We start from the raw sequence: 57,671 nt of genomic DNA on the forward strand, positions 1-57,671 counted from the left end.
GGGATAGAAATAGTGCTATCAACATCATGAAACGGTTCTTATCACAAAATGCTTTATGGACAAGCTATCAGAAGTTTTCTGATAATCTTCGACAAACAGGGTTACAGATGGATAATTGCATTACTGCAAATATCCAGGTGACGTAATTACTCGAAGGAAGCTCCGTCCTCGCCATCAGGCAGGGCGGGGTAGTTCACGGCTAGCAAGTATTAACGAAAAAAGGGAAACAATAAAGACCTCTGTTTATTATTCAAACTTTAGGCTAATTTCTGTAAACATAACGTATACAAGCGATCATAAACTGGATAATTTACGTTCATAATTTCTATCTCTATGGCGTGTTAAAAACCTTTTTCTTTTTCTTTTTTTCTTTTTCTTTTTTCTTTTTCTTTTTTTCTTTTTCCTTATACTCAGACAAGTCCTTGTTTTTTTGTGCATGATTGATATTTAAACTGAATAAATATTTATAGTAAGTGCAAAGTAGTTATATTAAAGTAAAAATCTAACAAAATTTTCCAGTAAAGGAAAAACATAAAAATTAGAGTGATTAGCTCAAGAGATAAAATCTTTACATTTAACTCAAATCTTTACACCTAACCTGATGGTGTATTGTTCACCTGCTTTCAGGCCTTCTACAAGGATATCTATGGATTGGTTGAAACCTGTCCGAAATAAGGATCTAATTACCTTAATTTTACAGGAATATGGTTTCAAGATCCATAGAAATGTCCCTTCTGATGCAGAGGATCCAGCTGCTCGAAAGAGATATCTGGGGACACAGGAAAGACATCGAAGAATATTACAGTTTTCATCTTCAATAATTGAAAAAATAAGGACAATAAAACATGAAGGTAAATCCACTGAGAACATTGAAACAAATGTTTCAAGGAAAAGAAAGCTGAACCTGAAATATTTACTTATCTCATGACCAGGAGAACTCCTACTGAATTCGAGAGGGTAAGATATACATTAGGTATTTTACTGGAGATTAGATCGACAGAGATATATTGAATCTTTTAAGAGTCCCTATTTATGATTTAATCTCCAGTTAGATTTGAGACTTTTTTAGGATTTGCGCAGTTGAATTGAGGAACCAGTAAAATACGAATCCAAGGTGCAGATGATTTACGGGTGATAGAGTTTCTACGGGTGATAGAGTTGTTGAATCGAATGTTAAAAATATTTTTTTTTACAGGCTTCTTTATACTTACATGTGTTCCTGATGTTCTGTGTATGACACCTGCACCAGTAGTTTACGTTGCGGGAGACGGCAGTGGCGATTTCAACTGTTCTGGAGATAACGACCAAGTACAAATTAACGAGGCTCTTACATATGTTGCCGGAAACTTAGAATATACAACGGTCTACCTCAAGGGGCCTTTCACATACGTTATAGATGATACTCTTCAGATTAGTAGTAACACAATCCTTGAAGGAGATTCCAATGCAACAATAAAGCTAGCAAGGAATGCTCGTTGGTCATCCACTAAACCATTGATTAAGGAAAAAAGTTTCAACAGTATGAACATTACTATACGCGGTTTTACTATTGATGGAAATCGAGGAGAAAATACCAATGTGATAAGCGGAGGAGGCTATTACAACCTTATCCACTTGAGCGATTGCCAGAATATAAGTGTGTATAATATGTATCTGACCAATAACCACGGAGATGGCTTAAAGACTAACAATTGTTCTAATGTGAAATCCTATAATAATAAAATATATTCGTTAGGGCATGATGCTCTATATGCCATTGACTGTTCAAACGTGGAAGCCTATAACAATACAATAACCTGTAGAACGAATAGTGGACTGAGATTGTATAATACAAACCACGCAAGTTTCTATAATAACACTATTACCTCCGAGAATTCAGGAGGTGCAGGAATTGAAATCCAGAAGGATGGATCGGATTCCGCAATGGATGATATTGAGGTATATAATAACGTAATATACAACACTGCGCTTTCAGGAATCTTTATTTTCGGATCAGGATCTTATCCTACATCATCTGCAAATATCCACGTCCACCATAACCAGATCTATGATACAGGAACTGATTCAAGCAGCAAAGTGATAGGCGGAATCTTATCCAATGGATTCAATGCTCTAATTGAAAACAACGTGATTGATGGTGCATATGGGGCTGGTATTGTGCAGAATAATGCATATTTCTTGGCTCCGACTGGCTCAGGGTATGTAATTACAGTAAGAAATAACATAATAACGAATACTCGCATATCAGCAGGCGGAGGAAAAGGGTATGGAATATATAACCTGCTTACAGACACACACTCCTTTGTCCTGCAAAATAACTCTTTCTATAACAATACAGGTAGCGATTATGCAGGTGTTCAGGCATCACTTTCGGATATAACAACAGATCCTCAATATGCAGACAGGGATAAACACGACTACCACCTGAAGTCAAAAACAGGTCGCTGGAATGGGAGCAGTTGGGTGAATGACAGTATAAGTTCCCCATGCATCGATGCCGGATATTCTTTATCGGATTATTCTAACGAACCGGAACCAAACGGAAACAGGATCAACATAGGTCATGATGGGAATACAAGATATGCCTCAAAATCAGAATTGAATATTTCAAACAATAGTAGTGAAAACAACAGTGATAACAGTGATGATAGTGACAGCAGCGACAGCAGTGACAGTAGTGACGGTAGTGACAGCAATGGAGGTAGTAGCCACAGCAGCAGTGGTGGAAGCGGCGGCGGCGGTGGTTCCCCTGAACATTCTAGAAACATTGAAGTAAAGGAACTTTCCCAGGTCTTCATCACAAACGGGAAAGCTGTAAAGTTTGATTTTACAAATAATGCAACCTGCGTAGTTTCTGTAAGCTTTGATGCAAAAAAAACAGTTGGTAAGACAACAGCCATTGTAGAGGTGCTGAAAAATAAATCTACTCTGGTTTCAGACCTACCTTCAGATGATGTATATAAATTCTTTAATCTCTGGGTTGGAAACGGTGGATATGGAACCTCAAATACTATAGAAAATCCGGTCGTCTGTGTTAAGGTTGAAAAGGCCTGGATACAGGATAAAAAGATCGACCAGTCTTCTATCACCCTTAATAGATACAATGATACAAAATGGAACCCACTTTCAACCGACCTATCAGGGGAAGATGACACGTACCTGTATTTCACAGCCAAAACCCCGGGATTCTCTCCCTTTGCAATAACGGGTAAGATTACAGTAAAAGAAGCTGTGATTGAAATACCACCTGAACCTGACACTCAGGATCTTGAACAAAACAATGGAAATACTGGGTCCGAAATTGAAACGAAGCCTGAGCAGACAGGAAACGCAAGTATGTCTGGAAAAGAAAACGTAAGTATGCCTGGATTTGAAATGATTTACTGTATTATAGGACTATTTGGAGCGTTCCTGTATAATAGAGAATAAAAATAAAATAAATTGCAGTTAGATAGTTAGGATAATTGACCTCACTATCTAATTTCTTACTTTTTTTAAGTTCGTTTTGGATTCTTAAAGTTCCTTTTTAAAGAGCTCTTCCAGATAAGTATGATTTTTGCTCAAGTTTTCAAGCTTTTGTTCTTTTAAACTAAGTAAAGCAACCATTTTTAAATTAAAAATCCGATTATTAAGTTATAGGAATTTAACGTGAACTACCCCACCTGCAAATCTGATGATTTGCGAGGAAGGGGCTTCTTGCTTCATTCCTCGAACTACTGTTCACAAGTCCACAAGCCCATCCCCTACGTTCCGTAGGTGTCAGATAACTATTAGATTTTGATCTTGAAGAGAGAATTTTTTGATATTGATAGCGGCGTTTATATCCCTGTCATGTTTTGTTTTACAATCAGGACATTGCCATTCTCTCACTTCTAAAATTAATTCTTTATTATAATAACCGCAAACATTACATATCTTACTAGATGGTTCAAACGTCCCTATCCTCAAAACTATTTTTCCGTACCACTCAGCTTTATACATTAGTTTTGTAATAAAGCTTGACCATCCAGCATCAGATATTGATTGAGCTAGATAGTGGTTCTTTTGCATTCCTTTTACATTCAGAGTTTCCAACGCTATAGCTTGGTTCTCGCTTATTAATCTAAAAGAGAGTTGATGTTGGAAATTGGTTCTCTGGCTAGTAATAATCTCATGAATTTTGGCAAGATGATGTCTTGCTTTATTTCTATTTTTAGAGCCTTTCTGTTTTCTTGACACTCTTTTTTGAAGAACTTTAAGCCTTTGAAGTGAGTTTTTCAGGTATTTCGGATTCTCTATTTTTTCTCCATTGGAAAGAACTGCAAAATCCTTAATACCTACATCAATTCCTATGGTACTTGATTCTGATATTTCTTGTTTTTCAGGGGGTTCTTCTCCGTCATCTACAAGAATAGATACGAAGAACTTTCCAGTATTTGATCTTGAAATAGTTGCAGTTTTCATTTCCCCTTCAAATCTTCTATGAAGAACTGCTTCAACTTCACCCAATTTAGGGAGCTTAATTACATTTCTATCAAAATCTACTGTATAATGTTGTGGTATTTGATAAGACTGTACTGGATTTTTCTTAGATTTGAAATTGGGAAATCCAGATTTTTCTCTAAAGAATTTTGTAAATGCTGATTCTACATTTACCAAAGAGACAAGTAGAGCCTGAGAATTAGCTTTTTTCAACCATTCATTAGAAGGTTTGACTTCATGAACTAAAATCCTTTGTAAGTCAAACCTTGATATTGATTTATTATTTTGCTGATAAGTTTTAATTTTCTGTTCTAAAGCCCAATTATAGACAAATCTACATGCACCAAAATGAAGAGTTATTAGTTCTTCTTGATTTTTATTTGGGTAGATTCGGTATTTATAGGCTTTTAACATACTATATTATACGGTTTAAAGAGATATATAAATTCCGTTAAACCTATTATAATGAAGTTGACGGCTTTCATCCCCCACCTGTCGGGCTACGCCCTCCGAGGAAGGAGACTTCCCGCCTTAGAGTTAAAAATTTTTAATTTATGTTCAAATAGGCAAACTGCAGAAATGCAGATTTGAGCAGGAAACTTTTCGATGAGATCCCGATTTTTAGTTTGTTAAACTGTCCGCCGGAATTTTCCCGCAGAGCAGGAAGAATTATTTATTATATTCTTGCTATTAATTTAAGGGAGCGAAAAAATAAGACGGTACAAATGGATAAGCAATGGATTCTGGTTACATTCTTGATTCTTGTATTCATAGTCAGCACCGGAGCGGGGCTACCGGGAAAAAGCCCTGAAGTTGAGAGCTCCGAAACCGGTCAGGTTTGCATTAAGGATAGCTGCTTCTCAGTCGAGATTGCAGCAACCCAATTTCAGAGACAGTATGGACTCATGGATCGGGAATATCTCGATCCTGACAGAGGGATGTTATTTGTTTTTGAAAAAGAAGGGAACCATTATTTCTGGATGAAAAACACCCTAATACCTCTGGATATTATCTGGATTAATTCAAGCCAGGATATTGTCTATATAGAGAGGAACGCTCAGCCATGTACTCCGGATTTTTGTCCATCTATCGATCCCGGGAAAAATGCCAGTTATGTCCTGGAAATAAATGGGGGCCTATCCGACAAATATGGTATAAATGTAGGGGATAAAGTAAACATAAGTTATGTAACCTCATCAAATGTAACCTCGTCAAATGTAGCCTCATCAAATGTAACCTTATTAAATTCGAGAGATAATTTTCTAACTAGAAAACGTGCAGTAGTTTATCACTCATTCTGGAAGTTTAAATGGGCCTTTTGAGTGTGTTCAATATGCTTGGATAAAGTACAGGTGGCTCACTTTGGAAATATTCTCGGAGAATGGTATCCCACTAATTATCTTTATTATCTACAATGATCATATTACAACTTGATTGCATAGGCAATTTCATTGATTTCCCCCTTCACTTAATTACTAAAATAATTTAGTTTATTTCTTGTTTCGGTGTGAGTTATTTGTACCTTCATTTCTTATTGAAAATTCTATAAGACGCTGGAGACCGTCATCCTGAGCGGTACTCTACAAAGGACCTGGAACCTATTGGTGAGAAATCCAGATGCTTCAAAGGTCTCAGCGTGACATTTCGAGAAAGATTTCAACAGAGACGCTTTCGTCCCCTTTTCACTCACCAGTTTCATTGACCTGAATGCCTGCCATACTGATGGCTGCCAGAACATCGAAGAGTTTTACTGTTGTAGCTGCGGTCCACCGCGGCTGTATCACATCGAATCCAGAATAGCCAGCCAGTCGAAATCGGTGAGGTTTTGAGGGGTCAGTGGGAAATAGGTCATGTTCTTCATACTGCCCGAGCGAGTCGGAAGAGATGCGATTTTCGAGGCTGAAAGCCCCTGACCTCTCTGAGTTGGAATGAACCGCACCGGCCCCGGCACTGCAGTCAGCCGCTCCTCAAGAATGCCGGCTTCGGGATGGCTGATGCCATTAGCTTCAGAAACGCCCACTACAGAGCCGATGACGGCATATCGCGAGCCGAATATCTCATTGAGGTGAGATCCTACCGGCCACCATATTAACAAATCATTGCCAAGTTGCCATTCTGCCTTTCCGCGCTTCAGGTGGCTGTTGTGAGCAAAGACAAATACTTTCCCCCTGCCACTTTCACGGGAAACGATATACTCCAGGTTATCCGCCATCATCACTTCACGGATGCCGAGGCCTTCAACAATCCGTTTCCCTGGCTCCGACTTTCGCGCCAATGTGGCGTGATAGTTTAGCAACTGCCGTGCAATCATTGCATAATGCACGGCTTCCAAATAGCGGCTTTCATCGCTCTTAGCCACCAGTTCGGGGCGGCGTACGTGCAGCTCTGTAATGAGATCCTCAGTCTCAATTCTCAAAGCAGTCGCTGCTGGTGAAAGGCCTATCGACTTTGTCGGATCCATCATTGCAGCAGGATTTTCCCAATTGGAGTCAATGCCAAGAAGCGGGTCGATGCGTTCGCGATGCTCTTTTCCGCTGACACTATCAATCGAGACGAGGTAATCGAGAACAAAATGCAGGACCTGGCGCGGACTATCGGTGCAGGTCATTTCGGTCGGGCTGTCGAAGCCGTAAAACCGGAGTTTAACGCGATGGGAAGGATTGGCGTTGTACCCCCGCATCCACTCAACGAGTTCTCTATTCGCATCGAGTCGGCCGAAACCGTGGCTAAATCCGATTTCATGTACAGCCTCATACGATTCCGGCCCGCGACCGGCTACGTACTCGTTCACGATATGCGCCCGGGGAAACTGCTCTCGATGGCAATGGCGCTGTAGCCATGCTTCTCAACTAGGCGCTGGAAGAGCCAGTTGCGGAGTAGAAGAATGTCCTCGCCGCCGTGGAGTGCTTCTCCAAAGCCAAGCAGCTCCACAGAGTCGTCAAGTGAGGCGATGACCGTGTCGACGGAGGCGTTGAAGGTTTCGGACGAATCGACGGAGAATGGAATCGCTTCGTGCAGAATCCAATCGTCGAGTGTGGTATACACCGGGTCGAAACTTCTCTGAAGCGATGGATTTTCTTTCATTTTCCCAAGACCTCCTGGTAATTAGACCATTCATACATTTTTTACATTAATTCTTTTTCGTTTAAGCCAACGACTTTTAATTCTTCAGGTGCCGGATCTTTGGGGTGTAACTCTGGGTTTTGTGACCAGCTCATCAAATACTATTGGGAAATAAAGAATCTTATGGAGAATGGCAAAATTTCAGGTAATAAAAAGATAAGTTTCCGAAGTGGTGCTATTACTTTTTCATTGAGTGCCTCTATTTCTGCTGAATGGTTTTCGTTTTCGGGCTCATATGTAACTCCCTCAAGTACAGTGCCTTTAAGAGCCTCGAAATTCTTCTCGACCTCAGTAACGAGTCCGTGCGTGTCCTGCTCATTTCTCAGCCTCCAGGAGCCTGATAAAAGAGATCTCAAGACTTCAACTTGAGATCAAACACGTTTTTTTCGACATATGTTCAAGTTTCTCCTTCAAGTGAGGAGAATTTCTTCTTCAAGTGAGGAGAAATAGTTACTAAAAACCTAATTTTTTGTTCATGTAAATAAGATCAGGACCTAGCAAAATACAGGATTGAAAAAGAAGACGGAAGTGCCAGAGCCCTCTGGAAGCCATGGCGAGCAGGAACTACAGCCCAGGCAAAAAGAGGATAAGAAAATAAGAAAAGAAACAATAGCAAAAAGTTCATAAAGAAATACAGCATTAACAGTGCAAAGACCTTTCATAACTTCCAGAGGAATTTAAAAATGAATTTGTCAGCATCTTACAGGATTAAAACAGCTCTGACTACTTATTTGTCTTTTTTAGTCGATGCGACAGTTAGTCTGGCCTATTCCAGTATTCGATATCTTGTAATTCGGGCAAGAGGTTAAAGAATAAAGTGTAAAATAATTCTAAATTATGGAGATCCCCCACATGAAACGAAAATTCCAATCAGGAAATGACTATCTCGTTTTGTATGACTGCGGTACTGCCTTTCTATGCTATGGAAATTCTTCTCCTGTCAAATGCGATTATTACGAAAGTGGAAACATCATAACAATTAGATTAGAAGGGGATACAATGCAGATGAGGATAGATGAAGGAGGTGTCATTTCGGTTATCGGTGATAGATGGGAGGAAGTTTATCCTTTCGAAATTGCAGCATGATATCCTTCATCTTTTCGTGCGTCGTAGATGTAAACCCACCTTTATTCACGGGAAAAGAGCCTGTGTGTAGGTTTCGTACAACTGCCCGGTATAGATCAGCGTCATCCCGACACGCCATGATCCTGGTGGTGCAACGTTGATGCAATAATTAAATGGTTCACTTAAGACATTGGCAAACTTATCCTGACCTTGCCATACATGATTCAGGCCTGCCAGATCAGTGGCATAAATAAAGAAAGTGGTGCTTGTAGTTGAAAATGCAAAGACCTCTTCGCCGGGATTTATGTTTAACCACCCCATTACGTGCCAGTCACCATTTCCTCTGCATAAACCCGGATCGAAGTACGCAACAACAACTGCCACTTTTGCAATATAGTTATTACGAATATTAACATTCATTGTCTCTCTCCCCTAATGATACTTGTCGAGCATCGGTCATTTTTTTTCTGTTGGGTTATAGTTTACCCTTTTATAATCAAATTTTATTTAAATACATTTTATACATCAATTATTATAAAAACTGTTGATTTTAATATAAAAATAGCAGAAAAATAAATTCTGAGTAAAGGTAGTAACCAAAGTAGTGATGCCTGGCAGCTTAGATACCCTCAAAGCTGACCGGGGCTGACGGAAAAGGCATCAGGGATCTTATAGGAATAGAGGGGAATTAGCCTGTAAGTACTGGAACGAGTTTTCAAAGGCTATTCCAAAGGAATATGTTTTTTGTTCCAGGATAGATCAGTACAGAAGATCTGCAGGACCTGGGTATATGGTGAACACCATGCTGAATTATGGCTATTCTCTGCTTGAATCCGAATGCCTTAGAGCCGTTAATTCTGTGGGTCTGGAGCTCATGTAGGGTTCTTGTATGAAATGACCCCAAGCAAAAACAGCTTAGCCTATGACTTTCAGGAATCTTTCAGGAATCTTTCAGGTTCCCTGTAGATCTGTCTGTTATCGGCCTGGTTGAAAGTGGGGTTATGGAAACTAAGGATTTCCTAAGGACAGAAAATTACAATCTCAGGCTAAAGCCTACAGGAGTCAGGAAGATTGTTAATGAGTTTTCCAATACGCTGAATAAAAAGGTAAGTTATCAGGGAAAAGAAAGTACCTGGAGTTATGTTATTTTTCTGAAGGTAAAGGGGTTAGCCCATTACCTCACAAGCAAAAAGGAAAAACTGGATTTTGTTAAGCCTGAGTATGAGATTGAGAGAATTGATTCCTATGACATAAGGCAAAAGATGTATGTGAATTTTTAGAAAGAATAAAAGAAGAAAATGAGTATGATCCTATAGTTGTACTGGATAACTCAAAAACATATAATGCAGATATTACAGTCAGAAAGGCAGAACAATTGGATATAATATTTGTATTCCTGCCACCATATCATCTGACTTAAACCCAATTGAATTTATATGGAAAAATGTCAGGAAGAAAATTTTAAAAGAATTCATTGAATCGGTTACGCAACCCGGAAAATTGATTAAAAAGGAATATACCAAGTTAGCTAAATTAAAATCTTTTGCTAACAATTGGATTAAATTATTTGATGAACAAATTAAAAGTGCAATTAATTCATGAGTTGACTATAATCTGACTTTATAGAAAAGAACTAATTTTATTAGGACAACTTCCTAAAAAACAGTGATGTGGATATTTTTCAGTAGCGTACATTTTTTGTTCTTGTATACATGGAATATTAATAGTTTAAATTAATAATTAATATGAAAGGCTTTTATATTTTTGTTATAATATGCTTAAGTGTGGGGAAGGATAATATGGGACTGCTAAGTGATTTTTTTCAACTTTCTTGAGCTTCTGTCAAGTCTATGGAAGCTAAAGAATTTTTTCAGCTACAGTTGAACCTGTAAATGACCAGCCCCCGTAGGCTTGAAAATACAGTAAATTGTATGAAGAGGTGAAATCTTAATGAGCCACCAATTTACTCCAAAAAGGAAAGGTCAGAAACCAAAATTCGATCATGAAAAAATCGAAGAACTCCTTAAAGCAGGTGAGAAACCCCTTAAGATTATGCTTCTGTTAGGCTGTTCTTATGGGGTTTTACGGTATGTACGAAAGAAAAAGGGAAGAAAGAAAGTATAATTTTAAAAAGATATCATTTATATTCGGTTAAGATACGATCTGTAAGAAATGTGTTGCTTTTAATGCATTTTCCTGTTAACCTATTATTATTAAGTTTATTGAGTCGTTGGGGTGAAAAATATGACTAAAAGACTATTTGCAATCGCTTGTACCTTCTTATTCATAATAGGTCATATGTTCAAGCGAAGGAAACATATGCAAAAATCTCTTGTCTGGAGAGGGTTTCTAAGCGAATCTATGTTGGTAGACGACTATAGAAATCTATCGCTTTTCAAGAAATTGGTTTTTTGGGTGTATTATCCTTTCTCTTATGCTAAATTTTTATGGGTTGTTGTATGGGATCGTATTGACAGATTATGCTTTAGAGATTCAAGAGCAAAATATACTAAAACAAGGATGGAATACCAAAAATCCTGTAAAATACAATAATATGAAAAGTTATTAGTTATGCTGAAAAAATTACTACTTTCTGGTTTTATTTATTCATCAGAAAGAATGAGACTTTTTATAAAAGATTCTTGTAATTATAAATGTTTTTTTTGTTATTCTTGTTAGGGCAACTTTATGAAAAACAGGGATTGTGCATGACCCTTAAACATGCGTTGCGTTTTTTTGACTTACCTATAACCCATGAATTTGGTGCGAGGGGTGGAATTCGGACTACAAAATCCGTCTTATCACTATCTATCCCGGCATAATATCATCGCTTTGGCTGTGTCAGTTGTATTTATCTTTATCTTTATGAATTTGTTATATATAAGTGGAATAAAAAGAACGAGGAGAATAGATTATTAGTAGAGTTCACTCTAAACTAAAATTTGCTTCTTAATTAATCCCTTTTCTAATTAAATCATTAAATAAAATAATTTAGCGCCTTCTACTATCGGCAATAATGACAGATATCAAGAATTACGTTCATCTTTTATTGAGTAAAAATCTAATGAATGGCAAATTTGTTGACAAGACTGTTGGCCACATTAAGACAATTACATTGACGCCAATTCTCAGCACATTAATCCCGGTCTAGTTCCTCCTATGAATGGCACTTGAGGCTAAATTGAAAATACTTAAAAATAATGCAATATTCCATAAATTCAGAATATAATCATGAAATAAATGGAAATGAATCAGTTTATGACTCCTTATTGGTATCAAAAGAGAAGTTAATTTTGTCTATGGCATTTACAAAAAATAATGGCTGTACAAAAATTTTGCATTACTACACAAAAAATTCGAGTTACCAGTACCATATCCCTTTTAAAAAATTAGATGGATAGAATTCGGACCTGCGAATTCCTTTAATAAAACCTTAATCCAATCATGTTCGGCCTGGCAAATAACCCTCGCATAATCTGTTCGTAAGTGCTTTTTAAGTAATTGAAATAAGATACAGCCTTTTGAATAATTTCCCAAAATTTGTACTGTACTCTTGAAAGTTAAGCGGAGTTTACCTGTTACCCCTAATTCATTCTTATCTCGGGTTGCTGTAATGAATGTACTCGTAAAAGTTAAGCGGAGTTTATCTGTTATCCAGAAAAAAATAGAAAAATATGAGAGAGCTTTTGATAGTATGATAGTATATTTAAATTTTCCAAACAGGATATATATGCCAGAATTGATTTGGGTACTTTGAGTAATTATGGGACTGTATGAACTTGAGATACAAAATCAAGCACGATTGAACATGGGCAAAGATCGAAAATGAATTATTTGGATAGGAGCACGTAATTAAGGAGTTGGGCTTATTAACAATGTAAACGAGCAAGAACTTGATGTTAGATTAATTCAGAAAAACGAAAAAAATATAGAGACAATATTTAAAATTGATTCTGATGCATTCAATGAGAATTTACTTAGTAACTGGTCATTGGTACCTTTTATCCGATTTGGACACGTTTTCGGTCTCTTTACCTGTAATTCCTTGAAAGGTTTTGCTATATTTATGAGAGCATGGGATAATCCAGAAATTGCTTATCTGGTGGAGATAGCAATAGAAGGAGAAAGTCAAGGAAAAGGACACGGATACCATCTTATGTTACAATCCCTATTACATCTGAAAAATGACGGAATCTCTACCGTTGTTTTAACTGTTGATCCGGACAATTCGCGGGCCCGGCATATTTATTGTGATAAATTTGGATTTGAATTTATAGAATACCGCAAAAATGAATATGGACAGGGGCGCGACAGATTGTTCCTGAGATTAGACCTGGAGAAATGGACTCAGTAATCTCTAATTTTCCTCCAGAAAACAGGATAGTTATCAAAACCATTAACCAAAACTACTAACGATCGGTCAATTGAGACTTCACAGAACCGAAACAGTTAAGATTTAAATACAAATGTGTAAGAATAAAAGGATTTTCGAAGGAAAGGAGGAAAAAGATTTTTAGTTTAAAAATAGACCTCCAAGAGAAGCAGGAATTACTTAACCAATTTTTACTTTAAAAAAACTGCTTACCTTCAGTTGTCCAAAATAGTTGTTCAAAATATCAACTGTGTAGATATATATTCTCAGAATAGAGTTAACAAAAACAGATGCGGGGATATAGGTATCTCGAATTTTTTGTACGCTTTTGCATGAGTTATGCACAACCTCTTATTTTGGAAAGTTGCCTCAAATAAAAAGTAATTTTTGTTTTCTACAATGCATATCTAAAATGTCAAATTCTTCTTTTCTATTCTGCAATACCCAAGACTCTATTATTAAAAAATAGTCAACCTGTAGTATACACAGGAACTATTAATTTTAGAGGATATTTTCTCATAAGTATAATAATTAGATCAACATGTGACAAAACAAATCTGTAAAACATTACACATAATTTATATAACAAGAGATCAACCTTTTACAAAGGTTTCAATGAAAACATTCCAGGAAATTCAAGCAAAAATAGACAGAAGAAAGAGATTAACATATAATACATTAAGTCTGACAATTCTCTAAAATTCCCTTATGATTGGTATATAAGAGTAAAAAACCTCTTATATGAATTTTAACAAACTGATTTTAAAAATAATAATTTTGATTCAAATAGCTGCAGATTGATAGGACGATTAATTTTTTTAACAAATAAAATGGATATAGTTTAATACACTTTAAGATTTGCAGGAAAAAAAGGAAGATTAATGCTTATTTTAAAAACCGATAACAAACAAAATCAGACAAAACTCTCTAAATTCAAAAATCATATAGAGAATCTTACAGTATGTATAAAAACAGTGTATTAAACTAGAGAAACTTTCTAAAAGGCTATAAAAAAGAGCTTTGCATGTACGAGACCATACTTAATCCTAACACAGAGAAGTATAAACTTCTAAGACTCAAAAAAAGCGATATCCTTGAGCTCTTTAGTATATTTCATGAAACATATTCTTTGAAGATAGACAATACTTCTTTTTGTGTGGATATGACAATAAAAACATCCATTGGAGAGCATAGGAAAATCAAAACGAAAGAAGGACTTGAAAAAATTTTAAATGAACATAATGATGTAAAAAGTATTTCCATTACTATTCTAATGTACGACATAAATAATAAAGAAAGAACTTTAAAAGAAAAAGGCTTTTTCGAAGTAACATGCATTGGAAAGTTTGAGCTTAATCAGACTGAGGCAAAGCTTGGTATTACAAGAGAGTATTATCCAACATTGGCTGCGGGTATGCAGTCACGTGTAAATAATTTATTGAGGAAAAGAGAAAGTTATTTAAATTACTTTTTTGGATGGTCAGCTGTAAGTTTCATTGGTTTATTTATCTTATTGATTGAGTATTTCTTTTTGATTTATAAACAGTTACATGGTGTTGAATCACTTATACTTCAAATTGCTTTGCTGGGATTTCTAGGAGTTTACTTTATTGGGCTAAAAAATAAGGTATATAGAGAAATGCATGTAAGATTTGATTCTCCTGAATATAATGATCAGATAAATGAGTTTTTTTTATGGATTAGTGCTCAGATAAAAGCAAATCTGGTCCCTTTTTTATTTGGAATGTTTTCAACCTTAATAACAACATACATTGCTTATAGATTGAAATGGATATGAGTTCTATGTATTACTATTGTGTTGAGATTAATTGGTAAAATCTACTATTTTTTTATTTGCGCTGTTACTCTTCGAAGGAAGTAAGAATATTCTTATATTATATAGAGCGATTATAATTTCAAATACATAGGGTAAGAATTTTCATTTTTTAGTTCAATCTTCTTACCTGCAGCATCTTAGTCTTGCTGCAGCCTAGATCCATATCGAGAGACAGCAAAAATCTTGATGTTTTGACAAAACATAAGGATTTGTTACGTTTAGTTTTCAATGTCAATATGCATAATAAAAAAACGCCTATATTTTTCTTTATGCTTTTTTGCATTTACATGGTTATCGGTCAATTATTGTATATTCCCATATACTATCAAACAGAGAAGTTCATAAAAGCTTATTATGAAGATTAGTAAAAAACGATAGTTTTAGAAGGGTGAACTTATTTAGTATTTTGAGGATTATTTGGAAAATAGTAACAAATCGATAAGATAACTTTTATGAAGAGTTCGTTGAAAATCAATAGTTGATATCCTTTAAACCAGGTTTAAAAACTTATACTTGAGGCATACAAAATACATACTTGCGATTATCTAGATCTAGATCTTTTACTATATTGACCATTTCTTTGAACTTTCTGTATCTCTTATCTGTTTCTTGTCTGGAAATCCCTTTTTTCAACTGCCACTCTAAATCAAAAGCAAATGCATAGTCAATTGCTGAGAGTTTCTCTTTAGTATGCATATCAATCAATTGTATCCGAGATGTAGCTAAAAGTGCAATATAACTATGATTTTCGTAGAAAGTAATTGAGTTTTCTTTTATGTTTTCGTTATAATAAGGCTTATACAATACATTAAATTGATCAAAAGAAATGTCAGCGCAATGTGACAATTGAGGCCCAAATTTTAATTTATTCAAATAAACCTCACTTAATTCGGGTCCATTTATAAGATAATCAATTGTTGTACATTGCCACAACATATCGTAATTAGGCCAAATATTCATGAAATCTTCAGTGTACTCTTTTGAAGTGATATATATTTCAACGACGTTAAATTTAGGAAAATCGCTTAAGCTAAAGTCGGAAGATGATAACGGCTCTCCTTTATAAATGAGATTTCCAAAATCAAAAATATTATCATGTTCCTTTTTTTTATATATCTTTTTGTTACCCTCTTTCACTTCTAATTTGCATAGCGGTAGAGGAAAGCAGGTATCTAGTTTAATGTCTATTATCTTTGAAGAGATGTTTCTATATTTTGAAGAATTGTTTTTACATAAACAGACATCGGATTTGTTATCTAGGTATTTTATGTGAACAATTGGATCCTGATCCTTCTTTTGGGCAATTAAATCCTTCTTTTTTGACGAATGATACGTTATTTCAGCTTTAGATTTAATAGAATCAATAATCTGTGGTGTTTTTTGCCCTAACTCCCATGATTTAGCTAAAAAATTGTTTCCGAGTAAACTGAATTTAAATTCAGGATATTCTCCTTTACATAATGGAACTATTCTACAAATATCTACACCATTATCAATGATGGCAATATTTTTCATACTTTAAATTATTATGTAATATATATTGAAGTTTGGGGATACTTGTTGGTCATGGTGCAAAAATAATATTTTATCAGTTTGAAAGATATTAGATTAAATTGAAAACACAGGACTTCACTAGATCTTACACCATGTGTTTATCCTTGGTAACAGGTAAAAGTTTCATATTAAATTATTTTTTCTTCAAGAATAAGCAACCCTGCACTTATAACTACATGTTTCTTTTCTGGAATTCGAAGTCTTGAAAGGCTGATTGCAGTTTTTACACAACTTCTTAATCAGAGCTCCCCCTCTTCCTTGTGTATGCTTTTCCTGACTTCCTTGTTGGCTTTTCTTAGGGCTTGTGTATAAAACCTATCACCTTCTCTTCTTGGACTATATGCTCCTCTCCTAGGCTGCTGACGAGTTCATTTTCTCTTCCTTGTGCTCTTTCTCTTGCTTCTGTGTGCTTCACTAAGCTTGCCTATCTGCTCTTCCTTTCTGCTATCTGTTCATAGAGTGCCTATAAATAAACCGACTTTAGGGGTTAACCTGACCCTCCTGAACCAAGTGTTCCCAAGCCCTAACCCTCTCTAAAACATGGCTGTTAAGACTAAATGGCTTATCGCTTTTTGCGTTTTGCTTCATGTAATGCAGAGTCCCCTTAGAAAACCCCAACTTTTTCCAATCATAATAAGAAATACTCAGGATCTTTTGCCTTATTTCGTAGGAATCAACCCTTTGACCTCCAAACTCAGGGTTAACAAAATCAAGTTCTTTTGTTTTCCCTGCCAGGTAGTGAGCTAACCCCCTGACCTTTAAGAGCAGGGTAGGCCCCCAAGAGGTCTGTTTATCCCCATAACCTACGGCCTGGTTCAGCATGTTAGAGAACTCATTAACTACTTTCTTGGCCCCTGAACCCCTTAACCTCAGGTTGTAATTCTCAGTTGTGATAAAGTCTTTCTTATCAATTGTACCACTTTCTACCAGGTTAATAACTGCTAGGTCCACAAGGAACCTGAAAGGCTCCTGAAGGTCATAAGCTAAACTGTTCTTGCTAGGGTTCATCTCGTGCAGAAAACCCACATGAGGGTCTAACCCCACAGTGTTTATGACCCTTAGACACTCAGATTCAAGCAGAGCGTACCCATAATTCAGCATTGTGTTAACCCTATCCCCTGAACCCATAGGCCGCCTGTACTGGTCTATTCTAGAACAAAAATCATATTTTTTAGGGATGGCTTTTGAAAACTCATTCCAGTATTTCCAGGCCAAACCTCCCTCAACCCCCATAACCTCTCTAATGGTTCTGGCCTCTTCTAATTTTTTGAGTTCATCTGAAACATCAAAATTGATTTCTGGATATCTTAGTTTAAGATAATCAAGAACCACCTGAGATTTATTAAACTTGGCCTCAATAAACTTTTTTGCAATCTCAAGCCTTTTTTCCTGATCTTCAAAAGCATGATATTGAGCAAACTTTGTTTTTACATTGGTACTTTCAGGAGGAAGCATTGTTGTTAAGAGTTTGCCATCCCAATTAAGGATAGAAATCTGGACATTGTGTTTAATCAACCATCTAATAGCATCCAGGGTTATGTTTCCGCTTCTTCCATAAATGACAATGCTATCAATATCTATTCTTTTTGGAAAGAAAACGTATTTCTGAGGTTCATCCTCTATCAAGGAACCTCCTTCTTTAATGTGAAGTTTACCCCCCTCAACATGCATATCTATACCATACCCAGCCAATAACAGAAGTTTCATTTTTTAATCCCCCTAAGATTTGGTATTTGGCCTAGACTGCTAATTGCAGCCTCCCTAGGTTCATTCGGATCTATCGGTTTTTCACTCAAAATTTCGGCTTGGTTCCTAATTTCAGCTAAGGCATCGGCTGTTTCTATGTTCCCTTCTTTTCTCAGCCTATTTTCTAGATAAAATAACTCTGTTCTGCCTTCTTCAATTACTCTAACTGTGGACCAGTTCCAATAATCTCCTTTCTGTCTTGATAATATACCTGCTTCGACATCTTTTTTTAACTGTTCAATAATAGCCTTATCATTGTAAAATCCAAGTAGCCAGATAACACGCCGCCTTAACATTGTATGTTTCTTATGTTCTTCTGGATATCTTTCTAACAAATCCCTTAACTTTTCCAGCAAAATTGTTTTATTCCCTGGCTTGATTCCCTTATCAATGATGTGCTTATAAAGAATTTCAAGTAGGTTATCTATCAAACAAGTATCCTTATTGTCTAAATTTAATACCAAAAGATCGAGTTGACTCGGATTCAAAACATATCTTTTCTCATATCTTTTGATTTCATCCAGCACCATTTTTTTATCAATCTCATCCCCTGTTTTGAGAAGGTTAAAAATAGTATCAATATGCCTCGTTCTCTCGATAGAATTCTTGGCAAATACATAAGATGCCTTTCCATCTTCTTTCTCAATCCCATGTTTTTCGAGATCTTGAAGGTCCTTTAGAATCAAAATCAATTCTGCTTTATGCATATTTGCTAGCTTTCTCTCAATACTCTTTTTGCTGTACCCTCTATCACCAGGATGACTTTCTATGAGATATTTTATCAGTTGCCCCCTTCTTACATGACCTTTTTCAGATAAGTAATCAATAACTTCAGTCTCAAAATCTACCTCAATTTTTATCATATTTACCTCATTTATTTGGTTATATGATATCATATTTAGTATCATTATATACCTCAAATATGTATATAAAAATTCTCTCCTGTTTCTTACTTACATGACAAAAAAAATCCGATTATTAGTCAGTTTGCCTCCTTACCTTAAGGAGAAACTCGAAAAGAAATCTAAAGAATTTGGATGCTCACAAGCTGAAGTTTTGAGAACTTCTTTTATAAGGCTCTTGGAGGCTGAAAGATGAGCAGACCAAGATTTTCCAAAGACTACAGAACTTATGGGAAATGGCTCAAGGCTCAGCCCAGGGATACAAAATACGCAAAGGAGATAATCAGGAAACACAAGTTTTTCCCTGATAAAAGCCTCAGTCAGCTTAGAAATCTAAAGATAGGAGATTTCGATCTTAGCCAGAGAGCCTGGAAAACTCTTTCAGCCCAGGATAAGAGAGATAGAAATCTGTCTCTCCAAATTTTAAGAGAAATGAGAAAAGGTGAAAATCTTTCTTCTGTACTTGAAAAGATAGGCAAAAGGACAGAATTTGCAGTCAAGCATCTTGGAAAGAACCTGTACAAGTCAGGAGGAAACTGGAAGGTTACAAAAACAGACATTATCCAGGTTAATATGCTGATCTACTCCACAGAAGGACAAAAAACAATTATTACAGCCAGTTCTAAGGATAGGTCTTTGATAGGAGAATATTTTGCTAGCGTTCAGAAGGCAATAAAAAACAATGATCCTTCTGTTCTTGCCAAGTTTAAGGATATTCAAATAGTGGATGTTAAAGGCAAAGTGCACTACTTTGAAACTGATCTTAATAAGCTATATGAAATACTGGAAGCCCAAGAAGAACCTGAATTTTTGGAAATCTATCAGCACTGAGAAGGCGAAACTATGGACAAAGACATATACCAAAAAAGTTTGAACAAACAGAAGAGAAAAGGAACACCTTCTCTTTGCTGTGTTATCTGTGGAGAAGATGATCCAGAAGTTATTGAAATGCATCATATTTTTGGTAGAAATAATTCAGACCAGATTCAACCTCTCTGTAAAAATTGCCATTCCAAGGTAACAGGAGAACAAAACAAGCTAAGTCCAAAAGCCAGATCTGGAACCGCTTCTCCTGAACAAAAGACAGCTTTTCAGTTAGTTTCTATTGGTGCTTTACTGAAAGAATTAGGGACAAGACTAATTGATATTGGAAATGAGATGGTGCTAAATGGCTAAAGTTGCGGTTAGAGGATATACTCAAAGACTTGAGAAAAAAGGAGAGTATAGAGATTTTAGGCACTACGATACTCCACTCAGGCATAACAGGGTACTGGTCTTTGATACTGAAACTACTGACGATCAATATCAGAATTTCAAAATAGGATATTTTCAGATCTACCAGGATGGGTTTATTCAGCATGATGGTTTATTCTATGATCCTTCTACCCTGAATGAAAGGGAAAATAGGACCATGAATACCTATTCAAGAAAACATAATATAAGTCTGTATTCTCTGGATGAGTTTATAGATTATGTTTTTTATCCTGAAGTCTTTGGGCTTAAAACCCTCTGCACTGGGTATAACTTGGCTTTTGACCTTAGCAGGATAGCTAAAAGATCAGGTGATTCTAGGGGAAAGAATAGAGGCGGTTTCACCCTTGCGCTCTCAAATGACCCTTTCAACCCTCCTATAATAATCAAAAAGCTTGGATATTCTAACAGCTTCAAGTTTACCACCACCAAGCAGAACAAAGGAGAAAGCTGTTTCTCAGGCTATTTCCTGGATACTCAAAGACTGGCTGAAGTTCTCCTTCAATCAAACCATATTTCCCTAGAGAAAGCTGGAGAGAAACTTAATGCATCTGTTCGGAAGATGAAAGGGATTAAACACGGAAAAGTTACTAAAAAATATATTGACTATTTGATAAAGGATGTAGAAACTACCCAGGCTGTATATGAAAAGCTTGTTAAGGAGCTCGACGTTTATCAGATCTGCATACCTATAACAAAGATCTTTAGCTCTGCTTCCATTGGAAAACATGCTCTCGACCAGTTAGGGGTTAAACCATTCCTGGAACTGAACTCAGACTTTCCAGACTCAGTTATTGGAAATATGATGACTTCTTATTTTGGAGGAAGAACAGAATGTAAAATCAGGAAAGAGCCAACAAAGGTTACAGTTCTTGATTTTACAAGTATGTATCCTACAGTTACAATGTTAATGAACCTCTGGAAATACATCATAGCTGAAAGCTTAGAAATTCAGGATGCTACAGAAGAAACTAGAGAATTTGTTTCAAAACTGAAGCTTTTAGACCTTCAGAAACAGGATACATGGAAAAAGCTTGTTGTTATGGTCAAGATTCAGCCTGATAATAATATTTTACCTGTAAGGATGGATTACAAAGGAAATAATACTGGCTTTAACGTAGGAATCAATTATCTGAGTTCTACCTCTGAGATGTGGTATTCTTTACCGGATGTTATAGGCTCATTTCTTCTTACTGGCAAAGTTCCAAAGATCATAGAGGCTGTAAAATTTGTTCCTAAAGGAGTACAGATGGGGTTAAGAAAATCCAGGATTCTTGGTGTTGATATTGATCCATCAAAGGATAATATTGTTCAGATTCTTGTAGAAGAGAGGCAGAAGATTAAGGAAAAGTCAAAAAAGGCAGATAAAAATGATCCTGAACTTCAGCATCTATCAAGCAGAGCTCAGGCTATCAAGATCCTTGTAAACGCTCTCAGTTATGGAATCTTCATTGAACTTAACCCAGAAGATAAGAAAAGTGAGTTTCAGGTTTATGGGCTTGATAATTTTGTTACAAAGGAAAACAGGTTTGAGAAGTCAGGGAAGTATTTTCATCCTCTCCTGGCTGTTATGATTACTTCAGGAGCCAGGCTTTTCTTAACAATGGCTGAAGCCAGGTTAAAAGAACTTGGAACAATTCACGCTTACATGGATACTGATTCAGTATTTGTTCCTCCTGAAAAGGCTCAGAAGCTTGCAGAGTTCTTTCAGCCTCTCAACCCTTACAACATAGAGATTCCATTGCTTAAACCTGAGAAAAAAGATCTCTGGTTTTATGGTATTGCTTCTAAAAGGTATGCTCTGTACTACTATGAAAATGGAAAAATCAGGTTTATGGAAGATGAAAGGTCTTATAAGCTTCATGGGCTTGGGCATTTAACAAACCCATTTCCTAATTCAGTTGAAGATTGGCAGGCTGAAATCTGGCAGGATATTCTTAAACTGCATTATGGGCTAACTACTGGAAGGGATATTGAAGAGAAGTATTCTAGCCTTTATGCGATTTCCAGGCTTACTGTTAGTACTTCCAATGTGTTGAACAGGTTTAAGAAATTGAATGAGGGAAAACACTGGAAAGAACAGATTAAGCCTTTTAATTTCTTCCTTGTAGGATTCCAGGCAATTGAAGAAAATGATACAGCTGTTAAGCCTCTGGCTCCTTTTACTAAGGATTATCAGAAGATAGTTTATGAGCCGTTTATTGATTATGAAACTGGAGAAACTAAGGAAGGATCTCAATATTTCAAACCATTGAGTAGAACTATTTTGCAGTACGTTGAGCATATGGAAAATAAGTTTGAAGGAGATATAGGAGTTTTAGAGAGAAAACATGTTCAGGCGGATGATTTATTCTACATAGGGAAAGAAGCCAACAACATTGAGGATCAGTCTTTAGATGTTACTGGGGCACAAGTGTTCATTAATCAGGAAGAGATTAAGCAGAAGATTTTAGCAATAACACCTGAAGAACGCCGGAAAATAGGAATTAGTAGAAGTGAACTAGGCTATCTTAAGAAAAATGCAAAAGAGGGAACGTTAAATTTCAACACTAAAAATGTGAGAATAATTACAGAATATTATAGCTCTTAAATGCAAAAAATAATCAATATACCTAACGTCTTAATTATTCTTTAAAGTAAAAGCCCTTTTGCTATTTCAAGATTATTTTGAGTCGTTGCATAGTCAAGTGGATATTTCTCAATTGTATAAACTTTTAGAGCCTCTTTGTAGGCATTAATAGCATTTTGAGCATTAGTTTCCTTATCTCTAACCTCAGCTAAAGTCATATATGCATTTCCAAGATTATATTGAGTACCTGCATAGTTAAGTGGATATTTCTCAATCGTATAAACTTTTAGAGCCTCTTGATACGCATTAATAGCGCTTTGAGCATTTACTTCCTGATCTCTGACCTCAGCCAAAAGCCTGTATGCAATTCCAAGGTTATTTTGAGCCTTAGCATATTCAATTGGATATTTCTCAACTGTACGTATTTCTAGAGCTTTTTGGAAGGCATTAATAGCATTTTGAGCATTAGTTTCCTTATCTCTAACCTTAGCTAAAGTCACATATGCATTTCCAAGATTATTTTGAGTATATGCATAGTTAATTGGATATTTCTCAATCGTATAAACTTTTAGAGCCTCTTGATAGGCATTAATAGAATTTTGAGCATTTACTTCCTGATCTCTGACCTCAGCCAAAAGCCTATATGCACTTCCAAGATTATGTTGAGTCATTGCATATTCAATTGGATATTTCTCAACTGTACGTATTTCTAGAGCTTTTTTGTAGGCATTAATAGCTTTTTGAGCATTAGTTTCCGTATCTCTAACCTCAGCCAAATCAGAATATGCATTTCCAAGATTATTTTGAGTATTTGCATATTCAATTGGATATTTCTCAACTGTACGTATTTTTAGAGCTTCTTGGAAGGCATTAATAGCATTTTGAGCATTAGTTTCCTTATCTCCTACCTCAGCCAAAAGCCTGTATGCACTTCCAAGATTATTTTGAGTCATTGCATAGTCAATTGGATATTTTTCAGGTGTATATAATTCTAGAGCTTTTTGGTAGGCATTAATAGCGTTTTGAGCATTTGCTTCCTTGTCTCTAACCTCACCTAAACGTACATATACATTTCCAATACTATTTTGAGTATTTGCATATTCAATTGGATATTTCTCAGGTGTATATATTTCGAGAGCTTTTTTGTAGGCATTAATAGCATTTTGAGCATTAGTTTCCGTATCTCTAACCTCTGACATATCAGAATATGCATTTCCAAGATTATGTTGAGTCATTGCATACTCAGCTGGATATTTCTCAGGTGTATATATTTCGAGAGCTTTTTGGTAGGCATTGATAGCGTTTTGAGTATTTGCTTCCTTGTCTCTAATGTCAGCCAAAGAAATATACGCAGTGCCTATTTCAGCTTGAGCTAAAGCATATTTATCAGGAAATTTATTGTATGATATTTTTAGAATTTTGTTATATTCATCAATTGCTTCTTCAAATTGACCTTTATTGGAAAAAGAATTTGCTTTATCAAAGCCATAATCAATTTCTTCTTTTATTTTTTGATTATTAAGATATGAATTGATCACTAAACCTAATACTAGAACAAAAATTCCTACAATTAAAGGGGCAATATAATTTTTATGTAAATCTTCTTTTTCCATACAATTCTATTAAGTTTCTTTTTATTAAAAGAACTAGTAAATACATTGTCTTAATAAATAGCACATTTTAAATATTTTCCATATTCTCTCAAAGTAACTGTATTAATTTACACGTATTCAGAATAACTCTAAAATTGTAAGAAATTTATATTCATTTAAAAAAGGAACATTTTTTGATTAGGTTGAGGCACCTTTCTAAAAATACGGTTGTGCATAACTCACGCAAAAGCGTACAAAAAATTCGAGATACCTATATCCCCAAAAACAGATGCGAGGGGTGGGATTCGAACCCACGAAATCCTTCGATATCGGATCTTAAGTCTAACATCATATACGATACAAGATTTAAATAAATATTTATAGATTGTATGTAAATCACTAAGTATGAGAAAATTTCCCGAGTTTAAAGAGCCAAATACTGAAATCATGAATCAATATGCTAGGTACATGAGCCTGATCGGAAAAAAGGACCGCACAATTTTTGGTGACCTCTGGAATTTGAAGCCTTTTTTTGATTATTTAGGTGAGAAGTCAGCAAAAGAAGTTACAAGGCAGGATATGGAAGACTATATTCTTCATCGAAAACAAAAAGTAGGCCCGACTACGGTACACAATGGAATAATATCCCTCCGATCCTTCTACAAATGGGCAAAAATGAATGGGGAATATTGTCTTGAGGATGATTTATTTAAAAATATCAAAACAAAGCAACCTAAAAACAATCTCCCAGTAGATGAAGTTCTTTTACCTGAAGATATCCTAAAAATGCGGGATGTAGCCAACAACCAGAGAGATAGAGCATTAGTTATGGTCTTGTGGGATTCCGCAGTAAGGAAGGGAGAGCTTCTTAACATTAACATAGGCCACGTACAATTCGATAAATATGGTGCAGTTGTTATAGTCAACGGGAAAACTGGGAAAAGGAGAGTACGACTTATAGATTCCGTCCCTGATTTACAGCTATATTTAAATATGCATCCTCTTAGGAATGAACCCGGAGAACCTTTGTTCATTACGGATCGAAAGTACGATGGCAATTATAGGAGACTCAATGAACAAACTGTTAATAATATACTTAATGCGCTTGCCGAAAGAGCAGGACTTATGAAAAATGTTTACCCTCATGCTTACCGTCATGGAAAATTGACCTGGCTATCAAAGCAAGGGTTTAACGAGATGGAGTTAAGAATCTTCGCTGGATGGACTAAGGAGAGTAATATGCCGGCTACCTATCTCCATTTGTCAGGAGCAGATATTGAAAAGAAGATTCTTCAGAAGAGTGGAGTTATTGAAGATAAAACGGAAGAAAAACAGAAGGAGCTTAGACCTATCGAATGTCCTCGCTGCAAGACAAAGAACCCTGTAGGAGCTAAATATTGCTCAAGTTGTTCTATGATCATTGATCAGGAAACGGCAATCAAACTCGATGAGACCGAAAAAATATATAGTGAAAGCTTAAACACAATTCTAAGAGGAAAAATTGATGAAATTGTTAAGGAAAGAGTGATAGAGATATTAAAAACTATAAAGTAACAGTGATTTAATTAAAAAAACCACCCATTTCCAAACCATTCATTTCCATAGAGACCACTTTTTTAAATAGTCTTTTAAATTCTTCATCTTCTGACTCATTCGGTTTTATTTTTTGAATTTCTTTAGCATTTTCCTTAATTAACCCATCTGAAATACTTTCATAAACATCCTCAGAAATATGCCCCGTATAATAATCACATAATGCCAAGCCTTGAAATAAAAAAGCAAGTAGAAAAGGTTCTCCAGTTAAAGTGTATAGTTTATCTTTAATGTTTTCATCACGGATCCACTTTAAGAATTTTTTATTTTCAGTTTTTATTCTTTGATTTCCACGGACATTAGTGTATAATGAAGAGAACATTAAATGTTTTATCTCAAGACTTTCAGATATTAATTTTCGTGTTATTTTTTCTTGAATTCTTATCCGAATAGCATATTCATCAGGAGACAAAACAAACCTCAAACAACTTGGGCTACTCCTTAAGTATGTTTCTATATATTTCGTTTCATAATCATTTGGACTTCTAAAACCACGCTTACAAAGCTCTTCATTAAAATATTTTACAACAGAACAAACCATTTTTTGATAATGATTTGAACTAACGAACTCTACTATAACTTCATTTTGAAGTTTCAGAATTAGTTTAATAACATCTATGGAATCGCTAAGCCGATATACTTCAACTAAGCCTCTTCTCTTGACTCTTTTATAACTTTTTTCTAGAATTCCTTTATCTACAAAACTTTTGCATATTTCGATTGCTCCTGATTCACTAATGTTTATTAACCACTGTTTGACACCAGCACATATTTCTTTTGGATATGCAAATTCATTGTTATTTTTTATAAAATAATAAATTATTATTTTCCTTTTTTCAGTCATAAATTATCAATGAAGTTATATTTGTATTTTAGTATTTAAGTTCACCAGTTCACTTCAGTTTACTAGTGAACTAATGAACTAATTAGTTCACTAGTAAACTTTTTTTTGATAATATGTAGATGAATCACGATTTTTTAAGTAAGCGGGCTATACTATCGGTGCTAACAGGATTGCAAAAGGACGCAAATCCTGACGTCCTTATTGCATTGTGATAGCAACTATTGGATAAAACGACATGAATCTAACTTGACAAAGGAGAGATAAAACTGGCTTACTCTGTTTCAAGTGATATTAACTGTTCTCAAATTGATGCAAACTTACGAAAGTTACTGCCAGAATCGATTCGGATAATGATTGAAATTGAAGAAAGGGCCCAGGAGGAAATAAAGAATATTCTTCAGGATGTTTCAGAAGGAAAAACAACCTTAGATCTAGAAAAACGAAAAAGGGGTATATTGTAATTATCTTCTATATTATTTCGAGAAATTATTAGTGTATGGTCTAATAGGGGGCCTGGGTTATGAGTAGTAAAGTGTTAAAGAAAATTTGTATTGAAGTTCCTGAAGATCTTGTCCAAGCTATACAAAATGCAAGAAAAGCAGGTAAAAGATATAAAGGCGATCTATATAGCAACCCTTTAGCGTATGCAGTTGGTGCACTTGTTCTTTTGGGAACTGCAGACAAGAAAGAGGAGATTCTGAAGGAACGTCTTAAAAATATAGGGATAGAACGTAACTTACTGAATTCCGAGGAACGCTTAATATTAGAGGATCTAGAAGGGATAGAAGCCGAAAAAAAGACTAAACTAGACTATAATATTAAGAGACAACAAGAAATAAAATTACTTGCTGATAAAATCCTTGAATATTGGGATGATATTGCATTTTTTAATAAAAAAAATTGCATTACGTATATCGTTTCGCCCTTTGAGGGAAAGCTAACAAAATCTAGAGTGGAAGCTATATTCCCGTCAGTTTATGAACCTGCTCCCTCACCTGAAAAAGCATTGACCATTGCAGCTGGCCTTTTGTATTATGACGGAGATGGGTGCAGTGAATAATGATATCTGGGAACCTACGGAAATTGGAATTAAAATTCCTCAGTTGAAAGGTCTTACCTATTTTTTAGAAACTTATTGTAAAGAAGAAATATCTGAACTTGTGATGAAATATCCACACAAAAACAGCATATACATAGATTTTAGAAAAGTTATACGTTTTAGTAATGGATTAAGGGAAGCTTTGGAAAATAAGTTTGAACAGATGTCTTTGAAATTACAAATGGCTTTAGCTGACGTGGATCTGATACAGTGCAGTATAAAAAAAATCAATGTAACCAAAATCAAATTTCGAATTAATGAAATACCTACAGATTACAAACAACGTTTGAGAGATCTAGGAACAAAGGAGATTGGAAAGCTAGTTTGTGTGGATGGTTTTGCTCGTGTAGTTACGAATACAGAATCTAAAGAAGTCAAAACCGCCTTTAAGTGTCTTAGATGTGGGCATATAACTTTCGTAGAACCGGATGGAAATACAAGTGAGGAGCCATATTTTTGTGAAAATACCACATGTGGAAAAAGTGGGCCTTTTAAAAAAGAGATTTCCCTTACTGAATTTGTAGACTTTCAAAGAATCATAATTCAGGAATCTCCTGATTCCACGAGAGGAACAAAAACCAGAGATATGATAATTGAATGTGATGAAGAATTAACTAATCAGATAGAACCTGGTGAAAGAATCACAGTTATAGGTATTCTGACACTACGGCAAACAGAAAAAGATCGGAAGAAAACGGTCCATGAAAAGATAATTAAGGCTCTTTCTATTGAAAAACAAAATGTAGGATTTGATGATTATATCCTGACGGAGTCTGATGAAGAGATTATAATAAAACTAAGCCGAGATCCAAAAATTAAAGAGAACATCATAGGAAGTATAGCTCCTTCTATTCATGGACATGACCGAATAAAAAAAGGTCTTGCTCTTCAACTGTTTTCAGGTGTTCGAAAGATCTTACCAGATGGGACAACTGAGAGAGGAAACATTCATGCGGTATTGATTGGAGAGCCTTCTACATCAAAAAGCCAATTATTGAGAAAGATAGTATCGCTTATTCCGAGAGGAGTTTTTTCAAGTGGTCAAACTTCAAGTGGTGTTGGGCTGACGGCTTCTGTTGTAAGAGACCCTCTCAGTGATGGCTGGATCCTACAAGGTGGAGCAGTTGTAATAGCTTCAGGTGGAATTCTTGCCATTGATGAGATCGGGCAAATTAAAGAGGAGGATAAAAGTGCGCTTCATGAAGTTATGGAACAAGGAACTGTGAGTATAGCAAAAGCCGGGATAGTTTCTAAGCTTCAAGCTGACTGTGCGGTTCTTGCAGCAGGTAACCCTAAAAAGGGATATTTTGATCGAAATGATAAAACTCAACATCCATCAGAGCAAATTGGGCTTCCTCCTGCATTATGGTCTCGGTTTGATCTCACTTTTCTTGTTTTAGATGATCCTGATCCAATTATTGATAAGGAAATTTCGAATCATATTTTACGAAATCATCTGGTTGGCGGAATGATACAGAATCGATTACACTCAAAGAATCCTATCTACACTGAAGAAAAAGTCAAAGAGGCGAAATTGGAAATTGAGGCTCCGATTTCGGAAGAGATTCTGACCAAATATATCGCATATGCACGTACAAAAGTGTTTCCTGTTGCTACCTCCCTCGAAATAAGGGAGAGTATCCAGAATTTTTATTTAGATATTCGGAAAATGAAATCAGCTGATCCTACTTCTCCTGTACCGATAACACCTAGAAGCTTAGGAGCCTTACAAAGGCTCTCCGAAGCCAGTGCAAGAATGAGGTTATCGAATATTATTTCTGAAGAGGATGTACAGTTTGCTATGGAAGTAATGAGGTCCTCTCTAATAGATTTAGGAATGGATGAAAACAATAGATTAGATGCAAATTTATTGAACGGACTACCTTCTCAGAGTCAGCAAGAGAAAATTGAATGTATAACGCAGACCTTAAACACAAAAAAGGGACATACTGAAGAAGAAGTGGTAGGCCTCATGAAATCATGGTATAAAATGTCAGAAGGGGAAACAAGGGGCATAATTAAAAAACTATCTGAAAGAGGGAATATAACTAACATAAACGGACTGTTGAAGTATGTAGTGTAGGGGGAACGTAATTGGATTGCGAGGATATTGATTTAGCATTAAAAAAAGAAAAAGAGAATAAGACACTGCCTGCTTTACCGACTACGTTTTACAAAGATGCTGAAGAGTATTTACGAAAAGGGGAAGAAGATCTAAAAAAATATAATTCTAGATCAGTTGAAGCTCGTATGATCTCTGAAGAATTAGATACAAGTATAAAGAGGCTTAAAATCGTTTTCAAAAGTCGAACAAATAAAATTTTAATGATGATATCCCAGATGAGTGTACTCGATCCTTATGTAAAAACAACTATTCATAAAGATTACAACAAGCTTCTCCCTGAAGAAAAGAGAGTATACGATATAATAGCTCAAACTCTTGAAGCTATGAGATGTGAAGTTTTGGACCCTGTCATTTCCCCTGGTTCTCCAAAAGCTATCTGGCCAGAGGTAATAAACTACTCTAATAAACAGCTGAATTCGATTTCTGAAAATAAGTTTCTGGAAGAAATCCAGATCAAAGAAATAGTTCCAACAGAAAAAGATGAAAGTCCTAAAAAAGACGTTTCTTCAGACCATAGTTCTAATACAATTCAAGAAGTAAAAGAAAACAAAAATGAGTATATGTTAGTCAGGATTCTCAAAGGAATTCCTACTTTTGTAGGAACAGATAGTAGAAACTATTCTGTAAAAGCAGAAGATATAGTAACACTTCCGATTATAAATGCCCAACTGTTAATTAAAAAAAATTTAGCTCAACAAATCAATTCTTTCTGAAATTTATATCGTTTAAAAATTAATTGAGTGACGAATTACAATAGTGGAAACTCATATAGAGAGTATAGCTCTCTATAGTTCTCTTTTCGATAAAACACTAGGGATAGACTAGCCTAGTGTTTTGTCCTAATTATAACCTATAGATTTTTCTGTTCTCTTTTGGAGATTTTTTTCGATCATTTACATTTCTCCCTTTACAATCATAGCAACCCAACTAACCGGTGCATAAACGATAGAAAAATCATATATTTTCATATAATTAATATATAGAAATGTTATAAAAATCATATAATAAAAAGATATATATAGATTGAAATACTATTACTGATGGGAGTTAATGGAACTCTCGTAAGGTGCGAATAGAAAATGGGGTGATAATATGAAAAAAAATGATTTCAACTCAAGTTCTATCGAAATGAAGTTTAAGTGCCATCAAATATTGTCCGAAAACCTTGAAGAAAAGTATACTTCTAAAATTCGTTTTGTGCCTGCTGCTTCCGAAGATTCTATTTCAAAATCCTCTGAAATTCCATCCTCTGTTTATGAGGTTTTTGCAGAGATTGTTCAGGACAATATGGTAAACTCTGTCAGGGAAATTATTGCATTTGATGCTGATTGGAATGTACTGCTCAGTTCATTAAATCTCAATGAACGGCAATTAGAAAAATTACAAAATTTTTTCAGCAATCTGTAGACCGATTTAGTTAATTGATTCTATCCGATTCAGGGTTTACCGTCTTTTGGTATATGAGAAAGTAGAATTTCTAACTTAATTTTTACTTCGATAAAATAATAATAACAAACATATAAAGTCAAAAACTGCAAAATCTCAATTTCACTGATACTTTAGGAGATGAATGCGGCTCGCGGGCGGGGGCGAGTTGTGAGTCACCAATGATATGAATATATCATAGGTATCGAAATGGAGATTTTTTCATCCCTTTATATCACGTCGTATTCACGCAGTTATTCATCTCTAATTCGTGCTATTAGAATGTTGAATTTAAAATAAACAAGTTCAACAAAATTTAACAAGTCTTGTTAGGAGGCCAATGAATTCCAAAAATAAATCCTGATAATATGTGCCAAAGAAGGAGAGTCTCCTGTACCAGATGTGGACATTCCTTTATTAGTAAAGTCAAAGTTCCAACATGTACGAAATGTAGACGAACGACTACAGTAGACACTGTAAAGGTTAATAAAAGTCTAAGAAATGATGCTGTACTAAAAGAAGTTGCAGAATTGAGAAGAGAGTTCCAAGAATATAAAAAAATAGTGAATCAGGTACTGAAAGACCATAAAGAGCATATAGAGATGCTAGCTAGATTCAAAAATAAATCAACCATAATTTTAAACAAAGTAGGGATTCCGATCTCTAAAGAAGTATAAAGTCTCCAGGAGGAACAGATATCGAAAAGAGAAGTTTGGGCATAGTTGGTGGGCCTGCCTATTATGAGAGGCTTCAGGATGAAGTGGACCAAAAAGATAAGGTTATTCCCTTAACTATAGGTAGATTTCCTCTTACAGAGGCTTCTAGAAAGCTAACTCATTTACCTGATCCTGCGAATGCAGATCCAAATAAAGTAAATGTTCCCTTTCCACTAAAAAAATTAGTATCATGTCCAGTTGACATTGTAGTAAGACAAGGTTGGAACAAAAGATATTATCCGGGAAATAAATTGTACAAAGGAAGAGCATATCTGGGAGTAGATCGACATAAACGTCTTTTTTTCCAAGTCGGAATCCAGCTCCCTGGGCATAAATATATCAAAGTAACAATTTCCAAAAAGTATCTTTTTGAAATGCTAAAGTACCATCTAAAACTAAGACCAATTCCTTCGATTCCTAAAGGTGATCATAACTTGTGGTTTGAAAACCCTAAAATTGAAGCCGAACTTAAACGTGAGGATATAGAAAACCTTGATCCTGATACTATAATAGATGAGTATCTAGCAGCCGTAGCAAACATGGAAAAGGTATTGAACAGCCCATGTGCAAATACTAAGAGGGCTCGGAAACAATATTATGCATTGTTAGCTCTTGAAGATAAAATTAAATTATGGGCTTTCACACAGGCCTGTAAAAAACAAAATGTAATTCCCGATCCAGATATATACAAAAAAATTGATAAGAGAGCCACAAATTTAACTGCGTTTAAGGCAGGTCTTCTAACTATAAAAAGTAGAGATGAAATGTGATTGGATATAATATTGAATCCATACTTCCAGAGATTGAGAGAAATTTTAAGTAAGCTCAAAATTTAACTGCAAGATTCTAATTATTCTTTTTTTGTCAGTCTTTTTCTTATTTGCTTTTATCTCCTAGATTTCTACAGATCCATAGAATCTATTAATAAATAGAAATCTTAATGTCCTATTTTTTTAAGGCTTACGCATTTGATGTACAAAATCAAGTACAATAAACCTTAAAATCAAATGAACGTTTTTGAGAGTTGGAGGTTTAAAGTACATTAATTTTTTAGTTCAACTGCGTAAGTTCTTAAGGCTTATAGGGTGAAACTTTTGGTTAATTAGTTTTGCTCTCTACTATTCTTTCCTGAACATTTGCTTTACCTTAGCGAGCCTTTGCTCCATATCAGGTCCCTCAAGCTCCTCTACAACAGTTTCAAGTAGATCAGGTATTTTTCAGATTCTGTGGACATTTTTCCATACATTGACCGCACTGAACACATTGAGAAACAAATCCTGGATCTATATTTGAAAATATTCCACTTGTCCATGTTACGTAGTTTAAATTTACCCCATCAACATTGCCGAACATATGTAGGTTATTATAAATTCTAAAGCAGGAAGGTATATCAACACTGGAAGGACAGGGCATGCAATACTGGCAGCCTGTACAGCCAATTTTCCTATATCGACAGTATTTTTGCTTAACCTTACCAATAAGTTGTATTTCGTTTTCTGTAAGTGAATTTGGGTATGCTTCATCTGCTATTTTCAGGTTTTCTTTTATATGGGATCCCTCGTTCATACCTGAAAGAACGACCGTAACTTCTGGATGATTCCACACTCAGAGAAGAGCCCATTCTACAGGTGTGCCTTCCATCTCCACTTCTTTCTAGATATCTTCCCTGCTAGAGGTATTGAGCTGGCAGATAACCTCCGAGCCAGGGTTCCATGATAATTACTCCAAGATCCTTCGAAGCTGCATATTTAAGTCCTTCAGTTCCTGCCTGATGATTTTGTCCATGAAATTGTACTGACCTGGCAGAATATCTAGGGATATGCGTCTACAATCCGCTTAAAGTCTTCAATTGACCTATATGTTCGCGAGAAAAAAGAAGAACGTTGATCCGTTTTTGTTCTTCCCCGCATCCTTTTATTGACCGTAAAAGGATTGAGGGAAGAACTGTGTTTGTTTTCCGAAAAATGTTCTCAAAACTTAAAAAATGAGAATATTTAAGCAGAAGGAAAAACCTTCAGCTTGTTAATTTTCCCAAAACATAATATGTATTCGAAGATAAAAACATATCGTTTCTAACAGCAGACACTCTGTGTAAAACTCCATTTAAAGGTAAATATATCACTTGCAGGAGTGTATGTTTTATCCAAAATGAGAAAAAATACTATTTTTACCCTTTTTCTTCAAACCAATCCTTTTATAGAGAACAAATCACAATGTAATTGTATCTTTTATTGCATGATATGAGTTACTCATTTTAGAAATATCAAATTTTCATAGGATTTTCATATTCATCAGGAAATTATTTAGAAAAAGAGGGGAAAATATTATTTTTCATGATCATACTAATAAGAAATAAAGTGTTAATTTTTACTCAAATCACAGAACATTCTAAATGTGATAAATGTGATAGCCCTCCGAAGATATACGGGGATTTTTTGGGGGGTTTTCATACCGTTACCTTTAAATAGCCTACATTTCATATGGAATATCTAAAGAAAGAGGGGTTATTCGGCTAGTGGATGCTATATAAAAAAAGAAGATTTTAAGAAGAAAAAAAAATATCTATAGATCTTCGGACGGCTATCACGTTATCACACTATCACATTTTAGATGTGATAAATGAATTTGTCATGTAAAGTAAAAATTGTCTAGTATTCTGTATAAACCTTTAATGATAACTTTTCTCTTCTAAAATTCATAGTATCAAATTGTTAAAAAATGTTGAGTATAAATTTTTTCAGTTATCACATAGGGTAAAAATGCACTGAATATGTGATAAAATTTAATTTTTTGAAAATTTATTTTCAACTTATCTTATAAATTATGTTGCTTATTTTATCACTAATCTCTTATTATTCTTTTATCACATGTAATAATGTGATAACTCTAAAAAACACTCATTTTTGGCAAATGACAAATGTGTGATAAATTTGTGATAAATTTGTGATAGCTCTGTGACGACTCTATCAAATCACCCAATTTTAGGCATTTTGTATTATTATAGCGTTACTTTTTTTAAGTCATTATTTATATCGTCTATCTTTATCTGTATTATTCTATCTTGTTTTGTCATAATTTCTTGTTCTGGTCCGCTTCATAGAGTTTTTATACGGGCAGTCATGGCTCTATATGGTATCTCTCTTATTTTCTCCTTCTCAAGCCACACTTTTCTTACCTTTTCTGATCTCTTTATATTATGAAGCGTAAAACCCCTAGTCTTTAGAATTGACTGTTTTACAGATAAACACCGTTATTTAAACAATCTGATACCATTTTAATGGAATTTTTGAGGATACCTACTTTGTAATAGAATATACTTCCTCATTCATTCTAACCTCTTTTATGAAAGTCTAAGCTCCAAATACTCAGTCTGTCGGATTCCAATTGGTAAATTTTCCTTATGACCTGCCTCTTTAAGTACAGCAACTCATATAGAAAACAAATAGTACTGAGAAACTATAACAGAAATCTTAATTGAACGAAAAAAAGAGTTGAGAATGAGATTAATATGGGAGAAGGAATTTGAACTTATAAACACCTGTGCGATAGGATTTTGAGTCGAACACAGTTGACCACTTTGTTACTCCTGCCTGTTTTATAATTACCTGACTAGTCTAAATATCATCTATTCTTCCTGATTATATCTTGAGTGTTTCTCCTCTAGCTTTGCTGTGCAGTCATAAAATATTGATTTTTGTTTTGATTTACTAAAATTTTTAATGTTAAGTACTGAAACCTTTTTCGGTAAGGCAGCAACAAATGTAAACTGTACCGAATTTAGTTTTGACTCGGATCCGATCATGAAAAGAAGGAAATCAATGTCATTTACGGTAAAAAACAGAAATATAGTGACATTGAACTAGTACCATGTAATCTTCAAGTTAAACGCCAAATTGTAGTAAGGGCAAATTCAACTTTAGATTTTATGGAAATTTTTATACATAAGCTGAGTATAGATAAAGCTCTCTAAAAAACTTAGATAGAGTTTATTCATTTAGGCAAGCAATCGAATCTTTATTTGTTAGCACATTTTTTTTTGATTGGGAATTGGAAGTGATTAATAAAAACATAAAATTTAAGCTTTCTTAATTCATTCTTTTTCTATGTCTGAAATTTTGAGAGATTCAGCAGAGGATTGCTTCCAAAAGACCTTTTCCATAATTCAAACAGAGAAGTCGGTTGATATTTTAAAAGAACTTGAAAAAACCGAAGAAATCACAAATCTACTCTTAAAGAATCAGGAACACGAATTTTTTAAAGAAAATCTCCAGATAAAATTACACTATGTTTTCAGTATTGGATATTTCGTACAAAGTAAGGGACTTTTTTCTCAAGCACAAAATTTCTATGAACTATCCTTTTTAATCTCTCAAAATCTCCTCCAAATAGATCCTAAAAACGTATTATACAAATCTCACATAGGAACTATTTTTAACAATCTTGGTGCCTTGCTCTGGACTATGGGTAGACACGAAGAAGCAAAACAAAAATACGAAAAAGCTCTCGAAATTTATGAAAACTTACTCCAAACCGATCTAGAAAACTTAGAGTACCAATCAAGTGTTGGAGGGACACTCAATAACCTGGGAAACCTGCTTAAAGACATGGGTAGACTCAAAGAAGCAAAACAAAGATACGAAAAAGCACTTTCAATTTATGGGAAATTGCTCAAAACATATCCAGAAAATATAGAGTATCAATCAGAAGTTGGAAAGATATTCAATAACCTTGGTGCTTTGCTTTCTGATATGGGTCGTCTCAAAAAATCAAAACAAAAATATGAAAAAGCGCTTGGCATTTACAGGAAATTGCTTAATACATACCCCGAAAATGTAATGTACCTGTCCGATGTAGCAATGACATTCAACAACCTAAGCCTCTTGCTTTCTGATATGGGTAGGCTTGAAGAAGCAAAACAAAGATACGAAAAAGCTCTTGAGATTTATGAATACTTACTTAGTAGAGATTCAGAAAACGAATTGTACCAATCATACGTGGGAACGACACTCAACAATCTCGGTACCTTACTTTCTGATATGGGTAGGCTTGAAGAAGCACAACAAAGATACGAAAAAGCTCTTGAGATTAACGAAAACTTACTCCAAACAGATCCTGAAAATGTATGGTATCAATCAAGTATATCAACGTTGCTTAACAATCTCGGGAACCTACTAAAAAACATTGGTCGTCTCGATGAAGCAAAAGAAAGGTACGAAAAAGCTCTTGAAATGAGGGAAGACTTACTCCAAACAGACTCAGAAAATATATTGTACCAATTAGACATAGCAATGATTCTCAATAATTTCGGCTTCTTGCTCTCTAACATGGGTTGGATCGAAGAAGCGAAAGAGAAATATGAAAAAGCGCTTGAAATAAGGGAAAAATTACTCAATACAGACCCCAAAAATATAGCGTACCAATTGTACATTGGCACGACACTCAACAATCTTGGTATCTTGCTTTCTGATATGGGTTGTCTCAAAGAAGCAAACCAGAGGTACAAAAAAGCGCTTCAAATTTACGAAAATTTACTTCGTAGAGATCCCAAAAATGTATTGTACCAATCATACGTTGGAATGACCCTCAATAATTGTGGTGATTTATTATATAGACAGGAAAACTACTCAGCCGCTATAGACTTTTATCTAAAGGCACTGGAAGACTATATATTAAATTCTTCAAACTTAGACTTACTGTTTAGAATTTATGCATCAATTGGAAGGTGTTATGAGAAACTGGATAACTGCGATAGCGCTTATATCAATTACAAACAATCCATAGAATCCATCGAGTCCATTAGAAGTCAATGTTCAATCGAAGAGATTAAAATGGATATAATGTGGGACAAAGGCATACCATATACCGAACTGGTTTCTCTCCTATATGCAAAAATGAACAAAGTAAGCGAAGCATTGGAGTATATAGAGAAATCTAAATCACGTGCATTGCTCGATTTACTTCGTTTTGTAGAGATTGAAATACCACAAGAAGTACCAGAAAACCTGAAATCAGATGAATTAAAACTTGTTAAACAAATAAGAAATCTAAATCGACAGATGAAAACAGTAAATAACCAAGAATTAATGTCCATTTCTAAACAAATTATGAAATTACAGTCTGAACTCACTGAACTCTATAATAAAGTAGCTGATTTTGCACCTGGATATGTAGATTTAAGAAAAGGCAAGCATCTCAAAATTGATGGAATAATAGAACTTTTGAAAACATGAACTTAGGCAAATCTATATTTTTAATATTATTGAGCCTATAGCTTATTCATAGTTTTTATTTTTCTGGAAATGTAAAAAGTCAACTTTATAGTATTTCATATAGGCACTGATAATTTATCATCATAGTGGCAATTGTAATCTGCTCAACAATTGTTACATTCTCACTGCTCATCAAGTGTTTCGTACAACCTTGATGAAGAAGTTAATTCAATACTCAAAATCAACTCATTTAAATCTTTCTTTGAGTGACGAGTTGTTTTTACTATAAAATGAATTCCGCAAGTTTTAATAAATAAAAATCAACTTGACTTTATAATCGAATTGTTATTTATTTCACCTTTTAACTTGACACTATACTATAACATTTTACAAATGACTGCGAATAATTATAATATGTAGAATATGGCATAAACTGTTATCAGGAAGTGAGCCAACAATGTCACAGGCAACTTCGAAAGATTATGAGATGCTTTATGAAGAAGCCGAAAACTATCTTGCCGCTGGAGATTTTGAGCGTGGAATCGCTCTTTTAGCGCAGGCAAGTATGCTTGCCGAATCTTTGGGGAAGATACTCGCACAAGGTGCTATTCTCAATAATCTGGCGCTGGCTCAGAAGCATGCTGGCCAAACTAATGCCTCACTGGATACTATAATAAAAGCTGTTGATCTTTTGAGACGCGCTGGGGCTCAGGCTGAATTGGCTGAAGCTCTTAGAAATGAAGGTTTCATCGAGAGAGAGTTAGGTAATCTGGATGCAGCCATACAGCATCATACAGCTGCCTTTACAGTTTTTGAAGCCATAAACGACGGTCTTGGCATGGCAAAGATACTTATCGACATGGGACTGGACTACAAGGATCAGAGCCAACTTACAATGGCACATGCCAGTTTTGAGCGTGCCCTCGCACTGCTGGCAGATTATATAGAACCAAGCGTCAAAGCACATGCCTTGATTGGGTTGGGTCTCACATCGGAGAAGTTGCATAATATTAAATGTGCTCGTCAATACTACCTGGAAGCTCTGAAAGCATATCGTGAGGCTAGTGATCTTGAGAATGAAGCCATGACGCTGCATAATCTTGGACAACTATACGACAATCAGCAGAAATTTCAAATTGCACTGAACTACTACAGGCAGTCATTGGAGATCAACTTGGAAATCGGTTCAAAAGGGGGTGTGATAGCAGACCTTTCTTCGCTGGCAGCTATATATCAACTAACCGGAGATCTAGAGCAATCCCGGCAAATGCATGAACATGCGCTTAATCTACAAGAAGAAATAGGAGATCGTCTAGGGCAGGTGTGGACTTATAGTGACCTGGGGATCCTGGTAAGAGACGCCGGACAATTCAATGAAGCTGAAAGATACTTGGCCAATGCACTGAGACTGGCTCGAGAGATAGGAGATCCACATGAAATACATAATGTACATTTTAACCTTGGCGACATTCACATGTTAGGAGGATATTTATTTAACTGGAATAATGTTCCAGGAAACGATAACGAAAGGCTAATAGAACTTCTAATACAAAAATTTAGAGCTAGTTGGGTAAAAACTTCAAAGATTGAAAAGATCAATAATGGGAATACTATAAAGATTTCCTCTGAAAATAATTCTCTTTTTTTGAAACTCAACTATGATATCGATAGGGAATTCCTGACAATTAATGATATTAGAGCTGACGAATTAGTTGTGATGGCAGAAAACGATGAGCGAGGTGTATATTTAGCTAGTCGATTAAATGACGCTGCTAATAACTATGTAGCTGCTGTAGATGCATTGGAATCGGTACGACATAGGCTTTTACTGGAAGAGGAAGCAGTGAGTTACTTCGATGAACCTCATTTAGAAGCATATGACCGGCTTGTAAGACTTTACGTCCGTGGTCTCAGTAATCCCACACAGGCGCTGATATGGGAAGAGCGGGCAAAAGCCCGGGAATTTTTGAGACGCTTGCGATTAAGCGATATCTCAAGGCCATATCAAATTCCAAAGGAACTCATTGATCGAGAAACTCAATTATTGACTCGATTACGCCAAACCGCATCTGCCATATCAACAGCTAGCGAATCAAATAGGTTAGTTGCAGTGAAGGAATATGAATCAATAGAAATTACACTTCGTGGTATTTGGATGGAAATAAAGCTCTTCAACCCTGAATATGTAGCACTAAGGTATGGAGAGCCGGCTTTGTGGGAGGATATACAAAAATGTCTGCGACTAACATGAATTGCAAGTGAGTATAAGAGAGGTAATTGGGTGGAAGAAAGTGATTAATATGAATTCTACTCATGATCTACAAAATTCGCTGATCGAAGCTCAGCGCTTGTTTTATCTCGGTCAACTGTCTAAGGCAATAAGTCTGGCACAGAGAGCTGCAGAATCACCTGCTTTGACTCTACAGGCACGCTTACTTATGGTTCGTTGTCTATTTTCTCAGGGAAAATTTTGCGATGCTGATGCTACTTGCAGTTTGTCACTTGAAACATCATTGTCAGATAGCGAGGGTATACGGGAATTACGTTTGTGGCATGGTTTTCTTCAAATTTATCTGGCAGGAAATCCAACTGCTGCCCTGGTTGAGTGTGAGGATGCAATATCATGGGCCAAATCACAGCCAGATAGCCTACACCTCATTGCAGTAGCTAATGACCTGATGGCTCGTGCAAAAGCCATAGCAAGTGAATGGAGTTTGGCACCCCCATCCAGTTTGACGGAGGCTCGTGTTCTATCCGCCAGGGCAGCCGAAGCCTACCGGGATCACGGTGATTTTTTAGAGTCATTGAGTGCCATGATCAAGCAGGGTCAATTCTACCTGATGGGTATTAAAAAAGATCGAGATACTGCCAGGAAAATTTTACAGGAAGTGCAAATTCAGGCATTGGTAACCGGGAATAATGTACTCCAGGCTGAAGCAGCATTACATACAGCTGAGTTGGACTTTGAAGACATGCTTGCCCGGCGAGCAGTAGAACAGGAAATTAGAGTAGAAAATACTCCATACAAGTACTCACTGGCCCTGTACAATGCGACTGAACATGCTCTTGGTCCAGCAGATGTCTTATTAAGCTTAGGACGTAGCCTTGTCAATACAGGCTTCGACGGCATTAATGTCCTGAATCAAGCACTAAATATCTACAGTCAGGAAGATAATCTGGCTGGCATAAACAGCGCGCTAAGTTCCCTTGGCACATGTTATTTGCAGCAAGGGAGGACGGCCGAGGCGTTACATTGCCATCAACAAGCAGTAAAAGTTGCTGAAAAAATGTGCTTTCCCTTGGGACAGGCTACTGCTTACATGGGCATAGGCGACTATTTCTATCGAACCGGCGACTATGCTCGCGCTCTTGGTGCTTATGAAAAGACCGGAACCATTGCTGCGTTCTCTGCTGTGCGGACAATGTTGAATCTGGCTCTAGCTAATGCTTATATTTCGATGAACCTGCACGACAGGGCAGAAGTAACTTGCAGAGCAGCTATTGAAACTCTGAGATTATCTGGCCCAAATGAACGCCTATCATTAGCATATTATATTCTGGGTAACATCCAGGCAAGCAATGGTGACTGGGCAGTCGCTATCGAAACCTGGAAAGATGGTCTGGCTGTGGATAAATCCATAAATAACCGACATGGCCAGGCGGAAAAACTGCAGTGTATTGCCCAAGCCACGGTTATGCAGCATTATCTTCCAGGCGGTCTTCCCATCCCTGATTTAGCTTACAAAGAAGCAACATCTCTCTACATGCAGGCAATTGTCCTGCTAAGAGAAATTGGGGATCAGCAAGCTACTGCAGCTATTGCCAGCATACACCAGTTGCTTGGACAGACTGCTGTCACATGTGGACATTTTTTAGATGCCCTGCAATATCTGGAGCAGGCCCGTAATGGTTACGCAGCCATTGGCCTGGCTATGCAAACCGCTACTACTGACGTCTTATTGGGTTTGCTCTGTCACGACCTTGGAGGCAGAGGAGCTCCTGATCTCTACGCCGAGGCTGAACGCTGTCAGGAACGAGCTCTGAACTACTTCAAAGAAGCTGGTATGCTTGAGATGACCTGGAAAGTCCGTTTCTACTCCGCTCACACTGCCTTCCGGCGCAGTCTGTTGGCTATTAATAGCGATGAACAGCAAGCATACTGGCAGAATGCTGCTGAAAGGCTGGAAGAAGCCGCAGTTGACATTGAGATGGTGAGAGGTCGTTTCATTGAGGTAGATCTTATTGCAAGGGAAAACGCTCGACTTGGACTGGTGAACGATGAGGAAAAGGTTTACGCATTTGCTATACAAATGCATTTCCTGTATTTGAAGAACACAAAGAGCGCATTCAACTGGCTGGAAAGACTCAAGGGGCGAGTTTTTCTTGATGCTTTGTCACTTACGCCTCTGCGCTCTCCTATTCTGACAGACACTACACTTATTGATAGCGAAAAGGAGCTGATGAAGGATCTAAAAAATGCTTCATCTCAGAACCAAGTAGTTGATTTGAATAAAAGAGTGCATGTTCTCTGGGATAGAATGGCTACTGATCCTGCTGCAACTGAGTACGTGACCCTTAGGCGTGGAGAGCCCGTCAATTGGGAAAATATAAGAGTACTGCTTCAGCCTCTGTTGTAAGAGGGATGATATGGAATCGAAGACAAATCCTTTGAACGCTTATGTTCCCCAAGAAACGGCTGATCTTTTTTGGCATCTAGCAAAACAGATGGCATCGGGTTTGCTTACACTGGACGAAACTATTGGCGAATTATATAATTCCACAGTGGGAGAGAATTTGACACTTAATCAGGTAATAGCACTGGATGCTGCCACTAGAACACTATTGGATAAGTACTCTGACATAGCACTTGCTTTGGGCCGTATAAATTACGAATTGGCGCGAATTAGTAATCAGACTGAGTTTTCAGGATATTGTGGGTTGACTTTGGCGCTAGCTCATCGGAAACTGGGGCAACTTAAAGACGCCATAGCGATCCTCGAAAAATCAAGAGACTATTTCCGGCAAGCCAATAATTTACAGAATGAAGGTTTAGCTGTGGGCAATCTTGGAAATGTGTACTTCGAACTGGGTAGGGTGGATCGAGCACTTGATTACCATAAGGCTGCCTTAGCTCTATTCCATGAAGTTGGAGACGATGTTAATGAAGGATTGTGGCTGGGCAACCTGGGTACAGCTTACAGTGCAATAGGAGATCACGGGAAAGCAATCTCCTTTTATATGCAAGCATTAGAGCTTGCACGCAAGCTTGATGATAATATCCAAGTGGGTCGGCGCTTGAACGATTTAGCTTATGAACATATTGAGCTCGGTAAGTATCAAAAAGCCTTGGAGCTATACCAAGAAGGGCTTGTTGTTGCCCATGACACTGGTGAGCGACGATTAGAAGGTCGTTGCCTTGGAGGTATCGGTACCGTTCACCACCGACAGGGTAATGTACGCCAGGCAGTCGAATTCTACCAGCAAGCCTTGACTATGTCTATGGAGACAGGAGATCGCCGCATGGAGGGGGTATGGCTGGGAAGTTTGGGCAATGCTTTCAATGATTTAGGAGATTACCCAAAAGCTATTGGTTATCTGGAGCGTGGTTTAGCTATTGCTCGCCAGGTAAGGGATCGACCCCATGAGGTAATATGGCTGATTGGATTGGGCTTAGTGCATGATGATCTCAATGAATATCGTCAGTCTTTGTCATTATTTGAACAGGCATTAAGCCTTGTTCAAGAAATTGGGGATAAACAACAGGAGAACAACTGTCTTGGACATATAGGGTTGATTTATGGTAAGTTGCATGATCTTGAGCGCGGAATTGCTTTCCTGCAGAAAGCATTAGCAATTGCACAAGAAATCAGTGATCGGCCGCGGGTAGGAGTTCACCTGGGTAATCTGGGCATTTTATATCAAGAATTCCATGACTATCCAGAAGCTATCGAATCTTACGAGCAGGCACTAGCTATTGCACAGGAACTAGGTGACCAGCGAAATGAACAAACGTGGCTAGGTAACCTGGGTCTCGCCTACCGTAATCTGGGCTATTACCAAAAAGCAGTTGACTTTACGGAAAAATCTCTCAAAATTATTCGCCAGCGAAATGATCGTATAGCTGAAGCCCATCAACTTGCAATCCTTGGCTTGCTTCAACGTGATATAGGGCAGTACCGTCTTGCTATTGCCAACCTTCAAGAAGCACTGGCTATAACATGTGAATTAGATGACAGATGGAATGAGGTCTTGCGATTGAATAACTTGGGCTTGGTCTATGTGGCACTCGGCGATTACAAACAAGCTGTATTATTGCAAAAAGAAGCTTTGAGAATCGCACAAGAGACTGAAGATGAAGAAGGTGAGTTGACCATACTTGGCAGCCTCGGTAGTACATATTTTTCTCAGGAAGACTACAATCAGGCAGCTGAATTCTATCAGAGGAGTCAAGCTTTAGCTCAAAAGTTAGGAGACAGGCAAATAATAGCTAGCACATTTGGTGGCCTGGCTAATGTTTACTATGTTCAGGGCAATTATAACCAGGCCATTAGCACTTACGAGAAAGCACTTGAAGGTTCTCGACAAATTGGTGATCGTAGAAATGAGTGCATATGGCTGAACAACTTAGGGCAAGTCCATCGCTCTCTTGCTCGAAAACAGTTCCGTGAAGATCAGCGCGCTGTTTACCTTCAGAAAGCCAAAGAGTATGTTCAAAAGGCTATCACTCTGGCATACAAAATTTCCTTTAGCGATGCCGAAATGACAGGTCAAACAAACCTTGGTCATATTTATGCTTTAGATCTGGAAGATACTAAAAGTGGCCAGATATGTTATAAAAATGCTATTGAACTCCTTGAAAGGACACTAGGTATGCTAGTCGAAGAGTCACATCGCATAGGATTTTTTGGACAGGCACTGGATGCTTATAATGGACTGATGGCATTATACCTGGCACAGGCAAACTGGCGAGATGCTTGGACAACGATTGAAAAAGCCCGCTCACGTACTCTAGTCGAACAACTTGCCCAGACTTCGTTTTCTCCTCAATCTTCAATAGATATTTCACTTCTTAATGAAGAAGCCCAGTGGCTTACGGAGTTACGTCGTTTAAACCTAGCACTGCGAAATGCTTCTGCAAATGAAGCGACTCGTCTGGCTAATAAAATAGAAGTTGCACAGAAAGCCCTAGATATCGTACTGGAGAGAATGGACACAAATGCGCCAGATTATGTTGCTTTACGGCGTGGTGTGGCTGCAAAATTCTACGAAGTGAAAAATTTATTGAAGTACACAAAACAAATAGATGTGTGAAGTACAATGAAGGCATTATTTTGTCTTCTCACTCAAATAATAACGTTGTGAACTGGACAAGAATAACATCATTATACTGTTTTCTATCAATGTGATAGTTGAAAGTTTTTAGAAGTAAATAAGCGAAGATACAGCTTAGCAGGTGAGAAATCATGTCAATTAAACGTGTTGTTTTGGCTGAATACTATACCACTGATGACATGACTTTACTGTTCATCATCCGAGAGGATTTTGATGAGCCACATGTGGTTGAAATTAAAAAGCAGTTAAAAGAAATAAGACAATTTGTCAACGAACATTTCAGCAAACAGATTAATAAGGAGGGGAATGTCGTAAAAACGACTGGTCAGAAAGTGAAAAGTCTGGATGAAAATGCCTTCCAGAACTTTTTTGAACCTTTTGTCGCTCCTCTAATGTCACTTTCAACTAAAGGCGATTTGATGACGAATGAGGGTGATATCATCTGGTTTGTGCCTCATGACATGCTCCATTATGTACCTTTGCATGCAATCAAAGCCGAGGGGCGCTATCTTATCGAACGCAACCCAGTTTGCTATACTCCCAGCGCTTCAGTAATGAAATATTGCCAAGCGAAAAGCAAAGGCAGACTTGAGAAAGCGCTGGTGCTTGGGGATTCTCGCAATGACCTCATTCATGCAAGAGAGCAAGCCCAAGCAGTTGCCGAGCTCTTTTACACAAAGCCTTATCTTAACGGGCAAGCCACTAAGTCGCTGGTTAAAGAAAAGTTGGAGAAAGAAGGTAGTGATATCGATATATTGCATTTCTCCTGCCACGGTAAGTTTGATCCTTACGAGCCTCTCAAATCCTGCATAGTACTTGCGCCTGAGCAAGATATAGATAAAAATTCAAGTGTGGAAAACGAAGGAAGATGGAACTTGACTGCTGAGGAAATATTTGGTATGGAAATGCATGCCGATCTTGTGACAATAAGTACATGCGAAAGCGGAATTAATGATCGTAAGCCTGGAGATGAGTTGATTGGTCTTACCAGATCTCTCATATATGCCGGTACACCATCTGTAGTTGTCAGCCTCTGGTCTGTAGACGAGATTTCTACAAGCATTCTCATGCGTAAGTTCTACCAGGCGTTAACTGAAGCGAACAAAGCTGAAGCATTACAAAAAGCGCAAATTGAGTTGATGAGGTTAACTGCTGAAGACGTAATTGCTTACTGCAAAGAAGCAAAAGGGAATCTCATTGGCCCTGATGCTCTTAATGCTCAAAGATTATTAGATCGAAATATTGCGGATATGCAGTACAATGCTAGAGATTTTGAAGAAGCATTGAATGGTTACACCAAGCTATGTCATGGCTTAAATCCTAATAGTAAAGAGTATAAATATCTCAAGAATATGATATCTGCTTGTAGTCTTGCTATGAACAGACCAAAGCCTATTAACTATGAGATTAATATGTTTTCTCGCCCATATCATTGGGCATCTTTCATTCTGGTGGGATATTGGAAATGATAAAGGTGGTCAAATGTGTATTTAGTTAAGGAGCATATGACAAAAGATTTTGTTAAACTATCCGAGACTTTAACTCCTGCAGAGGCCAGATCTCAACTGAAGGATAACAACTATGGAGTAGTTGTTGATAGCAATGATACACCGATTGCATTAGTACTAGTCGAAGATCTGGAGCAGGCTACAAAACGTAAAATACCATCGCTGAAAAATCTTTTAGCAAATATACCCTTAATGGTTACTGTAGGTAGTGAAGTCGAAATTAAGGAATTTTTTAAAGTAGCGACATTGTTTGACATTGGGGGTGCAAGTGGCGCTGTGGTTTTGAGAGATGAAGAGATAGTTGGAGTGTTACCAGCTGAGAATGTTAAAGAATTTCTGTGTAGTGGGTATGAGATACCATCAAATGAGATGGATTGGAATCTATTCGGAAATTCGAATGACTCAGTGCTAGGAGGAATTCACCAACTACCACGTGGCAGCGTAATATGTCTAGAATGTGGTTTTAATAATTCACTCGATTTTCTTGATAGGAACAATTTGCCTTTCTGTCAGAACCCAGACAAACCTTCTCACAAATTGTTATTACCCTAAAGGAATGATTGCATGTTCAGTGATGTCCTCGAAGAAGTAACCAGCACTACAGGCAACCGTTTTATCATGACAGCTCTATTTCCAAGTCTAATTTTTTGGGGATTATTAATAACCGTCCTCATCATAGGATCAGGAAATCTATCTGTAGCTGTGAACATATGGAATGGACAAGACGGTATTCTAAAGTCTTTCCAGATAGTAGGTTTCATAGCATGGGTGACCTTCTTCGCAAGCATCTTATCAAGCCAATCGGTTGCAATCCTACGCTTTTATGAGGGCTACTGGAAATTTCCAATGAGTAAAAAATTAGGAGATAGAGGAATAAAAAAACACAAAAGGAAGTTAAAAAAAATAAGTGTAGAAATGACTCAAAATAAAAATCGTTACGAAGATATATATCTTTTTTATCCTCTGCCTACCCAACCTGAACAGGTAATGCCAACATTACTGGGCAATATACTGAAAAATTCAGAGCTATACCCTTATGATCGTTATAATATTGATGCCGTTCTAATCTGGCCTCGTTTATATCACATTTTACCTGGAAGCTTTATACAGACTATTGCCGAGGCTAGAGGTTCATTAGATTTTATGCTAAGGATTTCTTTCCTCAGTGGTTCTTTTGCTCTTCTATGTTTCGTTTTTCTATTTATCGCTTTACTACTTCCAGGCAGAGCCATATGGTGGTTTATCTTCGTATTTCTGTGTGGTGGTTTATTAGTCGCTTGGCTGGCATACAAAAGTTCATTGGGCAGTGCAGTATTGTATGCTCATCAAATCAAATCAGCTTTTGACCTTTACCGTAGAGAATTACTAAGACAGATGAATTTCTCACTACCAACTACCCTAAAAGATGAGCAAGATTTATGGGAAGAAATTTGTCTATTTCTCTATCGGAACATTCCGGGGAAATTTTAAAGTTCTTCTTTCCCTCAAAAATTTGATATATAATTAAGCTTGACCGCATGTATTGTGAATTCTTGGGCACTGATCCCGTAATTACTCTCGTTCACTACTTGCAACTATGCCGTATGTCAAGTTGTTGGTCTCCAAGTAAAAGACAAAAATTTCCATTTCCACTTTCGGATACAGTTCGTAAATTTATTTGGATTCTTGCCGCAACTTAATAAAATGTAAATGGAAATAAATAAATTAAGAGAATAAGAGTAATTAAGCAAAAGCAGAAAATTCTAATAAATTTAGTGCGGGAGAAGAGATTCGAACCCCTGAACGCCTGCGCGAAACGATCTTGAGTCGTTCACCGTTGACCGCTTGGTTACTCCCGCCTGTTGCCAAATTACTGATTAGTCTAAATATTATCTAGTCTTCCTGATTATATCTTGAGAATTCTTTTCCTACGTTAATGGGAAATAATTTCAAATCTCCGGATTAGTTAATGCGATCAAATGCAGTAGTTTTCACATAAAACTACTGTATTTTGCTCTGTATCTCAACGGATGATCCTTGAAGAGAACAATATTCAATCAATAATAAAGTACTTTTAGGAAAACAACTGTATGATATGTTGTGAAAGAAAAATATCCAGTTTCTGGATTTACCAGGGACAAAGAAGCCATTTACGTAAATGGAATTCGTGTCTTTGTTCCTGCAGAATATGATATATTTAAGGCAACAATCCCGAAAAAGAGACATAAAGCCCTTTTTGAGTTATCTACAATAACCGGTATGAGATATGCCGAAATTCAAAGACTGCATGGCCATCCGGAGTGGTATTCTGAGAATAGAAACCAGATCCGACTTAATGAAGAGGCACAGAAGAAGGCAAAGAGGAAAGCAAAGGAAAGGACAGTAGACTTGCTGCCTTCTACTCTCCCCTATATTCTCGACCAATTTTTCAATGGGCCTACTCCTCCTGATATTGACACCTGGAATCAGAACCTCAAAAGATGGGCTGTCAAAACTGACTTTAATCCTTTTGGGATCTCAGCTAAAACCACCAGAAAGAGCATCGAGTCGTGGATGTTAAGCTCAGGAGTACAGCCTTTTAAAGTTTACCAGAGGCAGGGCCATGATCCCGAGACATCTCTTTATCATTACCAGGGACTAAGCTTTACGGATTTGGAGATGGACCAGATCAAAAAAAGGTTAATGGAATGGGGAATTCTTAGGACTGATTAAGTAGACAGAATTTTCCAGAACCATTTCCAAGATTTTAGGGTTTTTTTTTGACTGAAAATAAGTACCCAAAAGACAAAGACTTCGATTCCGATACAAAAATAAAATAAACTTATGGCATGTATTTTGGTCTTGATAAAACTCTACGATCAATTAATTCTTGAGTAAGATCACATTGTCTAATCCAGTTTTACAAGTATAAAGAATTTCCATAGAATAGTTGTTTTGAGAAATGAACTCACTTTCTGAAACCCTTCATACATACCATATCTTTTGTATATCCACTAGGTGGACTCGTGTCTAACATTCCCCTTTACTCTCAGGACAATAGAAGAAGCAGTAGAGGAAGGAAAATGTTTTATTAATTTTTCAAAAATTTCATAAAAAGAACATTTAAGAAGGTAGTTTGCGGCGATTACTCTCGCACTATCTCTTTTGACATCCTCCGGCGATAATAATCTATGTGCCAGTCCTAAAAATTGAAGATGATTCCCAAAGTTAATACGAACTTTAAACACAGTCTAAATCATGGAATAGGTAGTACGAAATAGAATCTAAAATATGTTAGGATTTGTAACATTTACAAATCTTACATATAATTATTTTATATATCATCGAGATCACAACTACTTCACATTTAATCGATAGTACTGTCGCAGGTATTAATAATGGACATAAAACCAGGAGATATCGTAGATCTGCGCCACAGACTCTGGCGTATTGATTTTGTAGATCAAAGGGAGAAGATCTTCCAAGCAACAAATATTGATGGGGGAAGACCTAGAAAGCAAAAATTCTACTATCCGCTAGAATCCGTAAACGAATCTCATATACCTGAACCTTCACTTGACAAAATTGGAGATTCTGCTACAAACAAGCTACTCATCCAGTCCTTCCGTTATTCAATTCTCCACGGTTCAGCTCCCCTTCTGAGCCTTCAGAGAAGCAGTGTAATTCCCACGCATTATCAGCTCGTGCCTGTTGTCATGGCTTTGAATAAGAGTGAAAGGGTCAGAATGCTAATTGCAGATGACGTGGGGCTGGGAAAAACCGTGGAAGCTGGCCTTATTGCTACTGAGTTGATGGCAAGAAACTTGGTGTCCCGAATCCTTGTAATATGTCCAAAAAACCTGTGCGAACAGTGGCGTGATGCGCTCCATTCTTTTTTCCAGATCGACGCGAAGGTTATTTCTTCAGTTCACAGAAGGGTGCTTGAAAGAAATCTACCGCCTGGAGCAAGTCCGTGGAAACATTATCCCTTCCTGATTGCATCTATAGACTATACGAAAAAAGACCCAACGAAATACCAGGTTCTAGAGGTGCCCTGGGATCTCGTGATTGTGGACGAAGCACACATAGCCTCAAAACCTCACCAAACTGCTGAAAAGCAGAGTGTGTCAATGGAGAGGTACAATTTCGTAAAAGAGCTCGCTGCCCAGAAGCAGATAAAGAATCTCCTTTTTTTGACTGCAACTCCCCATAACGGATACACGGATACTTACGCAAGTCTCCTTGACATGCTTGACTGCGGAATCGTGAGTGGGCCTCCAAATGAACCCAGAATCGACAGGGAAATTGCAAAACACCACGTCTGCCAGAGGCGAAGAAAAGATGTGGAAGAATGGTTTCAGGAGCATTCCGAAGAGGAAAATCCGTTTCCAGAAAGAGATCAGGATGAAATTGCCATTGACCTGGCACATGAGGAAGAAAAGGAAATTATTGAGAAACTTGAAAGGTATGGGAAAGGAATCCTGACTCTTGCCGAGGGGGGGAGCCACAAGGTACGCATGACTGCTCAATGGGTTGTGATGCACCTGCAGAAAAGGGCTCTTTCTTCTCCAGATGCCCTGAAGATATCTTTGAAAAACCGCCTGGGGCGTGTTGTTGACAAAATAAACAGGGAAGAAGTCTCTGACGATATAAGCATCAGCGTGGCCCAGGCAAAGGCAAGCGCCCTGGATGAAGAACTTGTCGATGAACTGAGCGATGAAGAAGTTTCAACTAGGATGGACCAGACCGCCTTTGGCTCACTTGAGGCCCTGAAGGCTGAAAAGGAAGATATTGAGGAGCTTGTCAAAATTGCCAGCAGGATCACAGCTGCAAAGGACAGTAAGCTTAAACGGCTGACGAATCCAAAGAACGGGATTTTGAAGACAGCACTTTCGGGCGTGTACGGAACGAAGAAAGCCATCATATTTACCCGATATAAGGATACGCTGGAGTATCTTGAACGGGAGATTCCAAGACAGCTAAGGACTACAATTTCTCCCGAAGAAGTCTTTACAGTCCATGGTGACCTTACGGATGCTCGTCGAAACGAAAAGCTTGTGGAGTTCCAGAACCTTGAGAAGGGGATTCTGATTGCAACAGACTGCATTAGTGAGGGAATTAACCTGCAACACATGGCAAACCAGGTGATCCATTACGAACTTCCCTGGAACCCTAACCGCCTCGAACAGAGAAACGGGCGTGTGGATAGGTACGGGCAGAAATCCAGGAAAGTGTACATCCGAACATTGGTGATGAATGATACACTGGACGCTACTATCCTCAGGGTGCTGGTCAGGAAAGCAAAGCAGATCCGCGAAGATTATGGATTTGCACCTCCGTTTTTTGGGGACGACAGCAATGTATTGGACATGATCCAGGACATCGGCATGGAGAAATTGCCTGTTTCCCAGCGCTCACTTTTTGAGTTTGAGGGCGTCTCAAGAGTAGGTGAGGAGAAAGTCCCTGCTCATGAAAAAATAAATCCATTTGATAATGAAGTTCTGGAGAACATCAAGGCTGAGAGTTTCTATGGGCAGACTGATGTGGACCTTTCGGAAATCAGGAGGCGCCTGAAGGAAACCGAGGATTCTATAGGGACTCAGGAAGAGTTCAGGACCTTTGTCCTGAATGGGTTGAGGAGCTTTGGCTGTACTGTGACTGAAAACAGGGACCTTCAAAAGAGCCTCAAAATTGAGTTATCAAACCTGTTTAAAGTGGGGGGTTACGGGGATACTATCGAGAAAGCAACATTTGATCCGAAAGTGGCAATTGAAAACAGTGATGTTGAACATTTGAATGTTGGGCATCCATTTATCAGGCGTCTTTTTGAGCTCGTGAAAAACTCTGTTTTTGACTCGAAGAAGGAAGAGTACGGGCGGACTGCAGTAATCAGTACTGCGGAGGTCGAAAAGGTGACTGCAATCTATTACTTCCTTGTACGCTTTACTGTGGGCACTGAATCTGTCCGCATAATTGAGGAAATTATCCCTGTTGCATGTAATCTTGTTGAAAGAAAAGCCCTTTCCCAGGAAGAGATATACGAGCTTATGAGAGCAAAACCTGCAGCAAACCGCAGGCCGAAAGAGGATTACCTGCGGCATCTTGAGCTTGCAATGAAACCTGAGATGTATCAGAAACCCTTTGAGACTACGGTTAGCGAGCATGTGGAAAAGATAAAGAAGGAAAGAACTGCCCTCAAAGAGAAGCTTATGCAGGACCACGAAAACAATGGGTGGCTGGAAGGGATTGACAGGATTGAAAGGGCTTCAAGCGACCTTGTAGCGCTAAGGTTGTATGAACCTGTGCCCAAGATGGAGGTGAAACAGTGAACTCAAATGGTTCAGGGTACATCAATGTATCGGGGAGTTTGATAACCTCACAGTTGATTTCCTCGATGCATGGGGAAAGGGTGAACTTTGATTATGCCAATCCTTCCACTTTCAAGGTCCCCTGGAATCCAGATGACACAGCTCCTGATGAAAAGGAATACGAGCTCAGAGTAAAGGATGCCTTTGAGAGCCTGAAGCGCCGCTGGGACACATACGGAGAAAAACTGAGGTCCATGGACCCAAAGGATGCCCGCAATTACTGGCAGAGGCCCCTGCTTGAAGCCCTCGGTTTTAACATCGCGCATACTTCGGCTCATAGAGAGATCAGCGAAAACCTGAAGTTTAACTTTTCACACAGGGGATGGCGAAAAGAGCCAGATGTGCCAAACCCGCCTGTGGTACATATTATTCCTCCTTCCCAGGGACTTGATGAGCGCCCTGTGCGTGGAGAACCGAGTGCTCATGACGCTCTGCAGGGTTTTTTGAATACTGAGGACGACAAATGGGCTCTTCTGACGAATGGCCTGTTCCTGCGCCTTCTGCGAGACTTCCACCATACCACTGTAAAAGGATACGTTGAGTTTGATATCGAGGCAATTTTTCACAACCGCCTTTATTCGGATTTCCAGGCCCTTTACAGGTTTGCCCATGCAAGCCGCTTTGCTCCTGTGCCTTCAAAGAAAACCCCCAAAAAAGTTGAGGTAAATGAAGAAGGCGAGGAGATTGCAGTTGAACAAGAGACTACCGAGATATACCTTGAGAAATACTTCAAGCACAGCCAGTCCGTAGGTGAGTCGATAGGCAAGAACCTGAGGGAAAACGTGGTGAGAGCTATCGAGGCTTTTGGGAACGGTTTTCTCAGGAATTACCTGATAGAGAAGTTAAGGGACGATGAAAAGGAGTGTCATGCTTATTATGAAGAAATCCTGCGGGTAATCTACAGGATCATCTTTCTCCTCTATGCAGAACAGAGGGCCCTTATCGGAGGACACGGAACCCCTGGCCATGATCTGTACTTAGAGAACTACAGCATCACAGCCCTTCGGGACTTTGCAGCTGAGACCATAGAAGACAACAACTTCCAGCACGACTCCCACACCGACCTCTGGGAAGGGCTGCTTGTTACTTTTAAAATGATTAAGGAAGGGGTGGAAGAACTCGATATTTATCCTTACAACGGCATGCTCTTCGACATTTCCGCCGACAACTACGTGGGCAAATTCTCCTGCAAAAACAGCGAGTTTCTCGAAGCTGTCCGTTTTCTGACCCTTACGGAAATCGACGGGGTCAGGCAGACCATCTCCTACGCGGACCTTTCCGTAGAAGAGTTCGGTTCGATCTACGAAAGCCTCCTCGACTACGCCCCAAGGATCACCTCAGCCCCTGAAGAAATCGAGGGCAGGAAATATGCCCCTAACCGTTTCATCCTCGACCCGAGGGGTTCGGACCGAAAGTCCACGGGCTCCTATTACACAAATCCTGGCCTTGTCCAGGAATTAATTAAAAGTGCACTTATTCCAATCATGGAAGCCCGCCTGAGCGAAGTTGCTGACACCCGCTCGGCAAAAGAAAAAGCTCTCCTCTCCATCAAGGTCTGCGACCCTGCCTGCGGAAGTGGAGCTTTCCTTATTGCAGCCTGCAACAAGCTCGGAAGAGAACTTGCAAAGATAAGATCAGGCGAAGAGCTCCCAGCCAAGGACGTTGAACAGGAGGCCAGACGTGACGTCCTTCTTCATTGCATCTATGGAGTGGATATTAACCCCATGGCCGTGGAACTTGCCAAAGTCTCCCTCTGGATCAATGCAGCCGTACGGGAAAAACCCTTAAACTTCCTCGACCACCACATCAAATGTGGAAATTCCCTTGTGGGTGTAACCCCAGAGCTTATGGAAAAGGGAATCCCTGACGGAGCCTTCACCCCCGTAGAAGGAGACGACAAGAAAGTTGCTTCTTATTTCAAGAAGATCAACAGAGAGCAGAAAAAGAACAAATCCGTTACTGGATGGCTTATAAAGGAAGGTACTGCAAGGGTCTGTTCCAGAGAGTTCGCCAAACTCGATGAAGAAATAGAACTGACACCACACGAGGTAAATGAAAAAAGAGCCCACTATGAAGCTCTCCTCGCCAGCAAAGAATACAATCGCCTGAAATTCCTCGCTGACCTCTGGACAAGTGCCTTCTTCTGGCCCCTCACTGAAGAAAAGGAAGACGTGGTAACAAACGGCCTTTTCATGGCTTATGCCTCAAATGACCTCCTGGACCCCTACCCCGAAATTGTCCAGAAAGTCAACTCTTTTGTCCAGGAATACAAATTCTTCCACTGGCACCTCGAATTCCCCGACGTCTTCAGTGGAGAAAACCAAGGATTTGACTGCGTACTAGGAAACCCACCATGGGAGAGAATAAAACTACAGGAAAAAGAATTCTTCGAATACCGCTCCCCCGAAATCGCAAATGCCAGCAACGCCTCCCAGCGTAAAAAACTCATCCAGAAACTTTACGAAAAAGACCCCGCCCTTAACCAGGCTTTCAGAAAAGCAAAACGCATGAGCGAGTGCGAAAGCCTTTTTCTTCACGAGTCTGACCGATTCCCCCTCACAGGCAAAGGCGACATCAACACTTATGCTGTTTTTACTGAATTAACACGGTCAATCATAAATCTATGTGGAAAAACAGGCATCATCGTTCCAACGGGAATTGCTACTGATTTCACTTATTGTGACTTTTTTAGTGACATGATGAAAAGAGAGCAATTAGTTAGCTTATACGATTTTGAGAACAAAGAAGGATTATTTCCAGGGACACATAGACAGTATAAGTTTTCTCTTTTGACTATTTCTGGAGGGTACATACCTAAAGCACAATTTGCCTTTTTTTTGCATAATGTAGGCGAAATAAACAAAAACAGATACTTTACTTTAGGCTATGATGATCTATCTCTAATTAACCCAAACACTCGAACAATACCAATTTTAAGGAGCCTTCTGGACGCTGAATTGATTAAGCGAATTCATAGAAATGTCAACGTCCTAATTGATGAATCCAATCAAAATAATCTGTGGGGAATTACATTTGACACAATGTATCACATGACTAACGATAGTCATCTTTTTTATTCGGAAAATTCTTTAAATGAAAATGGATATATTTTGGAAGGAAATCTTTTTACCAGTGATGAAGAAACATATCTTCCATTATATGAAGGAAAAATGATTTATCAATTTGATCACCGATTTGCAAACATCAACGAAAAAGATTCAGGAAATGAAACTGTTCCAAATAAAGATTCAAACAAAGATCCAGAAGTTTCTGTGATCCCACGTTATTGGGTAAAATATTCTGAAGTTTCATCACATCTAAATGGAAAAAAATATATTTTAAGTTTTAGAGGGATCACGAATCCAGAAAATGAGAGGACGATGATCTCAGCGATATTACCTCTGTGTGGATGTGGAAACTCATTACCTCTTATTTTGATAGATGATCACAAAGCAACCAAGTTGTCGTTACTTGTTGCCTGTTTAAACACATTTATTGTTGATTGGGCTTCTAGAATGAAAACCCCAAGTCGAAATATGAACTTTTTCATCATAAAGCAACTGCCAGTAATCGAACCAGGTAGATACACACAAAATATAATTAATTTAGTTGTTCCTCTCGTTGTTGAACTCACCTACACCGCCTGGGATCTCAAAACCTTTGCTGAAGATGTTCTTGAAGAAATAGGCCCTGAAAAGTGGAACGAATGGTTCTCAGAAAACCCGCTTGTGGACGGAATTCCGCAGCCTTTCAAATGGGATGAAGAGCGGCGGTTGAATTTGAGGTGTGAGTTGGATGCGGTTTATGCGCATTTGTATGGGATCTCGAAGGATGACCTAGATTATATTCTCGGGACGTTTCCGATTGTGAGGAAGAAGGATGAGGGGAAGTATGGGACGTACAGGACGAGGGATTTGATTATGGGGCATTATGAGAAGTATGAAGGGATTGTAAAGGAGTAAAATTACTTTTAATCCTTTTCCAGAAAGTGGAGACAAAATTAACATTGGAGGTCATTATTT

Annotated in this window: 38 protein-coding genes and 1 tRNA gene; 28 read left to right on the plus strand and 11 right to left on the minus strand. The window is 37.5% G+C overall.

Annotated elements, in window-relative coordinates:
- The first annotated feature begins 737 nt into the window (after positions 1-737).
- Complete coding sequence (locus FXV91_RS20300; protein ID WP_345945536.1) at positions 738-821, plus strand: hypothetical protein; 84 nt, start codon at positions 738-740, stop codon at positions 819-821.
- Positions 822-1,233: 412 nt separating this feature from the next.
- Positions 1,234-3,429, plus strand: a complete 2,196-nt coding sequence (locus tag FXV91_RS17425; protein WP_229391976.1) for a PGF-pre-PGF domain-containing protein — start codon at positions 1,234-1,236, stop codon at positions 3,427-3,429.
- A gap of 330 nt (positions 3,430-3,759) precedes the next feature.
- Here FXV91_RS17425 and tnpB read toward each other — a convergent pair whose 3' ends face one another.
- Positions 3,760-4,875 (minus strand): IS200/IS605 family element RNA-guided endonuclease TnpB, encoded by a 1,116-nt coding sequence (gene tnpB / locus FXV91_RS17430; protein ID WP_229391978.1) that lies wholly within the window; start codon positions 4,873-4,875, stop codon positions 3,760-3,762.
- Positions 4,876-5,048: 173 nt separating this feature from the next.
- Between tnpB and FXV91_RS17435 the strand changes: the two genes are divergently transcribed.
- Positions 5,049-5,783 carry a DUF192 domain-containing protein gene (locus tag FXV91_RS17435; protein ID WP_229391980.1) on the plus strand — a complete coding sequence of 245 codons (735 nt, stop codon included), beginning with the start codon at positions 5,049-5,051 and terminating at the stop codon, positions 5,781-5,783.
- Positions 5,784-6,241: 458 nt separating this feature from the next.
- Here the strand turns inward: FXV91_RS17435 and FXV91_RS17440 are convergent, their stop codons facing one another.
- On the minus strand, positions 6,242-7,252 hold the full coding sequence (locus FXV91_RS17440; RefSeq protein WP_229391983.1) for an erythromycin esterase family protein: 1,011 nt from the start codon (positions 7,250-7,252) through the stop codon (positions 6,242-6,244).
- A complete protein-coding gene (locus FXV91_RS17445) occupies positions 7,249-7,545 on the minus strand; it encodes a hypothetical protein (RefSeq protein WP_229391986.1) in 297 nt (98 codons plus the stop codon). The genes FXV91_RS17440 and FXV91_RS17445 overlap by 4 nt, the downstream gene beginning before the upstream one ends.
- A gap of 251 nt (positions 7,546-7,796) precedes the next feature.
- Here FXV91_RS17445 and FXV91_RS20035 point away from each other — a divergent pair, with 251 nt between their 5' ends.
- Positions 7,797-7,925, plus strand: a complete 129-nt coding sequence (locus FXV91_RS20035) for a hypothetical protein (protein WP_255680693.1) — start codon at positions 7,797-7,799, stop codon at positions 7,923-7,925.
- 511 nt (positions 7,926-8,436) lie between these two features.
- Positions 8,437-8,670, plus strand: a complete 234-nt coding sequence (locus FXV91_RS17450) for a hypothetical protein (RefSeq protein WP_229391988.1) — start codon at positions 8,437-8,439, stop codon at positions 8,668-8,670.
- A 45-nt stretch (positions 8,671-8,715) separates the two neighbouring features.
- Here the strand turns inward: FXV91_RS17450 and FXV91_RS17455 are convergent, their stop codons facing one another.
- Positions 8,716-9,069 carry a DUF1036 domain-containing protein gene (locus tag FXV91_RS17455; protein WP_229391989.1) on the minus strand — a complete coding sequence of 118 codons (354 nt, stop codon included), beginning with the start codon at positions 9,067-9,069 and terminating at the stop codon, positions 8,716-8,718.
- Positions 9,070-9,373: 304 nt separating this feature from the next.
- Between FXV91_RS17455 and FXV91_RS20040 the strand changes: the two genes are divergently transcribed.
- From FXV91_RS20040 to FXV91_RS17470, 4 genes are all read left to right on the plus strand, one after another.
- Positions 9,374-9,529: a CRISPR-associated endonuclease Cas1 gene (locus tag FXV91_RS20040; RefSeq protein WP_345945537.1), complete on the plus strand. Its 156-nt coding sequence runs from the start codon at positions 9,374-9,376 to the stop codon at positions 9,527-9,529.
- A gap of 121 nt (positions 9,530-9,650) precedes the next feature.
- Positions 9,651-9,929 carry a hypothetical protein gene (locus FXV91_RS20050; protein WP_255680694.1) on the plus strand — a complete coding sequence of 93 codons (279 nt, stop codon included), beginning with the start codon at positions 9,651-9,653 and terminating at the stop codon, positions 9,927-9,929.
- 2,711 nt (positions 9,930-12,640) lie between these two features.
- Entirely contained in the window at positions 12,641-13,003 is a 363-nt protein-coding gene (locus FXV91_RS17465) for an N-acetyltransferase (protein ID WP_255680695.1), read from the plus strand.
- Between the two features lie 1,042 nt (positions 13,004-14,045).
- Positions 14,046-14,819 (plus strand): hypothetical protein, encoded by a 774-nt coding sequence (locus FXV91_RS17470; protein WP_229391993.1) that lies wholly within the window; start codon positions 14,046-14,048, stop codon positions 14,817-14,819.
- A 546-nt stretch (positions 14,820-15,365) separates the two neighbouring features.
- On the opposite strand, the gene FXV91_RS17475 is transcribed toward FXV91_RS17470, so the two are convergent.
- From FXV91_RS17475 to FXV91_RS17485, 3 genes are all read right to left on the minus strand, one after another.
- Complete coding sequence (locus tag FXV91_RS17475) at positions 15,366-16,373, minus strand: hypothetical protein (protein ID WP_229391995.1); 1,008 nt, start codon at positions 16,371-16,373, stop codon at positions 15,366-15,368.
- A 519-nt stretch (positions 16,374-16,892) separates the two neighbouring features.
- The gene (cas1, locus tag FXV91_RS17480; RefSeq protein WP_229391997.1) at positions 16,893-18,119 is read right to left on the minus strand and encodes a CRISPR-associated endonuclease Cas1; all 1,227 of its coding nucleotides are present in this window, start codon (positions 18,117-18,119) and stop codon (positions 16,893-16,895) included.
- Positions 18,116-19,021 carry a hypothetical protein gene (locus FXV91_RS17485; protein ID WP_229391998.1) on the minus strand — a complete coding sequence of 302 codons (906 nt, stop codon included), beginning with the start codon at positions 19,019-19,021 and terminating at the stop codon, positions 18,116-18,118. The genes cas1 and FXV91_RS17485 overlap by 4 nt, the downstream gene beginning before the upstream one ends.
- A gap of 231 nt (positions 19,022-19,252) precedes the next feature.
- Between FXV91_RS17485 and FXV91_RS17490 the strand changes: the two genes are divergently transcribed.
- Genes FXV91_RS17490 through FXV91_RS17500 form a run of 3 tightly spaced genes read left to right on the plus strand, consistent with a single transcriptional unit; the run spans position 19,253 to position 22,901 of the window.
- The gene (locus FXV91_RS17490) at positions 19,253-19,891 is read left to right on the plus strand and encodes a hypothetical protein (protein WP_229392000.1); all 639 of its coding nucleotides are present in this window, start codon (positions 19,253-19,255) and stop codon (positions 19,889-19,891) included.
- Positions 19,892-19,903: 12 nt separating this feature from the next.
- Positions 19,904-20,236 (plus strand): HNH endonuclease signature motif containing protein, encoded by a 333-nt coding sequence (locus FXV91_RS17495; RefSeq protein WP_229392002.1) that lies wholly within the window; start codon positions 19,904-19,906, stop codon positions 20,234-20,236.
- A complete protein-coding gene (locus FXV91_RS17500) occupies positions 20,229-22,901 on the plus strand; it encodes a hypothetical protein (RefSeq protein ID WP_229392003.1) in 2,673 nt (890 codons plus the stop codon). Before FXV91_RS17495 ends, FXV91_RS17500 begins: the two co-directional genes overlap by 8 nt.
- 41 nt (positions 22,902-22,942) lie before the next feature.
- Here FXV91_RS17500 and FXV91_RS17505 read toward each other — a convergent pair whose 3' ends face one another.
- Entirely contained in the window at positions 22,943-24,493 is a 1,551-nt protein-coding gene (locus FXV91_RS17505; protein WP_229392007.1) for a tetratricopeptide repeat protein, read from the minus strand.
- A gap of 384 nt (positions 24,494-24,877) precedes the next feature.
- Here FXV91_RS17505 and FXV91_RS17510 point away from each other — a divergent pair, with 384 nt between their 5' ends.
- On the plus strand, positions 24,878-26,026 hold the full coding sequence (locus tag FXV91_RS17510) for a site-specific integrase (protein WP_229392009.1): 1,149 nt from the start codon (positions 24,878-24,880) through the stop codon (positions 26,024-26,026).
- A 7-nt stretch (positions 26,027-26,033) separates the two neighbouring features.
- On the opposite strand, the gene FXV91_RS17515 is transcribed toward FXV91_RS17510, so the two are convergent.
- A complete protein-coding gene (locus FXV91_RS17515; protein WP_229392012.1) occupies positions 26,034-26,909 on the minus strand; it encodes a hypothetical protein in 876 nt (291 codons plus the stop codon).
- Between the two features lie 520 nt (positions 26,910-27,429).
- Here FXV91_RS17515 and FXV91_RS17520 point away from each other — a divergent pair.
- From FXV91_RS17520 to FXV91_RS17540, 5 genes are all read left to right on the plus strand, one after another.
- Positions 27,430-27,969, plus strand: coding sequence for a hypothetical protein (locus tag FXV91_RS17520; protein ID WP_229392014.1), 540 nt, complete (start codon positions 27,430-27,432; stop codon positions 27,967-27,969).
- A complete protein-coding gene (locus FXV91_RS17525) occupies positions 27,944-30,091 on the plus strand; it encodes a minichromosome maintenance protein MCM (RefSeq protein WP_229392017.1) in 2,148 nt (715 codons plus the stop codon). Before FXV91_RS17520 ends, FXV91_RS17525 begins: the two co-directional genes overlap by 26 nt.
- 11 nt (positions 30,092-30,102) lie before the next feature.
- A complete protein-coding gene (locus FXV91_RS17530; RefSeq protein WP_229392020.1) occupies positions 30,103-30,846 on the plus strand; it encodes a hypothetical protein in 744 nt (247 codons plus the stop codon).
- Positions 30,847-31,225: 379 nt separating this feature from the next.
- Positions 31,226-31,540: a hypothetical protein gene (locus tag FXV91_RS17535; RefSeq protein WP_229392021.1), complete on the plus strand. Its 315-nt coding sequence runs from the start codon at positions 31,226-31,228 to the stop codon at positions 31,538-31,540.
- Between the two features lie 730 nt (positions 31,541-32,270).
- Positions 32,271-33,044: a hypothetical protein gene (locus FXV91_RS17540; protein WP_229392023.1), complete on the plus strand. Its 774-nt coding sequence runs from the start codon at positions 32,271-32,273 to the stop codon at positions 33,042-33,044.
- A 436-nt stretch (positions 33,045-33,480) separates the two neighbouring features.
- Here FXV91_RS17540 and FXV91_RS17545 read toward each other — a convergent pair whose 3' ends face one another.
- On the minus strand, positions 33,481-33,840 hold the full coding sequence (locus FXV91_RS17545) for a 4Fe-4S dicluster domain-containing protein (RefSeq protein ID WP_229392024.1): 360 nt from the start codon (positions 33,838-33,840) through the stop codon (positions 33,481-33,483).
- Positions 33,841-36,377: 2,537 nt separating this feature from the next.
- Between FXV91_RS17545 and FXV91_RS17550 the strand changes: the two genes are divergently transcribed.
- The 7 genes from FXV91_RS17550 (at position 36,378) to FXV91_RS17580 (ending at position 48,793) form a co-directional block, all read left to right on the plus strand.
- On the plus strand, positions 36,378-38,504 hold the full coding sequence (locus FXV91_RS17550) for a tetratricopeptide repeat protein (protein ID WP_229392025.1): 2,127 nt from the start codon (positions 36,378-36,380) through the stop codon (positions 38,502-38,504).
- Between the two features lie 436 nt (positions 38,505-38,940).
- A complete protein-coding gene (locus FXV91_RS17555; RefSeq protein WP_229392027.1) occupies positions 38,941-40,734 on the plus strand; it encodes a tetratricopeptide repeat protein in 1,794 nt (597 codons plus the stop codon).
- A gap of 49 nt (positions 40,735-40,783) precedes the next feature.
- Complete coding sequence (locus FXV91_RS17560; RefSeq protein ID WP_229392068.1) at positions 40,784-43,120, plus strand: tetratricopeptide repeat protein; 2,337 nt, start codon at positions 40,784-40,786, stop codon at positions 43,118-43,120.
- A gap of 10 nt (positions 43,121-43,130) precedes the next feature.
- Complete coding sequence (locus FXV91_RS17565) at positions 43,131-45,794, plus strand: tetratricopeptide repeat protein (protein ID WP_229392029.1); 2,664 nt, start codon at positions 43,131-43,133, stop codon at positions 45,792-45,794.
- A gap of 152 nt (positions 45,795-45,946) precedes the next feature.
- On the plus strand, positions 45,947-47,284 hold the full coding sequence (locus FXV91_RS17570; protein ID WP_229392031.1) for a CHAT domain-containing protein: 1,338 nt from the start codon (positions 45,947-45,949) through the stop codon (positions 47,282-47,284).
- Between the two features lie 15 nt (positions 47,285-47,299).
- Positions 47,300-47,875 (plus strand): CBS domain-containing protein, encoded by a 576-nt coding sequence (locus tag FXV91_RS17575; protein ID WP_229392038.1) that lies wholly within the window; start codon positions 47,300-47,302, stop codon positions 47,873-47,875.
- Positions 47,876-47,887: 12 nt separating this feature from the next.
- Complete coding sequence (locus tag FXV91_RS17580) at positions 47,888-48,793, plus strand: hypothetical protein (protein WP_229392040.1); 906 nt, start codon at positions 47,888-47,890, stop codon at positions 48,791-48,793.
- Between the two features lie 285 nt (positions 48,794-49,078).
- Here FXV91_RS17580 and FXV91_RS17585 read toward each other — a convergent pair.
- Positions 49,079-49,161: transfer RNA gene (locus FXV91_RS17585), tRNA-Leu, on the minus strand.
- A gap of 241 nt (positions 49,162-49,402) precedes the next feature.
- Between FXV91_RS17585 and FXV91_RS17590 the strand changes: the two genes are divergently transcribed.
- The 3 genes from FXV91_RS17590 to FXV91_RS17600 all read left to right on the plus strand — a co-directional run bounded on the left by FXV91_RS17590 (position 49,403) and on the right by FXV91_RS17600 (position 57,611).
- Positions 49,403-50,014: a site-specific integrase gene (locus FXV91_RS17590; RefSeq protein ID WP_229392042.1), complete on the plus strand. Its 612-nt coding sequence runs from the start codon at positions 49,403-49,405 to the stop codon at positions 50,012-50,014.
- Between the two features lie 665 nt (positions 50,015-50,679).
- A complete protein-coding gene (locus tag FXV91_RS17595) occupies positions 50,680-53,610 on the plus strand; it encodes a helicase-related protein (RefSeq protein WP_229392044.1) in 2,931 nt (976 codons plus the stop codon).
- The gene (locus tag FXV91_RS17600) at positions 53,607-57,611 is read left to right on the plus strand and encodes a DNA methyltransferase (protein ID WP_229392045.1); all 4,005 of its coding nucleotides are present in this window, start codon (positions 53,607-53,609) and stop codon (positions 57,609-57,611) included. The genes FXV91_RS17595 and FXV91_RS17600 overlap by 4 nt, the downstream gene beginning before the upstream one ends.
- The last annotated feature ends 60 nt before the right edge of the window (positions 57,612-57,671 follow it).

Origin of the sequence: Methanosarcina sp. DH2 (assembly GCF_020804225.1) — an archaeon.
Taxonomy (GTDB): Archaea; Halobacteriota; Methanosarcinia; order Methanosarcinales; family Methanosarcinaceae; genus Methanosarcina.

Coding starts and splice junctions, on each gene's coding strand:
- FXV91_RS20300 (WP_345945536.1), top strand. CDS start 738: ATGCAGAGGATCCAGCTGCTCGAAAGAGATATCTGGGGACACAGGAAA.
- FXV91_RS17425 (WP_229391976.1), top strand. CDS start 1,234: ATGACACCTGCACCAGTAGTTTACGTTGCGGGAGACGGCAGTGGCGAT.
- tnpB (WP_229391978.1), bottom strand. CDS start 4,875: ATGTTAAAAGCCTATAAATACCGAATCTACCCAAATAAAAATCAAGAA.
- FXV91_RS17445 (WP_229391986.1), bottom strand. CDS start 7,545: ATGAAAGAAAATCCATCGCTTCAGAGAAGTTTCGACCCGGTGTATACC.
- FXV91_RS20035 (WP_255680693.1), top strand. CDS start 7,797: ATGGTTTTCGTTTTCGGGCTCATATGTAACTCCCTCAAGTACAGTGCC.
- FXV91_RS17450 (WP_229391988.1), top strand. CDS start 8,437: ATGAAACGAAAATTCCAATCAGGAAATGACTATCTCGTTTTGTATGAC.
- FXV91_RS17455 (WP_229391989.1), bottom strand. CDS start 9,069: ATGAATGTTAATATTCGTAATAACTATATTGCAAAAGTGGCAGTTGTT.
- FXV91_RS20050 (WP_255680694.1), top strand. CDS start 9,651: ATGGAAACTAAGGATTTCCTAAGGACAGAAAATTACAATCTCAGGCTA.
- FXV91_RS17470 (WP_229391993.1), top strand. CDS start 14,046: ATGTACGAGACCATACTTAATCCTAACACAGAGAAGTATAAACTTCTA.
- FXV91_RS17475 (WP_229391995.1), bottom strand. CDS start 16,373: ATGAAAAATATTGCCATCATTGATAATGGTGTAGATATTTGTAGAATA.
- cas1 (WP_229391997.1), bottom strand. CDS start 18,119: ATGAAACTTCTGTTATTGGCTGGGTATGGTATAGATATGCATGTTGAG.
- FXV91_RS17485 (WP_229391998.1), bottom strand. CDS start 19,021: ATGATAAAAATTGAGGTAGATTTTGAGACTGAAGTTATTGATTACTTA.
- FXV91_RS17490 (WP_229392000.1), top strand. CDS start 19,253: ATGAGCAGACCAAGATTTTCCAAAGACTACAGAACTTATGGGAAATGG.
- FXV91_RS17495 (WP_229392002.1), top strand. CDS start 19,904: ATGGACAAAGACATATACCAAAAAAGTTTGAACAAACAGAAGAGAAAA.
- FXV91_RS17500 (WP_229392003.1), top strand. CDS start 20,229: ATGGCTAAAGTTGCGGTTAGAGGATATACTCAAAGACTTGAGAAAAAA.
- FXV91_RS17505 (WP_229392007.1), bottom strand. CDS start 24,493: ATGGAAAAAGAAGATTTACATAAAAATTATATTGCCCCTTTAATTGTA.
- FXV91_RS17510 (WP_229392009.1), top strand. CDS start 24,878: ATGAGAAAATTTCCCGAGTTTAAAGAGCCAAATACTGAAATCATGAAT.
- FXV91_RS17515 (WP_229392012.1), bottom strand. CDS start 26,909: ATGACTGAAAAAAGGAAAATAATAATTTATTATTTTATAAAAAATAAC.
- FXV91_RS17520 (WP_229392014.1), top strand. CDS start 27,430: ATGAGTAGTAAAGTGTTAAAGAAAATTTGTATTGAAGTTCCTGAAGAT.
- FXV91_RS17525 (WP_229392017.1), top strand. CDS start 27,944: ATGACGGAGATGGGTGCAGTGAATAATGATATCTGGGAACCTACGGAA.
- FXV91_RS17535 (WP_229392021.1), top strand. CDS start 31,226: ATGAAAAAAAATGATTTCAACTCAAGTTCTATCGAAATGAAGTTTAAG.
- FXV91_RS17545 (WP_229392024.1), bottom strand. CDS start 33,840: ATGAACGAGGGATCCCATATAAAAGAAAACCTGAAAATAGCAGATGAA.
- FXV91_RS17550 (WP_229392025.1), top strand. CDS start 36,378: ATGTCTGAAATTTTGAGAGATTCAGCAGAGGATTGCTTCCAAAAGACC.
- FXV91_RS17555 (WP_229392027.1), top strand. CDS start 38,941: ATGTCACAGGCAACTTCGAAAGATTATGAGATGCTTTATGAAGAAGCC.
- FXV91_RS17560 (WP_229392068.1), top strand. CDS start 40,784: ATGAATTCTACTCATGATCTACAAAATTCGCTGATCGAAGCTCAGCGC.
- FXV91_RS17565 (WP_229392029.1), top strand. CDS start 43,131: ATGGAATCGAAGACAAATCCTTTGAACGCTTATGTTCCCCAAGAAACG.
- FXV91_RS17570 (WP_229392031.1), top strand. CDS start 45,947: ATGTCAATTAAACGTGTTGTTTTGGCTGAATACTATACCACTGATGAC.
- FXV91_RS17580 (WP_229392040.1), top strand. CDS start 47,888: ATGTTCAGTGATGTCCTCGAAGAAGTAACCAGCACTACAGGCAACCGT.
- FXV91_RS17595 (WP_229392044.1), top strand. CDS start 50,680: ATGGACATAAAACCAGGAGATATCGTAGATCTGCGCCACAGACTCTGG.